Annotated in this window: 62 protein-coding genes (2 of these 62 running past the window's edge); 45 read left to right on the forward strand and 17 right to left on the reverse strand. The window is 68.2% G+C overall.

Features of this window, described 5'->3' with window-relative positions; translation table 11 throughout:
* The 5 genes from ACQ5DX_RS07065 to ACQ5DX_RS07085 all read right to left on the reverse strand — a co-directional run.
* A protein-coding gene (locus ACQ5DX_RS07065) for an ABC transporter permease (RefSeq protein ID WP_430331954.1) crosses the window boundary here: on the reverse strand, positions 1–1448 show its 5' portion. It extends 202 nt beyond the left edge of the window; only the first 1448 of its 1650 coding nucleotides appear in the window; the start codon lies at positions 1446–1448; the stop codon falls past the left edge of the window.
* Positions 1445–2365, reverse strand: a complete 921-nt coding sequence (locus tag ACQ5DX_RS07070) for an ATP-binding cassette domain-containing protein (RefSeq protein ID WP_430331955.1) — start codon at positions 2363–2365, stop codon at positions 1445–1447. The genes ACQ5DX_RS07065 and ACQ5DX_RS07070 overlap by 4 nt, the downstream gene beginning before the upstream one ends.
* Before the next feature lie 69 nt (positions 2366–2434).
* The gene (locus tag ACQ5DX_RS07075; protein WP_430331956.1) at positions 2435–4495 is read right to left on the reverse strand and encodes an ATP-dependent DNA helicase; all 2061 of its coding nucleotides are present in this window, start codon (positions 4493–4495) and stop codon (positions 2435–2437) included.
* Between the two features lie 25 nt (positions 4496–4520).
* Positions 4521–5096: an isochorismatase family protein gene (locus tag ACQ5DX_RS07080; RefSeq protein WP_430331957.1), complete on the reverse strand. Its 576-nt coding sequence runs from the start codon at positions 5094–5096 to the stop codon at positions 4521–4523.
* A 14-nt stretch (positions 5097–5110) separates the two neighbouring features.
* Entirely contained in the window at positions 5111–6463 is a 1353-nt protein-coding gene (locus ACQ5DX_RS07085; RefSeq protein WP_430331958.1) for a nicotinate phosphoribosyltransferase, read from the reverse strand.
* A 121-nt stretch (positions 6464–6584) separates the two neighbouring features.
* Between ACQ5DX_RS07085 and clpS the strand changes: the two genes are divergently transcribed.
* From clpS to rdgB, 7 genes are all read left to right on the forward strand, one after another.
* Positions 6585–6875, forward strand: coding sequence for an ATP-dependent Clp protease adapter ClpS (gene clpS / locus ACQ5DX_RS07090; RefSeq protein WP_430335569.1), 291 nt, complete (start codon positions 6585–6587; stop codon positions 6873–6875).
* Between the two features lie 42 nt (positions 6876–6917).
* Entirely contained in the window at positions 6918–7493 is a 576-nt protein-coding gene (locus tag ACQ5DX_RS07095; protein WP_430331959.1) for a DUF2017 domain-containing protein, read from the forward strand.
* Positions 7490–8578: a P1 family peptidase gene (locus ACQ5DX_RS07100; protein WP_430331960.1), complete on the forward strand. Its 1089-nt coding sequence runs from the start codon at positions 7490–7492 to the stop codon at positions 8576–8578. The genes ACQ5DX_RS07095 and ACQ5DX_RS07100 overlap by 4 nt, the downstream gene beginning before the upstream one ends.
* Before the next feature lie 57 nt (positions 8579–8635).
* Complete coding sequence (locus tag ACQ5DX_RS07105) at positions 8636–9289, forward strand: rhomboid family intramembrane serine protease (RefSeq protein WP_430331961.1); 654 nt, start codon at positions 8636–8638, stop codon at positions 9287–9289.
* Positions 9290–9412: 123 nt separating this feature from the next.
* Entirely contained in the window at positions 9413–10171 is a 759-nt protein-coding gene (locus tag ACQ5DX_RS07110) for a cyclic nucleotide-degrading phosphodiesterase (protein ID WP_430331962.1), read from the forward strand.
* Between the two features lie 67 nt (positions 10172–10238).
* Entirely contained in the window at positions 10239–11021 is a 783-nt protein-coding gene (rph, locus tag ACQ5DX_RS07115; RefSeq protein ID WP_430331963.1) for a ribonuclease PH, read from the forward strand.
* Entirely contained in the window at positions 11018–11629 is a 612-nt protein-coding gene (rdgB, locus tag ACQ5DX_RS07120; RefSeq protein ID WP_430331964.1) for an RdgB/HAM1 family non-canonical purine NTP pyrophosphatase, read from the forward strand. The genes rph and rdgB overlap by 4 nt, the downstream gene beginning before the upstream one ends.
* A 69-nt stretch (positions 11630–11698) precedes the next feature.
* On the opposite strand, the gene ACQ5DX_RS07125 is transcribed toward rdgB, so the two are convergent.
* Both ACQ5DX_RS07125 and ACQ5DX_RS07130 read right to left on the reverse strand, forming a co-directional pair.
* A complete protein-coding gene (locus ACQ5DX_RS07125; RefSeq protein WP_430331965.1) occupies positions 11699–12079 on the reverse strand; it encodes a DUF3817 domain-containing protein in 381 nt (126 codons plus the stop codon).
* Positions 12076–12483: a transcriptional regulator gene (locus ACQ5DX_RS07130; protein ID WP_430331966.1), complete on the reverse strand. Its 408-nt coding sequence runs from the start codon at positions 12481–12483 to the stop codon at positions 12076–12078. The genes ACQ5DX_RS07125 and ACQ5DX_RS07130 overlap by 4 nt, the downstream gene beginning before the upstream one ends.
* A 267-nt stretch (positions 12484–12750) precedes the next feature.
* Between ACQ5DX_RS07130 and rpsP the strand changes: the two genes are divergently transcribed.
* From rpsP to trmD, 4 genes are read left to right on the forward strand one after another with little or no spacing between them, the layout of a single operon-like run.
* The gene (rpsP, locus tag ACQ5DX_RS07135) at positions 12751–13200 is read left to right on the forward strand and encodes a 30S ribosomal protein S16 (protein ID WP_127916022.1); all 450 of its coding nucleotides are present in this window, start codon (positions 12751–12753) and stop codon (positions 13198–13200) included.
* Positions 13200–13442 carry an RNA-binding protein gene (locus ACQ5DX_RS07140; protein ID WP_003939023.1) on the forward strand — a complete coding sequence of 81 codons (243 nt, stop codon included), beginning with the start codon at positions 13200–13202 and terminating at the stop codon, positions 13440–13442. The genes rpsP and ACQ5DX_RS07140 overlap by 1 nt, the downstream gene beginning before the upstream one ends.
* Before the next feature lie 7 nt (positions 13443–13449).
* Complete coding sequence (rimM, locus tag ACQ5DX_RS07145; protein WP_430331967.1) at positions 13450–14016, forward strand: ribosome maturation factor RimM; 567 nt, start codon at positions 13450–13452, stop codon at positions 14014–14016.
* A 10-nt stretch (positions 14017–14026) separates the two neighbouring features.
* Positions 14027–14725, forward strand: a complete 699-nt coding sequence (gene trmD / locus ACQ5DX_RS07150) for a tRNA (guanosine(37)-N1)-methyltransferase TrmD (protein ID WP_430331968.1) — start codon at positions 14027–14029, stop codon at positions 14723–14725.
* An 11-nt stretch (positions 14726–14736) separates the two neighbouring features.
* On the opposite strand, the gene ACQ5DX_RS07155 is transcribed toward trmD, so the two are convergent.
* Positions 14737–15711 carry a serine hydrolase gene (locus ACQ5DX_RS07155; protein WP_430331969.1) on the reverse strand — a complete coding sequence of 325 codons (975 nt, stop codon included), beginning with the start codon at positions 15709–15711 and terminating at the stop codon, positions 14737–14739.
* A gap of 40 nt (positions 15712–15751) precedes the next feature.
* Between ACQ5DX_RS07155 and ACQ5DX_RS07160 the strand changes: the two genes are divergently transcribed.
* Positions 15752–18100 carry a Tex family protein gene (locus ACQ5DX_RS07160; RefSeq protein WP_430331970.1) on the forward strand — a complete coding sequence of 783 codons (2349 nt, stop codon included), beginning with the start codon at positions 15752–15754 and terminating at the stop codon, positions 18098–18100.
* 60 nt (positions 18101–18160) lie between these two features.
* Here ACQ5DX_RS07160 and ACQ5DX_RS07165 read toward each other — a convergent pair whose 3' ends face one another.
* On the reverse strand, positions 18161–18832 hold the full coding sequence (locus ACQ5DX_RS07165) for a GAP family protein (RefSeq protein WP_430331971.1): 672 nt from the start codon (positions 18830–18832) through the stop codon (positions 18161–18163).
* Between the two features lie 110 nt (positions 18833–18942).
* Between ACQ5DX_RS07165 and ACQ5DX_RS07170 the strand changes: the two genes are divergently transcribed.
* The 9 genes from ACQ5DX_RS07170 to dprA all read left to right on the forward strand — a co-directional run bounded on the left by ACQ5DX_RS07170 (position 18943) and on the right by dprA (position 26343).
* A complete protein-coding gene (locus ACQ5DX_RS07170; protein WP_430331972.1) occupies positions 18943–19917 on the forward strand; it encodes a formylglycine-generating enzyme family protein in 975 nt (324 codons plus the stop codon).
* Complete coding sequence (locus ACQ5DX_RS07175; RefSeq protein ID WP_430331973.1) at positions 19917–20801, forward strand: hypothetical protein; 885 nt, start codon at positions 19917–19919, stop codon at positions 20799–20801. The genes ACQ5DX_RS07170 and ACQ5DX_RS07175 overlap by 1 nt, the downstream gene beginning before the upstream one ends.
* Before the next feature lie 75 nt (positions 20802–20876).
* Positions 20877–21218 (forward strand): 50S ribosomal protein L19, encoded by a 342-nt coding sequence (rplS, locus tag ACQ5DX_RS07180; RefSeq protein WP_430331974.1) that lies wholly within the window; start codon positions 20877–20879, stop codon positions 21216–21218.
* 70 nt (positions 21219–21288) lie between these two features.
* A complete protein-coding gene (lepB, locus tag ACQ5DX_RS07185) occupies positions 21289–22107 on the forward strand; it encodes a signal peptidase I (protein WP_430331975.1) in 819 nt (272 codons plus the stop codon).
* Positions 22104–22784: a ribonuclease HII gene (locus tag ACQ5DX_RS07190; protein ID WP_430331976.1), complete on the forward strand. Its 681-nt coding sequence runs from the start codon at positions 22104–22106 to the stop codon at positions 22782–22784. Before lepB ends, ACQ5DX_RS07190 begins: the two co-directional genes overlap by 4 nt.
* A gap of 37 nt (positions 22785–22821) precedes the next feature.
* The gene (locus ACQ5DX_RS07195) at positions 22822–23139 is read left to right on the forward strand and encodes a DUF2469 domain-containing protein (RefSeq protein WP_430331977.1); all 318 of its coding nucleotides are present in this window, start codon (positions 22822–22824) and stop codon (positions 23137–23139) included.
* A 221-nt stretch (positions 23140–23360) separates the two neighbouring features.
* Complete coding sequence (locus ACQ5DX_RS07200; RefSeq protein WP_430331978.1) at positions 23361–23717, forward strand: YraN family protein; 357 nt, start codon at positions 23361–23363, stop codon at positions 23715–23717.
* Positions 23717–25225, forward strand: a complete 1509-nt coding sequence (locus tag ACQ5DX_RS07205; protein ID WP_430331979.1) for a YifB family Mg chelatase-like AAA ATPase — start codon at positions 23717–23719, stop codon at positions 25223–25225. Before ACQ5DX_RS07200 ends, ACQ5DX_RS07205 begins: the two co-directional genes overlap by 1 nt.
* On the forward strand, positions 25222–26343 hold the full coding sequence (gene dprA, locus ACQ5DX_RS07210) for a DNA-processing protein DprA (RefSeq protein WP_430331980.1): 1122 nt from the start codon (positions 25222–25224) through the stop codon (positions 26341–26343). Before ACQ5DX_RS07205 ends, dprA begins: the two co-directional genes overlap by 4 nt.
* 13 nt (positions 26344–26356) lie before the next feature.
* On the opposite strand, the gene hadA is transcribed toward dprA, so the two are convergent.
* On the reverse strand, positions 26357–26890 hold the full coding sequence (gene hadA, locus ACQ5DX_RS07215) for a (3R)-hydroxyacyl-ACP dehydratase subunit HadA (protein WP_430331981.1): 534 nt from the start codon (positions 26888–26890) through the stop codon (positions 26357–26359).
* Between the two features lie 150 nt (positions 26891–27040).
* Between hadA and ACQ5DX_RS07220 the strand changes: the two genes are divergently transcribed.
* Entirely contained in the window at positions 27041–28174 is a 1134-nt protein-coding gene (locus tag ACQ5DX_RS07220; RefSeq protein WP_430331982.1) for a GIY-YIG nuclease family protein, read from the forward strand.
* A 66-nt stretch (positions 28175–28240) separates the two neighbouring features.
* Positions 28241–29020 (forward strand): siderophore-interacting protein, encoded by a 780-nt coding sequence (locus tag ACQ5DX_RS07225; RefSeq protein WP_430331983.1) that lies wholly within the window; start codon positions 28241–28243, stop codon positions 29018–29020.
* Positions 29021–29118: 98 nt separating this feature from the next.
* Here ACQ5DX_RS07225 and ACQ5DX_RS07230 read toward each other — a convergent pair whose 3' ends face one another.
* On the reverse strand, positions 29119–30276 hold the full coding sequence (locus ACQ5DX_RS07230) for a multidrug effflux MFS transporter (protein WP_430335570.1): 1158 nt from the start codon (positions 30274–30276) through the stop codon (positions 29119–29121).
* Positions 30277–30361: 85 nt separating this feature from the next.
* On the opposite strand from ACQ5DX_RS07230, the gene ACQ5DX_RS07235 reads away from it, so the two are divergent.
* A complete protein-coding gene (locus ACQ5DX_RS07235; protein WP_430335571.1) occupies positions 30362–31300 on the forward strand; it encodes a tyrosine recombinase XerC in 939 nt (312 codons plus the stop codon).
* Here ACQ5DX_RS07235 and ACQ5DX_RS07240 read toward each other — a convergent pair.
* Positions 31285–31887 (reverse strand): M23 family metallopeptidase, encoded by a 603-nt coding sequence (locus ACQ5DX_RS07240; RefSeq protein WP_430331984.1) that lies wholly within the window; start codon positions 31885–31887, stop codon positions 31285–31287. The genes ACQ5DX_RS07235 and ACQ5DX_RS07240 overlap by 16 nt on opposite strands.
* A 330-nt stretch (positions 31888–32217) precedes the next feature.
* On the opposite strand from ACQ5DX_RS07240, the gene rpsB reads away from it, so the two are divergent.
* From rpsB to ACQ5DX_RS07275, 7 genes are all read left to right on the forward strand, one after another.
* Positions 32218–33048 (forward strand): 30S ribosomal protein S2, encoded by an 831-nt coding sequence (gene rpsB / locus ACQ5DX_RS07245; RefSeq protein WP_430331985.1) that lies wholly within the window; start codon positions 32218–32220, stop codon positions 33046–33048.
* 114 nt (positions 33049–33162) lie between these two features.
* Complete coding sequence (gene tsf, locus ACQ5DX_RS07250; RefSeq protein ID WP_430331986.1) at positions 33163–33987, forward strand: translation elongation factor Ts; 825 nt, start codon at positions 33163–33165, stop codon at positions 33985–33987.
* Positions 33988–34256: 269 nt separating this feature from the next.
* On the forward strand, positions 34257–34985 hold the full coding sequence (gene pyrH / locus ACQ5DX_RS07255; protein WP_430331987.1) for a UMP kinase: 729 nt from the start codon (positions 34257–34259) through the stop codon (positions 34983–34985).
* A gap of 76 nt (positions 34986–35061) precedes the next feature.
* Positions 35062–35619 carry a ribosome recycling factor gene (gene frr, locus ACQ5DX_RS07260; RefSeq protein WP_430331988.1) on the forward strand — a complete coding sequence of 186 codons (558 nt, stop codon included), beginning with the start codon at positions 35062–35064 and terminating at the stop codon, positions 35617–35619.
* Between the two features lie 2 nt (positions 35620–35621).
* The gene (locus ACQ5DX_RS07265; RefSeq protein ID WP_430331989.1) at positions 35622–36482 is read left to right on the forward strand and encodes a phosphatidate cytidylyltransferase; all 861 of its coding nucleotides are present in this window, start codon (positions 35622–35624) and stop codon (positions 36480–36482) included.
* Positions 36479–37210 (forward strand): class I SAM-dependent methyltransferase, encoded by a 732-nt coding sequence (locus tag ACQ5DX_RS07270; RefSeq protein WP_430331990.1) that lies wholly within the window; start codon positions 36479–36481, stop codon positions 37208–37210. Before ACQ5DX_RS07265 ends, ACQ5DX_RS07270 begins: the two co-directional genes overlap by 4 nt.
* Before the next feature lie 58 nt (positions 37211–37268).
* Positions 37269–38552: a lipase family protein gene (locus ACQ5DX_RS07275; RefSeq protein WP_430331991.1), complete on the forward strand. Its 1284-nt coding sequence runs from the start codon at positions 37269–37271 to the stop codon at positions 38550–38552.
* A gap of 3 nt (positions 38553–38555) precedes the next feature.
* Here ACQ5DX_RS07275 and ACQ5DX_RS07280 read toward each other — a convergent pair whose 3' ends face one another.
* Together ACQ5DX_RS07280 and ACQ5DX_RS07285 are read right to left on the reverse strand one after the other, a co-directional pair.
* The gene (locus ACQ5DX_RS07280; RefSeq protein ID WP_430335572.1) at positions 38556–39392 is read right to left on the reverse strand and encodes an HpcH/HpaI aldolase/citrate lyase family protein; all 837 of its coding nucleotides are present in this window, start codon (positions 39390–39392) and stop codon (positions 38556–38558) included.
* Between the two features lie 82 nt (positions 39393–39474).
* Entirely contained in the window at positions 39475–39858 is a 384-nt protein-coding gene (locus ACQ5DX_RS07285) for a lipopolysaccharide assembly protein LapA domain-containing protein (RefSeq protein WP_430331992.1), read from the reverse strand.
* 80 nt (positions 39859–39938) lie between these two features.
* Here ACQ5DX_RS07285 and rlmN point away from each other — a divergent pair, with 80 nt between their 5' ends.
* Positions 39939–41048: a 23S rRNA (adenine(2503)-C(2))-methyltransferase RlmN gene (rlmN, locus tag ACQ5DX_RS07290; RefSeq protein ID WP_430331993.1), complete on the forward strand. Its 1110-nt coding sequence runs from the start codon at positions 39939–39941 to the stop codon at positions 41046–41048.
* A 73-nt stretch (positions 41049–41121) separates the two neighbouring features.
* Here the strand turns inward: rlmN and ACQ5DX_RS07295 are convergent, their stop codons facing one another.
* Positions 41122–41391 (reverse strand): DUF2631 domain-containing protein, encoded by a 270-nt coding sequence (locus ACQ5DX_RS07295; RefSeq protein ID WP_430331994.1) that lies wholly within the window; start codon positions 41389–41391, stop codon positions 41122–41124.
* Between the two features lie 148 nt (positions 41392–41539).
* On the opposite strand from ACQ5DX_RS07295, the gene dxr reads away from it, so the two are divergent.
* The 4 genes from dxr (at position 41540) to ACQ5DX_RS07315 (ending at position 46106) form a co-directional block, all read left to right on the forward strand.
* A complete protein-coding gene (gene dxr, locus ACQ5DX_RS07300; RefSeq protein ID WP_430331995.1) occupies positions 41540–42697 on the forward strand; it encodes a 1-deoxy-D-xylulose-5-phosphate reductoisomerase in 1158 nt (385 codons plus the stop codon).
* A 6-nt stretch (positions 42698–42703) separates the two neighbouring features.
* Positions 42704–43918 carry a M50 family metallopeptidase gene (locus ACQ5DX_RS07305; protein ID WP_430331996.1) on the forward strand — a complete coding sequence of 405 codons (1215 nt, stop codon included), beginning with the start codon at positions 42704–42706 and terminating at the stop codon, positions 43916–43918.
* Positions 43919–43979: 61 nt separating this feature from the next.
* Positions 43980–45143, forward strand: a complete 1164-nt coding sequence (gene ispG, locus ACQ5DX_RS07310; RefSeq protein WP_430331997.1) for a flavodoxin-dependent (E)-4-hydroxy-3-methylbut-2-enyl-diphosphate synthase — start codon at positions 43980–43982, stop codon at positions 45141–45143.
* Positions 45144–45269: 126 nt separating this feature from the next.
* Positions 45270–46106, forward strand: coding sequence for a GNAT family N-acetyltransferase (locus tag ACQ5DX_RS07315; protein WP_430331998.1), 837 nt, complete (start codon positions 45270–45272; stop codon positions 46104–46106).
* 6 nt (positions 46107–46112) lie between these two features.
* Here ACQ5DX_RS07315 and ACQ5DX_RS07320 read toward each other — a convergent pair whose 3' ends face one another.
* On the reverse strand, positions 46113–46673 hold the full coding sequence (locus ACQ5DX_RS07320) for a prepilin peptidase (RefSeq protein ID WP_430331999.1): 561 nt from the start codon (positions 46671–46673) through the stop codon (positions 46113–46115).
* 562 nt (positions 46674–47235) lie between these two features.
* Between ACQ5DX_RS07320 and ACQ5DX_RS07325 the strand changes: the two genes are divergently transcribed.
* The 9 genes from ACQ5DX_RS07325 to ACQ5DX_RS07365 all read left to right on the forward strand — a co-directional run bounded on the left by ACQ5DX_RS07325 (position 47236) and on the right by ACQ5DX_RS07365 (position 55002).
* Positions 47236–47433, forward strand: a complete 198-nt coding sequence (locus ACQ5DX_RS07325) for a Flp family type IVb pilin (protein ID WP_430332000.1) — start codon at positions 47236–47238, stop codon at positions 47431–47433.
* Between the two features lie 81 nt (positions 47434–47514).
* Positions 47515–47916: a TadE/TadG family type IV pilus assembly protein gene (locus ACQ5DX_RS07330; protein WP_430332001.1), complete on the forward strand. Its 402-nt coding sequence runs from the start codon at positions 47515–47517 to the stop codon at positions 47914–47916.
* Between the two features lie 2 nt (positions 47917–47918).
* Positions 47919–48890 (forward strand): pilus assembly protein TadG-related protein, encoded by a 972-nt coding sequence (locus ACQ5DX_RS07335; protein WP_430332002.1) that lies wholly within the window; start codon positions 47919–47921, stop codon positions 48888–48890.
* An 11-nt stretch (positions 48891–48901) separates the two neighbouring features.
* Positions 48902–49630, forward strand: coding sequence for a Flp pilus assembly protein CpaB (cpaB, locus tag ACQ5DX_RS07340; protein WP_430332003.1), 729 nt, complete (start codon positions 48902–48904; stop codon positions 49628–49630).
* A gap of 278 nt (positions 49631–49908) precedes the next feature.
* The gene (locus ACQ5DX_RS07345; protein ID WP_430332004.1) at positions 49909–50358 is read left to right on the forward strand and encodes an AAA family ATPase; all 450 of its coding nucleotides are present in this window, start codon (positions 49909–49911) and stop codon (positions 50356–50358) included.
* A 17-nt stretch (positions 50359–50375) separates the two neighbouring features.
* Positions 50376–50825, forward strand: coding sequence for an AAA family ATPase (locus ACQ5DX_RS07350; RefSeq protein WP_430332005.1), 450 nt, complete (start codon positions 50376–50378; stop codon positions 50823–50825).
* Positions 50826–50896: 71 nt separating this feature from the next.
* Complete coding sequence (locus ACQ5DX_RS07355; RefSeq protein WP_430332006.1) at positions 50897–52216, forward strand: CpaF family protein; 1320 nt, start codon at positions 50897–50899, stop codon at positions 52214–52216.
* The gene (locus ACQ5DX_RS07360; RefSeq protein ID WP_430332007.1) at positions 52213–54084 is read left to right on the forward strand and encodes a type II secretion system F family protein; all 1872 of its coding nucleotides are present in this window, start codon (positions 52213–52215) and stop codon (positions 54082–54084) included. The genes ACQ5DX_RS07355 and ACQ5DX_RS07360 overlap by 4 nt, the downstream gene beginning before the upstream one ends.
* A gap of 27 nt (positions 54085–54111) precedes the next feature.
* Positions 54112–55002, forward strand: a complete 891-nt coding sequence (locus ACQ5DX_RS07365; protein WP_430332008.1) for a type II secretion system F family protein — start codon at positions 54112–54114, stop codon at positions 55000–55002.
* Between the two features lie 12 nt (positions 55003–55014).
* Here ACQ5DX_RS07365 and ACQ5DX_RS07370 read toward each other — a convergent pair whose 3' ends face one another.
* Positions 55015–55690, reverse strand: the 3' portion of a protein-coding gene (locus ACQ5DX_RS07370) for a nuclear transport factor 2 family protein (RefSeq protein ID WP_430332009.1). It continues 125 nt past the right edge of the window; the window shows 676 of its 801 coding nt (coding positions 126–801); its start codon lies beyond the right edge, outside the window; its stop codon occupies positions 55015–55017.

Consider the following 55690-nt stretch of genomic DNA (forward strand, 5'->3'; position numbering starts at 1 on the left):
ACCCACACCACGGCCAGCAGTCGCGGAAACCACGCGTAGACCGCGGCGGTCAGCGCGATCACCGTCAGCGTCGCCGGCAGGAAGTTCGCGGCCGAGCCGACGAGCCGGCCGAACATCGACCCGTCGTGCAGCGTCGCGGCCGCGGTGATGCCCATCGCGGCCCCGGCGGCCAGCACGATCAGCGACGTCGCGACGCTGATGACCGACAGCTGCGCGCCGAGCCACCGCCACCGCGACACCGGGCTGGCGAGCACGTCCTCGGCGCGCCCGGACGTCTCCTCGTTGCGGGCCGACTGGATCGCGGTCATCGCGTACATGCAGGCCATGATCGCCAGGAACACCAGATACAGCGCGAAGGCGCCCTGCGCGGCATTGGTCGCGCCGCCCGGCAGCAACCCGGCCAACCGGGGGTCCTGGTCGAGGAAGTCGGCGACCTGCTGACCCAGTGCCCCGATCGGGAAAGCCAGCGCGGCGACGCCGATGCCCCACGCCACGATCTGATTGCGCTGCATGCGCACCGTCAACGCCGCGATCCCGGTGAGTGCGCCACTCGCGCGGGGCCGCCCGCCGCGCGGAGCCACCAGCCCGGCGCCGACGTCGCGCCGGCCCACCACGAGGTACGCGAGCACGACGCCGACGACGACCGCCGCGAGACCGAGCAGCAGCGGCCACCACCGCTCGTCGACGTAGGCGCGTGTGGACTGCGCCCAGCCGATCGGCGAGAGCCACGACCACAGGCTCCCGTCCTCCTTGGCGCGGACGTCGCCGATCGCACGCAGCAGATACGCCACCGCGACCGCGACCAGACCCAGCCCGCTCGCCGTGCGGGCATGCTCGGTGACCTGCGAGAACAGCGCCGACGTCGCACCGAACGCGAGACCCACCATGAACACGCCCGCGGCGAGGTTCCACGACCCGAGCGCCGGCAGGCCGACGGCGGTCAGCCCGAGCCCCAGGATCAGCCCGATCAGCAGGTTCGCGAGGAGGACGATCGCGAGCCCCGAGGTGATCGGCGTGAACCGGCCGACGACGCCCGAGCGCAGCATCTCCGCGCGCCCGGTCTCCTCCTCGGTCCGCAGGTGCAGCGTCACCAACAGCACCGACATGATCGCGACCGCGATCATCGTCATGCCGGCGATCTCGTTGGCGACCATCGCGCCGAGCGTGTAGTTCGACAGCCCGTACCCCGGTCCGGCGAGCGCCGTCGCGGCGGGCGATTCGATCAGCGCGCCACGGGCCTGCCGAGACTCGGGGGTGGGGTAGAGGGTCTGGTAGCTCGACGCCAACAGCACCGTCGAGCCGCCGACCGCGATGACCCAAGCGGGCAGGCGGATCCGATCGACCCGCAATGCCAGCCGGGTGAGCGTCCACGTCCCGGCGAGCGGGTCCGTGGTCGACGTGTCCGCCGGCCTCGTGGCCTGCGTGGGTCCCGCGACCTGCGTTGTCATCGCCGCTCGATGCCCAGCGAATCGAACTCGTCGCTGTACTCGCGCAGGAACAGGTCCTCGAGGGTGGGCGGATGGGCGGTGATCGACACGATGCCTCGCCCGGCGAGCTCGGACATCACCGAGTCGATGCGGTCCGAGTCGACGTCGAAGGTGACGCTGTTGTCCTGGTCGTCGAGTGCCTTCAGGTTGTGCACCCCGGGCGCCGACGCGAGACCGTTCGGAGACTCGCGGGTGGTGGCGGTGACAGTGGTGCGCGTCAGGTGTCGGAGCTCGCGCAACGTCCCGCTCTGCACCGTGCGGCCGGCACGGATGATCGTAACCACGCCGCACAGCGACTCGACCTCGGCCAGGATGTGGCTCGAAAGCAGGATCGTGCGGCCGTCCCGCGCCGCCTCGCCGATGCAGTCCTGGAACACCACTTCCATCAACGGGTCCAGGCCGGACGTCGGTTCGTCGAGGATCAGCAATTGCGCGTCGGCGGCCAGCGCCGCGATGAGCGCCACCTTCTGCCGGTTGCCCTTCGAATACGTGCGGCCCTTGCGGGTGGGATCGAGTTCGAACCGATCCATCAGTTCCTGGCGGCGTTTGTCGTCGAGACCGCCACGCAGCCGGCCGAACAGGTCGATGGCCTCGCCGCCGGTGAGGTTGGGCCACAGGTTCACGTCGCCCGGCACGTACGCGAGGTGCCGGTGCAGACTCACCGCGTCGCGCCACGGGTCGGCGTCCAGCACCGTGACATCGCCGCCGTCGGCGCGCAGCAGACCGAGCAGCACCCGGATCGTGGTGGATTTGCCGGAACCGTTGGGGCCGAGGAAGCCGTGGACCTCGCCGGGGCCGACCTCGAGATCGAGACCGTCGAGGGCATGGACGTCACCGAAGCGTTTGGCGAGTCCGCGAACCGAGATCACCGGGTCCATCGCCCGAGCATAGGACGATCGCGACGCCGCCGACCGGGTTTACCGGGTTCCCGGACCTCGCGGACGGGTTCAGGAACCCGGCCGCGAAGCCGCGATGCGGGCGAGCGCCTGCCGCACCACCTTCGGGTCCGCGGTCTCCCAGAACGGCGGCAGCGACGCGCGCAGGTAGCCGCCGTAGCGGGCGGTGGCCAGTCGCGAGTCGAGCACTGCGACCACGCCCTTGTCGTCGACACTGCGCAGCAGGCGTCCGACGCCCTGCGCGAGCAGCAGCGCCGCGTGATTGGCGGCCACCGAGAGGAACCCGTTGCCGCCGCGCGACTCCACCGCCTGCTGGCGCGCCACCAGCAGCGGGTCGTCGGGCCGGGGGAACGGGATCCGGTCCAGGATCACCAGGCTCAGCGACGGACCGGGTACGTCGACGCCCTGCCACAGCGACAGCGTGCCGAACAGCGTCGTCGACTCGTCCTCAGCGAACTTCTTCACCAGCGTGCCGGTCGAGTCGTCGCCCTGGCACAGCACCGGCACGTCGAGGCGGTCACGCATGGCTTCGGCGGCGGCCTTCGCGGCGCGCATCGACGAGAACAATCCGAGCGTCCGGCCGCCGGCCGCGGTGACCAGCTCCTCGATCTCGTCGAGGAACACCGGCGACAGGCCGTCGCGTCCCGGTGGCGGCAGGTGCCGCGCAATGTACATGATCCCGGACTTGGCGTGGTCGAACGGCGACCCCACGTCGAGCGAATTCCAGTGCAGCGCACCGGCATCCGACGGCACCTCCTTGCCGATCGCGGTCGTGGTGTCGCTGCGCGACGGCGACTCCGGCGGCAGGCCCCAGTTCACCGCGAGGCCGTCGAAGGAACCGCCGACCGTCAACGTCGCCGACGTCAGCACCACCGTGGACTCAGCGAACAGGCTCGCCCGCAGCAGGCCGCCGACCGACAGTGGCGCCATCCGCACCACCCGGCGAACATTGCCGCGGTTCTCCTCGACCGACAGCCACACGACGTCCTTGCGCTTCGCCGGGTCCGGTTCGTCGAACGCGGTGAGCACGCGCACGGCGCTGTCGTGGACCTCGTCGATCGCCGACAGCGCGGCGTTGCGGGCGGCCGCGGCCTCAGGGTCGGCCGCCGCCATCCCCGGCTTGGACGGCCCGATCGCGGTGCGCACGTTCCACGCGGCGTCGCGCACGGCGGCCAACGCCAGCGGGGCGCCGTCGGGCAGCGCGTCCCAGCGCTCGCCCGGCAACTGCTCGAGCAGTTCGGACCAGCCTTCGGCGGCGGCCTCGAGCCGATCGACGTCCTGCTCCTCGACCAGTTTCACGCAGCGGCGGGCCGCGGCGCTGATCGCCGACGCCGCCAGTTCCGCCGTCGCGACGCCGGTGACCCGGTCCACGAGCTCGTGGGCCTCGTCGATCACGACGACGTCGTGCTCGGGCAGCACCGCGATCCCGGAGATCGCGTCGATGGCGAGCATCGCGTGATTGGTGACCACCACGTCCACCTTCGCGGCCTCGGCGCGGGCACGTTCGGCGAAGCAGTCCTCGCCGACGGGGCACCGGGACTTGCCGAGGCACTCGCGGGCGCTGACGCTCACCTGCCGCCACGCCTGGTCGCTCACACCCGGCACGAGATCGTCGCGGTCGCCGGTCTCGGTGTCCGACGACCACTTGGTGAGTCGCTGCACCTCGCGGCCCAGCCGGGAGACCGCGAACGCGTCGAACAGCTCGGCCTCCGGCGGATCGTCCTGCGCCATCCCGGTGTGGATCTTGTTCATGCACAGGTAGTTACCGCGGCCCTTGAGGATCGCGAACCGGGGAAGACGGCCCAGCGCGGGCTTCAACGCCTCCGCGAGGCGGGGCATGTCGCGATCCACCAACTGGCGTTGCAGTGCGATCGTCGCGGTCGAGACGACGACGGTCCGCCCGGACTCGACGGCGTGCCGGACGCTGGGCACGAGATACGCGAGCGACTTGCCGGTGCCGGTGCCGGCCTGCACCGCAAGGTGCTCGCCGGTGTCGATCGAGTGCGCGACCGCCGACGCCATCGTCAGCTGGTTCTTGCGTTCCTTGCCGCCGAGGGAGCGGACCGCGAGCTTGAGGAGTTCGGGGACGGTGGGCAGCTCACGGTCGGGCACCGCAACAGGGTACTGCGCGCCACTGTCAGGTGCGGTCGGCGACCTCGCCCACCAGTTCGATGCCGGCGTGATCGAGCTCGGTCAGCGCGGCCGCGACCGTGTCGGGGGCCACGCCCGCGGTGTAGGAGAGCAGCACCCGGGTGCGGAAGCCCTCCGTCGCCGCGTCCAGCGCCGTTGCGCGCACGCAGTGATCGGTGGCGATGCCGACGACGTCGACTGCGTCGACGTCGTGTCGGCGCAGCCAGTCGGCGAGGGATTCGCCCTTCGGCGACACGCCCTCGAATCCCGAGTAGGCGGCGCTGTACGCGCCCTTGGAGAACACCTCCTCGATGGGCTCCATCTCGAGCGACGGATGGAATTCGGCGCCCGGCGTGCCGGCCCGGCAGTGCGGCGGCCACGTGTCGACGAAGTCCGGGTGATCCGAGAAGTGGGGGCCCGGATCGATGTGGCGGTCGCGTGTCGCGACGATCGCGGCATACCCCGCACCGGTGAACAGGTCGTTGACGTCGGCGGCGACCGTCGCGCCGCCGGTCACCGCGAGCGCCCCGCCCTCGCAGAAGTCGTTCTGGACGTCAGTGACGATCAGTGCCCGTCCGGTCATGTTCGCCACTCCTCTCAGGTCGTGATCGTCGGCTCGGCCGACGTGACGAAGCGGGTCGGCACGGCCGGATCGCCGTGCGACAGCTTGAGTCCCTCCCACGGCAGGCTCACGAGATTTCGTGCCAGCAGCGCGCGGCTGTCCTCGAGAGTCGGCAGGCCGGCGACGGTCTCGCCGCCACGTACCAGCGGGATCAGCAACTCGCGAGACGCGAGCGCGCCGGGATCGGGTACCGGCTCGCCGGCGCGGTACAGGACCTCCTCGACGACCGTGCCCGACGCCCGACTGAGCCGGACCGCGCGCTTGGTGCCGCCCCGCGACTGCTTCTGGGCGCTGCGCTTCTCGACCGGCACGCCGTCGACCTCGACGAGCTTGTAGACCATGCCCGCCGTCGGCGCGCCCGATCCCGTCACCAGCGACGTCCCCACGCCGTACGCGTCGACCGGTTCGGCGCGCAGCGCGGCGATCGCGTACTCGTCGAGATCACCCGACACGACGATCCTGGTGCCGGTCGCGCCGAGACCGTCCAACTGGTCGCGGACCTGCCGCGCGAGCACACCCAGGTCGCCCGAGTCGATCCGCACGCCGCCGAGTCCGCTACCGGCCGCGGCGACGGCGTTCTTGACGCCCTGCGTGATGTCGTAAGTGTCGACCAGCAGCGTCGTGCCGACCCCGAGCGCCGCGACTTGTGCCCGGAAGGCGGCCTCCTCGTTCGCGCTCCCGTCGGTGGTGTGCAGCAACGTGAAAGCGTGTGCGCTGGTGCCTGCTCCGGGCACCCCGTGCCGTCGGACTGCCTCGAGATTCGACGTCGCGTCGAAGCCGGCGAGGTAGGCGGCACGGGCGCACGCCACCGCCGACTCCTCGTGTGCGCGACGCGACCCCATCTCGATCAGCCTGCGCCCGTCGGCGGCACTCACCATGCGGGCCGCCGCCGACGCGATCGCGCTGTCGTGGTTGAGGATCGACAACGCGAGGGTTTCGAGTAGGACACATTCGGCGAACGTCCCGCGCACCGACAGGATCGGGGAGCCGGGGAAGTAGAGCTCGCCCTCGCGGTAGCCGTCGATGTCACCGGAGAAGCGGAAGTCACGCAGCCACTCGACCGTCGCGGTGTTCAGGAATCGGGACACGATCTCGAGTTCGGGCTCCCCGAACCGGAAGCGCGCCAAGGCATCCGGAATCCGGCCCATGCCGCCGACCACACCGTAGCGGCGTCCGTCGGGCAGGCGCCGGGCGAAGACCTCGAAGCTGCACGGACGATGCGCCGAGCCGTCGGAGAGGGCGGCCTCGAGCATCGTCAACTCGTACTGGTCGGTGAACAGCGCCGTGCTCGGACGGTCGCCGGTGCGCTGCAGGGGAACGGTTGCCACGCGCCCAACTTTACGATTCGGCTACCGGGCGCGGGTGTCGAGTTCGATGCCCACGCCGTACCCTGGACCCATGGCGCAGTGCTCCACGATGACTCCCCCGACCGCGGTTCCGGTCGGCAAGATGCCCGCCGCAGCGCCCCAGGAGGCGGAAGTCGAGCAGATGACCGAGGCGCTGGATCGGCCTTGGGTCACCGTCGTCTGGGACGATCCCGTCAATCTGATGCACTACGTGACGTACATCTTCCAGAAGCTGTTCGGCTACAGCAAAGCCAAGGCTACGGACCTGATGATGCAGGTTCACAAGGAAGGCAAGGCGGTCGTCTCGAGTGGCTCGCGCGACAAGGTCGAGAACGACGTGCGCAAGCTGCACGCCGCCGGCCTGTGGGCCACGATGCAGCGCGACAGCAGCTAGACGCCCATCCACCCATCCCGACGTAAGGATCCCGGTACAGACGTGCGGACTTGGACGAGGAAGAACTCGCTCGGCGGATTGAAACTGCGCTCGGAGATGGACGCGCACGAGGCGGCGGTGCTGCGGTCCCTGGTGTCCTCGGTGACCGGGTTGCTCGAGGACCGGGCCGCCTCCGCACCGACCGACGAACTGGCCGCGCTCACGGGTATGCGGACCGGCAACTCGGAGACACCGGACGACGCCGTCCTCGCGCGACTGCTGCCGGATTTCCAGCGGGCCGATCCCGACGCCCAGCACGACGATCCGGAGCAGGGCAACGTCAACAGCGCACTGCGCAGCCTGCACGAACCGGACATCATCGACGAGAAGATCGCGGCCGGCGCGGTCATCCTCCGGACGGTGCCCGCCGACGGCGGCAAGGTCGCGCTCACCCCGGAGCAGGCGGACGCGTGGCTCGCCGGGCTCAACGACATCCGCCTGGCGCTGGGTACCAACCTCGGGATCGACGCCGACACACCGGACGAGTTGGAGGAAGGCGACCCCCGGGCCCCGCACCTCGACGTCTACCACTGGTTGACGTGGATGCAGGACTCGCTCGTCCAGGCGTTGTTGTCGTGACGGCGCCCCGGAGCGCGGTCGTGACGGGCCCGTCGGACTCCCTGTGCGATGTCGCCGGCGTCCTCGTCGGCCACGACCACCGCCTCGACCCCGACACCACCCTCGGCTCCGGTGGCGCGACCGGGTGCACCGTCGTGCTCGTCCCCTCCGGTGCGACGGCCGGCGTCGACGTGCGCGGCGGCGGCCCCGGCACACGCGAGACCGACCTGCTCGACCCGAGTCACTCGGTGCAGCACGTGAACGCGGTGCTGCTCTCCGGTGGCAGCGCGTACGGCCTGGCCGCCGCGGACGGTGTCATGCGTTGGCTCGAGGAACACGAGCACGGCATCCCGATGGGCGCACCCGGCCAGGTGGTCCCGATCGTGCCCGGCGCGGTGATCTTCGATCTGCCCGTCGGCGACTGGCGCGTCCGGCCCAACGCGGAGTTCGGCTACCGCGCGGCCGACCGGGCCGGCACCACCGTCGAAACCGGCTGTGTCGGCGGCGGCACTGGGGCGCGGGCCGGGATCCTCAAGGGCGGTGTCGGTACCGCCAGCACGGTGATCCAGGGCGGACCGGCCGACGGCGTGACCGTCGCCGCGCTCATGGTCGCCAATCCGGTCGGCTCGGTGTGGGACCCGGAGACGGGTCTGCCGTGGGGCCTGTCGGCGGCGGACGCCGAGCGGCGCGGCATGCGGCGACCGTCGTCCGACGAACTCGCCGCCGCGAACGTGCTGGGGGAGAAGGCGACCGTCCTCAACACCACGATCGGGGTGGTCGTGACCGACGCGAAGCTGTCGAAGGCGTCGTGCCGCCGGGTTGCGGTCGCGGGACACGACGGCATGGCCCGCGCGATCCGGCCCGCGCATTCGCCGCTCGACGGCGACACGATCTTCGCGCTCGCGACCGGGACCCACGCGACCCCGTCCCCGGACGGTGTCCCCGCGGCGTTCCCGGCCGAACTGCCGATCCTGGACGCGGTCTGCACGGCGGCCGCGCAGTGTGTGCAGCGGGCGATCGTCGACGCGATCCTGTCGGCGACCACGGTGGCCGGCATCCCCAGCTACCGGGACGTGTTCCCGTCGGCGTTCGGGACTTCCGGCTAAATCGCGCGGCCGTTCGCCACCGACCGCTTCGCGACAGTGGTCGGTACGCTCGACATCGTGACAGCCGGATCCGAACTGCGAACGAACACTCCGCGCGCCCCGCGCCCGATATGGCAACGGGCCGCGACGACCATCGGTGGTTTCGTCGCGGTGCTGTACGTGCTCGAGGCGATCGACACCGTGACGGGGAACCCGCTGGACGCGTGGGGCGTCGAGCCACGGACCCTCGACGGGCTGTGGGGCATCCTGTTCGCGCCGATGCTGCACTTCGGCTGGGGCCACCTGCTGGCCAACACGGTCCCGCTGTTGATTCTCGGCTTCCTGGTGCTGCTCTCCGGGATCGGTCGAGGGCTCGCCGCCACCGGGATCATCTGGGTGATCGGCGGGCTCGGAACCTGGCTGACCGGCGGCGCCGGCACACATCTCGGTGCGTCCGTCCTGGTGTTCGGCTGGCTCACCTACCTGCTGGTGCGCGGCATCTTCACCCGCAACATCGGGCAGATCCTGCTCGGAGTGGTGGTGCTGTTCGTCTACGGCGGCATGCTGTGGGGCGTGCTGCCCGGCCAGTACGGGATCTCGTGGCAGGGGCACCTGTTCGGGGCCATCGGCGGTGTCGTGGCGGCGTGGGCGCTGTCGTCGGACACCCGGCGGAAGGTGGTTCCAGCGCCCGGGATCGGCGGTTCGTCGACGATGTCGCCACCGTTGGGGTGACTCGGCCGTCACATAGCCGGACTGCGAAACGGCGCATCACAATCCGCGGTCCGATGTGAGTTGACGCCGCCGAAAGTTGCCGAAGCTTTTTGAAGGCCGGGTGATCGTGGCAGCATAGCTTGCATGCGCATTACGGTCCTGGGATGTTCGGGCAGTGTCTCCGGACCTGACTCGGCAGCGTCGGGCTACTTGTTGACGGCGCCGGGCACCCCTCCGGTCGTCATGGATTTCGGCCCCGGCGTCCTCGGTGCCCTGCAGAAGTACGCCGATCCCGGCGAGGCCACGATCCTGCTCTCGCACCTGCACGCCGACCACTGCCTCGACATGCCAGGTCTGCTCGTCTGGCGTCGCTACCACCCGAAGCCGCCCACTGGGCGTGCCCTCGTCTACGGGCCCACCGACAGCGCGTGCCGCATCGGTGTCGCCTCCGCGGAGTGCGGCGGCGAACTCGACGACATCTCCGACACCATCGACCTGCGGAGCTGGTCCGACGGCCACATCGCCGAGATCGGTGAGATCACGGTGCAGGCGTGGCAGGTGAACCACCCGCCGGAGTCGTACGGCTTCCGCGTCACCAGCAAGGAAGGGCGCGTCCTCGCCTACACCGGCGACACCGGAATGTGCGACGCCGTCGTCGACCTCGCGCGCGGTGCGGACGTGCTGCTGTCGGAGGCGTCGTGGACGCACAGCCCGGACCGGCCCGAGGGCATCCACCTGTCCGGCACCGAGGCCGGCCAGGTCGCCGCACGCGCCGGGGTCGGCGAACTGCTGCTCACCCACATTCCGCCGTGGACGTCCCGCGAGGACGTCATCGCCGAGGCCAAGGCGGAGTTCTCCGGCCCGGTTCACGCGGTGTCGGCCGGCGACGTCTACACCGTCTGACCTTCGCCCGCACGGTCACCTCCGCCGGGCGCCTCGTGGTCGGCGCCGCCGACTAGGCTCTCCCAATGTGACGACACGAGAAGACGGTAGGGCGGACGACGAACTCCGCGAGGTCCGGATCACGCGCGGCTTCACGAACCATCCCGCAGGTTCGGTGCTGGTCGAGTTCGGCAATACGCGGGTCATGTGCACCGCGAGCGTGGAGGCCGGCGTGCCGCGCTGGCGCAAGGGCTCCGGGCTGGGCTGGCTCACCGCCGAATACGCGATGCTGCCCGCCGCGACCCACACCCGCAGCGGCCGCGAATCGGTCAAGGGCAAGGTCGGCGGGCGCACCCAGGAGATCAGCCGACTGGTCGGCCGCTCGCTGCGCGCATGCATCGACCTCGCGGCGATCGGCGAGAACACGATCGCCATCGACTGCGACGTGCTCCAGGCCGACGGCGGCACCCGCACCGCGGCCATCACCGGCGCGTACGTCGCACTCGTCGACGCCGTGACCTACCTGCGTGCCGCCGACCGGCTGGCGGATCCGCAGCCGATCTCGTGCGCGATCGCCGCCGTCAGCGTCGGCGTCGTCGACGGCCGCGTCCGGCTGGACCTGCCCTACGAGGAGGATTCGCGCGCCGAGGTCGACATGAACGTCGTCGCGACCGATACCGGCACGCTCGTCGAGATCCAGGGCACCGGCGAGGGCGCTACGTTCCCGCGCTCGACGCTCGACAAGCTGCTCGATTCGGCGCTCGCCGGCTGCGAGAAGCTGTTCGAGGTCCAGAAGGCTGTGCTCGCCGAGCCCTACCCGGGCGTGCTGCCCGAGTCGGCCGAGCCCAAGAAGAAGGCGTTCGGCAGTTGAGCGGAAAGATCCTCGTCGCCAGCCGCAACGCCAAGAAGCTCGGTGAGCTGCGCCGCGTCCTCGCCGCCGCCGGGATCGAGGGGCTCGAGGTGATCGGCCTCGACGAGGTCCCCGAGTTCCCGGAGACGCCCGAGACCGGTGCGACGTTCGAGGAGAACGCGATCGTCAAGGCCGTCGACGGCGCCGCCGCCACCGGGCTGCCCTGCGTCGCCGACGACTCGGGACTCGAGGTCGACGCACTGAACGGCATGCCCGGCGTGTTGTCGGCCCGGTGGAGCGGCGGGCACGGCGACGACGACGCCAACACCGCACTGCTGCTCGGTCAGCTGTCGGACGTGCCGGCCGAGCGCCGCGGCGCCGCGTTCGTGTCGGCGTGTGCGCTCGCGATCCCGGGTGCGGAGACGGTGGTGGTGCGCGGCGAGTGGCGCGGACGGATCGTCCGCGAGTCGCGCGGCGAGAACGGGTTCGGCTACGACCCCGTCTTCGAGCCCGAGGGCGAGCAGCGGACGTCGGCCGAGCTGTCGCCGCAGGAGAAGGACGCTGCCTCGCACCGGGGCCGCGCACTGGCGCAACTGGTGCCGGCGCTGGCCGAGTTGGCGAAGGCCTGACGCCTCACGAATGCACCAAGGGCCCGTCTCGTCCGAGACGGGCCCTTCGGCGTACGTGGGTGCGATCGATCAGATCCCGAAGTCCTTCTTGACCTGGACCGTGCGCCAGTGCTCGACGAAGAACGACAGGAACGGGATGGTGCCGGCGAGCAGCGTCCCGATGGTGCGGCCCGCGGGCCAGCGCACCTTGACCGCGAGGTCGATCGTCATGATCAGGTAGACGAAGTACACCCAGCCGTGGACGATCGCGATCCAGGTCGGCAGATTGTCGACGCTGAAGATGTACTTGGCTACCATCTCGGCGGTGAGCACGAGGAGCCAGATGCCGGTCGCGTACGCGAGGACGCGGTAGCGCAGGAGCGCCGACGCGATCTTCTGGTTGTCCTGCTGTGCGGGCGCCGCCTGGGGCGCGGTCTGCTGTGGGGTGGTCTCGTGGGGGCCGCCGCTCACTTGTCGCTCCTATCGGGCTCGCGAGCGGAGAGCTCGGCGAGGTAATCGTTGTACTCGAGCATCTGCCGGGCCTCGGGGTCGTCCAGGTCCTCGGCTCTCGGCGTCGTCGCGTTCGCCTTGGGGCGTTTCGGAAGCAGGCCCTCGGGAACCTCGGTCGGACCGTCCGTCGAGACGTCGGCTTCGGCCGCCGGGTCTCCGTCCTCGAGCTGGACGAACCGCCGGTAGGCGTAGACGACGAACGCCGCGAACAGGGGCCATTGGAACGCGTAGCCGAGGTTCTGACCCGTGCCACCCGCGGACTCGAATCGCGTCCACTGCCACCAGCCGAGCGCCAGGCATCCGACGGCGGCGACGACGACCAGCAGAATCAGTGCTGGTCGGCTCTTTCGACTGGTTCGGGCCACACTTCGACGGTACCCGAGGTGGGGAGGGTCGCCGTAGGCGTCCGGGGTGGTTCTGGTCACCGGACCCGCAGGCAAGACGCCGTCCCGGTGCGCGTTTCCGTTCCGCGCGGGTCGTCTGGCAGAATGAGCCGCTGTTCGTCGCATCCGGTTACGTACCGCGCGGCGGTCACAGGAGAGAGGCAAAACCGGACTCGCCACCCTGGCGGGTCGCTGAATTGCACGTGACACGTGTGCACTCGTGTGCGCACTGAAGGAGATACGCAGCGCATGGCTGTCAAGATCAAGCTCACCCGCCTCGGCAAGATCCGCAACCCGCAGTACCGGATCATCGTCGCGGACTCTCGCACCCGCCGCAACGGCCGTGCGATCGAGACCATCGGCAAGTACCACCCCAAGGAAGAGCCCTCGCTGATCGAGATCGATTCGGAGCGCGCTCAGTACTGGCTGGGTGTCGGCGCGCAGCCGACCGAGCCGGTCGAGAACCTGCTGAAGATCACCGGTGACTGGCAGAAGTTCAAGGGCCTGCCGGGCGCCGAGGGCACCCTGAAGGTCAAGGAGCCGAAGCCGTCCAAGCTGGAGCTGTTCCAGGCTGCGCTGGCGCAGGCCGAGAACGAGCCGGTTTCCGAGGCCATCACGCCCAAGAAGAAGAAGGCTGCGAAGGAAGAGGCCGCCGAGGCTCCCGCCGCTGACGCCGAGTCCACCGAGGCTGCCGAGTAATGAGCGCCGTTGTCGCCGATGCCGTCGAGCATCTCGTCCGTGGGATCGTCGCCAACCCCGACGACGTTCGCGTCGAGCTGATCACCGGGCGTCGGGGGCGCACCGTCGAGGTGCATGTGCACCCCGACGATCTCGGTAAGGTGATCGGTCGCGGTGGTCGTACCGCGACCGCCCTGCGGACCCTCGTCTCCGGTATCGGGGGCCGTGGGATCCGCGTCGACGTCGTCGACACCGATCAGTAGAACCGCAGTGGAACTCGTCGTGGGCCGCGTCGCCAAGTCGCACGGCATCAGGGGAGAACTGGTCGTCGAGGTTCGTACCGACGAACCCGAGAAGCGCTTCTCCGTCGGTGCCGAACTGCGTGGTCGCAAGCCGCGCGAGACCAAGCTGCACACATACACGGTGGAAGCCGCCCGGGAGCATTCCGGGCGGCTTCTGCTGCGCCTCGACGGCGTAGCCGATCGCACCGCCGCGGACAACCTGCGCGGCACGCTGTTCGTGATCGATACCGCTGATCTCACCCCGTCCGACGATCCGGACGAGTTCTACGACCACGAGCTCGAGGGCCTGTCCGTGCGCATGGCCGCCGGGCGCCCCGACGCCGGTACGCCCGTCGGCACCGTGATCGAGGTATTGCATTCCGCGGCAGGCGAATTGCTGTCGATCCGCCCGGAAGGGCAGACGTCCGGCGAGCTTCTGGTCCCGTTCGTGACGGCGATCGTGCCGACCGTCTCGGTGGCCGATCGTGTCATCGAGATCGACCCGCCCGAGGGCCTGCTGGATCCCGACTTCGGCGACAGCCGCAACGAGGAGTGACCGAACCGCCGTGCGTCTCGACGTAGTCACGATCTTCCCCGAGTACCTCGAGCCGCTCCGGGCCGCGCTGCTCGGCAAGGCGATCGACAAGGGACTCATCTCCGTCGGGGTCCATGATCTGCGGCGCTGGACCCACGACGTCCACAAGTCGGTCGACGACTCCCCGTACGGCGGTGGACCGGGCATGGTCATGAAGCCGACCGTGTGGGGCGACGCTCTCGACGAGGTCCTCACAGACGAGCACGGTGAACCCGACTCCGACGCCCTCCTGGTGGTTCCCACCCCGGCCGGCGTCCCGTTCACCCAGGCCACGGCGCACCGTTGGGCCGAGGAGAAGCACCTGGTCTTCGCGTGCGGCCGGTACGAGGGCATCGACCAGCGCGTGTTCGACGACGCCGCCCGCCGGGTGCGGGTCGAAGAGGTGTCCATCGGCGACTACGTCCTGATCGGCGGCGAGGCCGCCGTGCTCGTCATGGTCGAGGCCGTCGTCCGACTGCTGCCGGGTGTGCTCGGGAATCAGCAATCCCATGAAGAGGATTCGTTCTCCGACGGACTCCTCGAGGGCCCCAGCTACACGCGCCCCGTCTCGTGGCGCGGGCTCGACGTGCCGCCGGTGCTGCTGTCCGGGGATCACGCCAAGGTCGCGGCCTGGCGTCGGGCACAGTCGCTTCAGCGCACAGCCGAGCGTCGGCCCGATCTCCTTTCCTGATTCGCGACCCGCTAGTCGATTCGCCTCTGCGGGAACAGGGTTCGCGCGACGTCGGTGATCGTCTCGCGGGCGTGCGCCGCGCTGACGTCGTCGACAGCCGCGGTGAGCGAGGTGTCGGGGTATTCGGCGTCGCCGTCCCCGTAGTCGAGGTCCTCGCGTGACACCAGCACCAGGACGTAGCGGTCGTCCGGCCCGATCACGCCGGTCGACACGTGCGTCCAACGGTCGTCGATGCAGCACATCCAGCCCTGCTTGACCGCGACATCCGACTCGTCGGGCAGGCCGGCCGGGATCCCGAAGCTCTGGTCGTAGCCGTCCGCGGCGGTCGGGTTCGACGTGCGCAGGTACGTCATCATCTCGTCGCGGTGTTCCGGGTCGAGGCCGCCGCGTCCGTCGAGCACGGCCGAGTAGTAGTCGACGAGGTCGTGTCCGGTCGTCACGGTGTTCCACCAGTGGTCGTCGTACGGCGGCTCCGTGTCGGCGAGCCCGTACCGCGACACCACGTCGACGACGATGTCCGACGTGCCGTAGTCGTCCCACAGCTGGTTGGCGGCGTCGTCGTCGGAGTACTCGAGCATCCGCGCGACGAGCTCGTGCTCGCCGTCGGTGAGGGCCAGTTCGGCGGTCGACTCGCGGTAGAAGAGGTCGTCGGCGATGAACAGTTTCGCGACCGACGCCGTCGGGAACGGGGTCGCGTCCGCGAACGACTCGTAGTGACCGTCCCGCCGGTCGAGCAGTGCGATCGTCACGTCGGCGCCGCGCCCGGCGGCGTCCACGACGGACTGGGTGATGCGCCCCTCGATCGTGAGCGGAGCGGGCCCGACCTCCGTAGTGTCGAGGCCGTCGGCGCGTCGACTGTCGGGTGTCGTCCCGCCGTCGGACGGCGAGGCGCAGGCCGCGATCGCGGCGGTTGCGAGGCACACGACGGCGAGACGTCGTGCTCGTTGCGCCACCGGATCCTCCACCAAATCTTTCGCCGGGCTCATGACCGGCACCTCGAACAGGCTAGCGGTAGGGTCGATCGCCGTGACGACTGCTCTCAAATCCGTGAACCAGCGCATCGCCGACGAGCTCGACGTACGGGAGGGTCAGGTCGCCGCGGCCGTCGACCTCCTCGACGGCGGCGCCACGGTCCCGTTCATCGCCCGGTACCGCAAGGAGGTCACCGGCGCCCTCGACGATGCCCAGCTGCGTCAGCTCGAGGAGCGCCTGCGCTACCTGCGCGAGCTCGACGAGCGGCGCGTCGCGATCCTGGAATCGATCCGCTCGCAGGACAAGCTCGACGACCAGCTCGAGCAGCAGATCATGCTGGCCGACACCAAGGCGCGGCTCGAGGACATCTACCTGCCGTACAAGCCGAAGCGGCGCACCAAGGCGCAGATCGCTCGTGAGGCCGGCCACGAACCGGTCGCCGACGCGCTGCTCGGCGACGCCACCCAGGACCCGGCGCAGTACACCGCCGAGCAGCTCGAGGGTGCGCGTGCGATCCTCGTCGAGCGGTTCGCCGAGGACGCCGACCTGGTCGGTGAGCTGCGTGAACTGATGTGGACTCGCGGGCAGGTCGAGTCGACGGTCCGCAAGGGCAAGGAGTCGGAGGGCGCCAAGTTCGCCGACTACTTCGAGTTCTCCGAGCCGTTCGAGAAGCTGCCGTCGCACCGCATCCTCGCGATGTTCCGCGGCGAGAAGGAAGAGGTCCTCTCGCTGACCCTCGCGTCCGACCGCGAGCCGCTCGAGCCGGGCCAGACCACCGTGTACGAGGGCCGGATCGCGAACCGCTTCGGGATCGCCGACCGTGGACGCGCGGCCGACCGCTGGCTGCTCGACACCGTCCGCTGGGCGTGGAAGACCAAGATGCTGATCACGCTCGGCATCGACACCCGGATGCGGCTGCGGCAGTCGGCGGAGACGGACGCCGTCGACGTGTTCGCGGCCAACCTCAAGGACCTGCTGCTGGCCGCGCCGGCGGGCACCCGCGCCACGATGGGACTGGACCCGGGTTTCCGCACCGGCACCAAGGTCGCGGTCGTCGACGCGACGGGCAAGGTCGTCGCGCACGACACGATCTACCCGCACCAGCCGCACAACAAGTGGGACCAGTCGCTCGCGACGCTCGCCGCTCTCGCCGCCAAGCACGGCGTCGACCTCGTCGCCATCGGCAACGGTACGGCGTCGCGTGAGACGGATGCGCTTGCCGCCGAACTGATCTCGAAATTCCCCGAGGCGGGACTGACCAAGGTGATGGTGTCCGAGGCCGGGGCGTCGGTGTACTCGGCGTCGGCGTACGGGTCGCAAGAGCTGCCCGACCTCGACGTCTCGATCCGCGGTGCGGTGTCGATCGCCCGCCGCCTGCAGGACCCGCTGGCCGAACTGGTGAAGATCGACCCCAAGTCGATCGGCGTCGGCCAGTACCAGCACGACGTGTCCGAGACCATGCTGGCGCGGTCGCTCGGCGCGGTCGTCGAGGACGCCGTCAACGCGGTCGGCGTGGACGTGAACACGGCGTCGGTGCCGCTGTTGTCGCGGGTGTCGGGCATCGCCGGTTCGCTCGCCGAGAGCATCGTCGCCCACCGCAACCAGAACGGCCCGTTCCGCAGCCGCAAGGCGCTCAAGGACGTGCCGCGTCTCGGCCCCAAGGCGTTCGAGCAGTGCGCCGGCTTCCTCCGGATCCCGAACGGCGACGATCCGCTCGACGCGTCGGCCGTGCACCCCGAGGCGTACCCGGTGGTGCGGCGGATCGTGCAGGCGTCCGGTTCGGGCGTGGGGGAGTTGATCGGCAACACTGCCGTCCTACAGAAGCTCCGGCCGACCGACTTCGTCGACGACAAGTTCGGCCTGCCGACGGTCACCGACATCATCGCCGAGCTCGACAAGCCGGGCCGCGACCCGCGCCCCGAGTTCAAGACCGCGACGTTCGCGGCCGGCATCGAGAAGGTCGCGCACCTGAAGCCCGGCATGGTGCTCGAGGGGGTCGTCACCAACGTCGCCGCGTTCGGTGCCTTCGTCGACGTGGGCGTGCACCAGGACGGGCTGGTCCACGTGTCGGCGATGTCACGCAATTTCGTCAGCGACCCGCGCGAGGTGGTCAAGTCCGGTGACGTCGTCAAGGTCAAGGTGCTCGAGGTCGACGTCGAACGCCAGCGCATCGGTTTGACGCTGCGGCTGGACGACGAGGTCGGCGCGGCCACCGGACCGAAGGGCGGCCAGGGCGGACGCGGACCCCGGCCGAATGGTCAGGGCGGCAATCAGCGTCAGGGCGGCCAGGGCGGCCAGGGCGGCCAGCGTCAGGGTGGTCGGGGTCGCGACCGGCGGTCCGAGCAGCGTCCGGCGAGCGGATCCATGGCCGACGCGCTCCGCAAGGCGGGTTTCGGCAACTGATCCGCGCGGTGGGTGCCCCGGTGGTTCCGGCCGGGGCACCCGCCGGCGTCGGCGGTGCTGTCAGTACCCGCCGATGCCCTTGCCGATCAGCGACACGCCGATCACGAGCAGCAGCACCGACATCACCGCGGCGTTGTTGGCGGTGAGCCAGGTCTTCAGCCCGCCCAGCCAGGAGGTGGCACGCTCGCGCATCGTGAGATAGCCGATGACCGGCACGGCGACGGTGCTGGCGGCGAGGACGGTGAACACGATGCCGGTGACGACGATCGACGTGCCGCTGACCCCGAGCTGTGTGACCGCGACCGCGGCGCCGACGATCATCAGCAGGTTCTTAGGGTTGACGGCGGCGAGACCGAACCCGAGCGCGATCGCCTTGCCGGGCGTGACCTTGTCCATCGCCGACAGCCACGCCGGCATCGTCGGCGTCTCGCCCGGGGCCGGTCGGCTGCGCCACTGCTTCACGGCCAGGCCGAGCAGTAGGAGGCCGAGGACGAGGCGGATGGTGGCGGTGACGGCGTTGCCGTCCGAATCGGACGACAGATCCATCGAGCTGCCGATGATCACGAAGATCGCGTAGCCCACGACGATCCCGAGTATCCAGCCGGCGAGGAACGCCGTCGCGGTGCTGCCGGCGCGCGGCGTCAGCAGCATGAGGATCGTCGCGATGATCGGGATGGGGCTGATGGCCACACCGATCGCGAGGGGGAGCACATCCCCGATTGCGGTACCCATGAGACGAATGGTGTCGGTGCCGCCCGTCGTGGTCCCCACCCATTTCGGGTGAAACGCCGGGCGCTGCTCCGGCTTTCGCGGCGGTGTCCCAGGTGGAACACTCAGCATCCATGCAGCCGATCTCGTCCGTGCGCCCTGATTCGTCCCGCGCGCCGAAGAACATGGTGTGGGTTCCCGGTGGAACGTCCTGGATGGGCTCGGAGGACTTCTATCCCGAGGAGCGCCCCGTCCACCAGGTCACGGTCGACGGATTCTGGATGGACACCCATCAGGTGACGGTCGCGGAGTTCCGTCGGTTCGTGAAGGACACCGGGCACGTCACCACCGCCGAGGTCGCGCCGGACCCCGTCGACTACCCCGACGCGGATCCGTCGTTGCTGGTTCCCGGATCGCTGGTGTTCACCCCGCCGGACCACGCGGTGTCCCTCGACGACTATCAGCAGTGGTGGTCGTGGGTGCCGGGCGCGGACTGGCGACACCCCGAGGGGCCCGGCAGCAACGTCGGCGGTCGCGAGCGGCATCCCGTCACGCACGTCTCCTACACCGACGCCCTCGCGTACGCGGCGTGGGCGGGCAAGGAACTGCCGAGCGAGGCCGAGTGGGAGTTCGCCGCCCGCGGTGGACTCGATCGCAAGACGTACGTCTGGGGCGACGACTTCACCCCCGGCGGCAAGCATCAGGCCAACACGTGGCAGGGCCAGTTCCCGTGGCAGAACCTGGCCGAGGACGGATTCGTCGGCACCGCGCCGATCGGCAGTTACCGGCCCAACGGCTACGGCCTGTCGGACATGGCCGGCAATGTGTGGGAGTGGACCTCGGACTTCCACACCGCCGATCACAGCGTGTCCGGGAAGAACGTGGCGCCGACGTCGTCGTGCTGCATTCCCCGTAACCCTAGGGTCGAGGTCGGGGAGGCCCGCGACGGCGAGACGTACGCCCGCCGCGTCATCAAGGGCGGATCGCACCTGTGCGCGCCCAACTACTGCCTGCGGTACCGTCCCGCGGCGCGGCAGGGGGAGACGGAAGAGACGTCCACCTGCCACATCGGCTTCCGCTGCATCGTCCGAGCTCCCGGTCCGTCCTGATGCGCGAGTGGCTCGACCGGGAGATCATCGCGAACGGGCGCCTGCCGCTGCTCTTCTTCCTGATCGGCTTCCTGCTCGCGTTCCTGTTCATCCGAGTCAGCGTCCGGATGATCCGCGCCGAGGTGCGCTGGTGGCCCGGCAACATCACGCCCGGTGGCCAGCACATCCACCACGTCGTGTTCGGGGTGATCACGATGTTCGCGTCCGGGGTCGCGTTGATCGCGGTACAAGAGACGGCGACGCAGACCACCGGTGCGGTGCTGGCCATGTTCTTCGGGATCGGCGCGGCGCTCGTGCTCGACGAGTTCGCGTTGATCTTCTATCTCAAGGACGTGTACTGGGAGGACCAGGGACGGGCGTCGGTCGACGCGGTCTTCGTCGCGCTCGCGGTGACCGGTCTGCTGCTGCTCGGGTTCCAACCGCTCGAATTGTTCGACATCACCGAGTTCCGCAAGGATCCGCACTTCGCGGTCCGGGCGGCGATCGTGGCCCTCGCGGTCGCGAATCTGGGGTTGGCGGCCATCGTGATCCTGAAGGGCAAGATCTGGACCGGACTGGTCGGGCTGTTCGTGTTCCCGATCCTCCTGGTCGGGGCGCTCCGACTGAGCCGGCCCGGGGCGCCGTGGGCGCGCTGGCGGTACGTGAAGAAGCCACGCAAGATGCGCCGTGCGCTCGAGCGGGAGAAACGGTTCCGCCGCCCGATGATCCGCGCGAAGATCTACGTGCAGGACCTGGTCGCGGGAAAACCCAGCGTCGAGCATGCGCTCACGGCCACGGAGGTGGAGCTCGAGCGGACCGTGCACGCCGCGCCGGCACCGATTTCCACGCATGGTGCGGCGTCTGGCACAATGGTCGGGTTGCCCGGTGAGGGTGACGGAACCTGATCTGAGCACGAACCAGTCGAGCACCAGCCGCTCGGTTCCTCTGCTCCTGCGATAAACGCAAGGATGGAACAACCGATGAACACCTTGGACTTCCTGGACGCCAAGTCCCTCCGTGACGATATTCCGGAGTTCCGTCCCGGTGACACCCTGAACGTGCACGTCAAGGTTATCGAGGGCTCGAAGGAGCGCGTGCAGGTCTTCAAGGGCGTCGTGATCCGCCGCCAGGGCGGCGGCGTGCGCGAGACCTTCACCGTTCGTAAGATCTCGTTCGGTGTCGGTGTCGAGCGCACCTTCCCGGTTCACAGCCCCAACCTGGCCCAGATCGAGGTCGTCACCCGCGGTGACGTCCGTCGCGCCAAGCTGTACTACCTGCGCGACCTGCGCGGCAAGGCTGCGAAGATCAAGGAAAAGCGCTGAGCTTCGACGCTCCGAGCTTGATCGATTGGCCCGGCACCGTTTTCACGCGGTGTCGGGCTAATCTGTCTCCGTGGCAGATGCACCGCAGGACCCGGCCGTGACGCCGGATGCGAACAACGGCGACGGCGCGGGGGAGAGCAACGGAGCGAAGGGCCGCCGCGGCCGCGCCCGAGGCAAAGAGAAGAAGCAGCGGTCCTTCTGGCGCGAGATACCGATCCTCATCGTCGTCGCGCTGGTTCTGAGCTTTCTGCTCCAGACGTTCATCGCGCGCGTCTACCTCATCCCGTCCGAGTCGATGGAACCGACGCTGCACGGATGTCCCGGCTGCACCGGCGACCGCATCCTGGTCGAGAAGATCAGCTACCGCTTCGGGGATCCCCAACCTGGCGACGTCGTCGTGTTCCGCGGTCCGGAGTCGTGGTCGGAGAACTACACCTCGAATCGGTCGTCGAACGTCGTGCTTCGTGGTGTCGAGGAACTCGGCTCCCTGGTGGGACTCGTCCCGCCGGACGAGAATGATCTCGTGAAGCGTGTGATCGCCACCGGTGGGCAGACCGTCGAGTGCTGCGACGACCAGGGCCGCATCCTGGTCGACGGCAAGCCACTCGACGAGCCGTACGTGAAGATGGACTTCCCGTTCATTCCGGGCGTCCAGACGTGCGACACCGCGGTGAAGTCGGGGCGCTGCTTCGGTCCGGTCACCGTCCCCGAGGGCAATGTGTGGGTGATGGGCGACAACCGCAGCAACTCGGCGGATTCGCGCTATCACGTATCCGACGAACTACAAGGCACCGTCCCGATCGACAACGTGATCGGCAAGGCGACGTTCATCGTCCTGCCGCCGTCGCGTTGGGGCAAGATCTCGTCCCCCGACATCCAGCAGCAGTGAGTACCTGGCCACCGAGAACCGTCATTCGCAGAGCATCCGGCTTGCGGACCATGGAGTCTGCGCTGGTGCGGTGCGGGCTCGGTCCGGTCGCCGGTGTCGACGAAGCGGGCCGTGGAGCCTGCGCGGGGCCGCTGGTCGTGGCCGCGTGCGTGCTCGGGCCCAAGCCGCACGCGGCGCTGTCGGGGCTCGACGACTCGAAGAAGCTCACCGAGAGGGCTCGCGACGAGCTGTTCCCGGTGATCACACGGCTCGCGGTCGCCTGGAGCGTCGTCGAGATCCCGGCCGCGGAGATCGACCGGATCGGGGTGCACGTGGCGAACATCGAGGGCATGCGCCGCGCGGTCGCGGGCCTGACGGTGGCACCGGGTTACGTGCTCACCGACGGATTCCGGGTCCCCGGGCTGCCGGCGCCGTCACTGCCGGTGATCGGCGGCGACGCCACCGCGGCCTGCATCGCTGCGGCGAGCATCCTCGCGAAGGTCACCAGGGATCGGACGATGATCGCACTGGACGACGAGCTCCCCGGGTACGGTTTCGCGGGGCACAAGGGGTACAGCACCGCGGTACACACGGCGGCGCTGAACGAACTGGGACCGTCTCGGGAACATCGAATGTCGTACGCGAACGTAGCCGCGGCAAACCGCGCATTCGGAACCGCAACGGTCGGTGCGCGATGATGAGTGTTCACAACAACGTAGGAGGACGTCGAGGCCGATGAGTGCCGAGGATCTCGAGAAGTACGAAACCGAGATGGAACTGTCGCTGTACCGCGAGTACCGGGACATCGTCGGGCAGTTCTCGTACGTCGTGGAGACCGAGCGCCGGTTCTATCTCGCGAACTCCGTGGAGTTGCTTCCGCACAGCGCGGACGGCGAGATCTACTTCGAGGTGCGGATGTCCGACGCCTGGGTGTGGGACATGTACCGTCCGGCTCGGTTCGTGAAGTACGTGCGCGTCATCACCTTCAAGGACGTCAACATCGAGGAGCTCGAGAAGTCGGACCTGCGGCTGCCGGACAGCGGCCTGGGCTGACGCGAGCCTTCCGAAACCGCGCACCACGAATCGTGGTGCGCGGTTTCGTGTTTCGGCTTCGGGGCGGACCAGCCCACCCTGGATTTCGTGGGTTGTCCACAGCTGTTCGTCCATCCACAGGCGAATTCGTCGGCGCAGGTCGGGAGATCTGCTCGTCGATCGGTGACGGCACAGTGGCCCCGAGCGGCGGGAAGTGTCCCGTCGGCTGAGGGGAGGCCTGGATGGGACGGAATCTCGCGCTGGGCGCGATGGGGGAGGAACTGGCGGCCGAGCTGCTGACGGCGTCCGGCATGCGGATCCTGGACCGCAACTGGCGGTGCCGGCACGGTGAGCTGGATCTGGTGGCGGTCGACGGTGACACAGTCGTGTTCGTGGAGGTCAAGACCCGGTCGGGGCTCGGGTTCGGCAGCCCGGCCGAGGCGGTCACCTACGCCAAGCAGCGCCGCATCCGGATGCTCGCGCAGCGTTGGCTGTCGGCGTCGGAGCGGCACTGGCCGCACGTGCGGTTCGACGTGGTGTCGGTGCTCGTCGATCGCCGACGCGAGCCCGAGCTCACACATCTGACGGGGGTGTTCTGATGGCGCTGGGCCGGGCGCACTCGGTCGCGGTGACCGGCGTCGAGGGGCAGATCGTCGAGATCGAGGCTGATATCGGCCGCGGGTTGCCGGGGGTGCACCTGGTGGGCCTGCCGGACACCGCGCTGCAGGAGTCCCGCGATCGGGTACGGGCGGCGGTCACCAATTCGGGTGCGAAGTGGCCGGAATCGCGGGTGACGCTCGCGCTCTCGCCGGCGACGCTCCCGAAAGTGGGCAGCGTCTACGATCTGGCGCTCGCGTGTGCGGTGCTCGATGCGGCCCGCCAGGTCCCACGATCTCGGCTCGAGAAGACCGTGCTGCTGGGCGAACTGGCGCTCGACGGACGGTTGCGCACGGTGCGGGGTGTGCTGCCCGCTTTGCTCGCGGCGAGGAATGCGGGCTGGTCGACGGCGGTGGTGCCGATGGCGGCCCTCGCGGAGGCGGGACTGGTCGACGGGATCGAGGTGTTCGGCGCGGACCGACTGACGGCGGTCACCGAATGGCTGCAGGGCAAGGGACAACTCGCCGAGCCGGAGCCGTTCGACGCCGAGACCAGCGTTCTACGAAGCGATCTGAGCGAGGTCGTGGGGCAAGCGGAGGCGCGGTGGGCGATCGAAGTCGCGGCCGCCGGCGCCCACCATCTAATGCTCACCGGCCCACCCGGGATCGGGAAGACGATGCTGGCGCAGCGGCTGCCGGGCGTCCTGCCCGCGCTCTCGGAATCGGAGGCGTTGGAGGTCACGGCAATCCACTCGGTCGCCGGTCTCCTCACCTCCGAGCGCCCGCTCATCACCGAACCGCCGTTCATCGCGCCGCACCACACGTCGTCGGTGAGCGCTCTGGTCGGCGGCGGCAGCGGAATCGCCAAGCCCGGCGCGGTGAGCCGGGCGCACCGCGGGATCCTCTTCCTCGACGAGTGCGCCGAGATGGGGACGAAGGCGCTGGAGGCGTTGCGCACGCCGCTCGAGGACGGTGAGGTACGGATCGCCCGACGGGACGGGGTGGCCCGGTACCCGGCACGGTTCCAGCTGGTCCTGGCCGCCAACCCGTGCCCGTGCGCGCCCGCACGCGAGGTGGACTGCGTGTGCACGCCGACGGTGCGCCGACGCTACCTGGGACGCCTGTCGGGGCCGCTGCTCGACCGTGTCGATCTGCGGATCCGGATGGGGAGCGCCCGGGCCGAGGCGTTGATGGACGAGGTTGGCGAGAGCACCGAGCAGGTGCGTGCGCGGGTGGCGACGGCGCGGGCCGCAGCCGCCGAGCGGTGGCGCCCCTACGGTTGGCACACCAATGCAGAGGTTCCGGGCCCGGCTCTGCGGCAACGGTTCCGGCTCTCCCGCGAGGCGCTCGGACCGATCGAGAAGGCGCTGCGTCGTGGTTCGGTCACCGCCCGCGGTGCCGACCGGGCGTTGCGGGTCGCGTGGACCCTCGCGGATCTTGCCGGGCTGGACGCTCCGGGCTCGCACCAGGTGGGCAGCGCGCTCGAGTTCCGCGATCGGGGGATGTCGTGAGCGGGCACGATCCGCGACTGTCGGCGTGGGCGTACCTGTCGAAGGTGGTGCAGGGCTCGTGTCCGCCGCTGGCGCAGTTGGTGGCGTCGGTGGGGCCGGAGGAGGCCGCGCGCGCCGTGCGGGAGCGGGACCTGTCCAGCTTCCTGGACCGGCGGACGTCGGCGCGGGCACATCTCGACACCTCGACACGCGATCTCGACCAGCTGCAGGCGATGGGTGGGCGCCTGGTGACCCCGGACGACGACGAGTGGCCGCGCTGGCGCATGCTCGCGTTCGACGGGCTCGGAAACGGCCGCGACGACGGTGGACCGCTCGCGCTGTGGGTGCTGGGGAGTCGGCCGGTGGACGAACTGGTTGCCCGATCGGTGGCGGTCGTCGGCACCCGCGCCGCGAGTTCCTACGGCGAGCACGTGACCGCCGAGATCGCGGGCGACCTCGCCGCCGACGGGTGGACGATCGTGTCGGGGGCGGCGTTCGGTATAGATGCGGCGGCGCATCGGGCCGCGCTCGGGGTGGGTGGTCTCACCGTCGCCGTCCTGGCGTGCGGTGTCGACCGCGCGTATCCGGCCGGGCACGGGCGGTTGCTCCGGCAGATCGCCGACGATGGCGCGGTGATCAGTGAGTATCCGCCGGGGACGACGCCGGCGCGGCACCGATTCCTGGCGCGAAACCGCTTGGTGGCGGGGCTGTCCGAGGGCGTGGTGGTCGTCGAGGCGGGGTGGCGCAGCGGCGCACGGAATACCGCGACGTGGGGGCGGCGGCTGGGCCGTCCGGTGCTCGCGGTGCCGGGGCCGGTGACGTCGGCGGCGTCCACGGGGTGCCATCGGATGATCCGGGAGGGCGAGGCGCGGCTGGTGGCGAGTGCAGCCGATGTCGTGGAGGAGGCCGGACCGATCGGGCTCGACGGCGAGGACGCCGGGCCGGTCCGCGCGCTCGACGTGCTCGAGGGGGATGCGGCCGCGGTCTACGAGGCGCTGCCGGCCAACGGAACTCGCAGCACCCGCGCGCTCTCGGAGGACTCGGGCGTGCCGATCGGCAAGGTGCGGGCGGTCCTGCCGGTGCTCGAGATCGACGGATTCGTCGGTTCGGACGAGACGGGGTGGTTCCGCGAGCGGTGAGCGGTTCGAGCTCTCAAGGCTCGCGCATCATCACGTCCTTGATGCGCCGCAGGCGTTCCGGATCGGCTTCGTCGCCCGTCCGCCCGACCAGCGTGGTCAGCGTGGTGATGACGGGGGTGCCGGTTTCGTCGCACACGACATTCTTCGTCACGAAGATGTCGCTGCCGGCGGTCTGCCGAAACGATGCGAGTGAGACGTCGACAGTGAGTCGGTCGCCGGCACATACAGGTCGGTGGAATATCAGCTTCTGATCGGTCTGGAGGATCTGGCTCAGATCGAATCCGGTCAGAATCTTCTCGAGCAGAAACTTCTGGGCGATGATGCCGATCACCGACACGAAGGTGAGCGGCGCGATGATTGTAGGGTGACCGAGTTCCTGCGCGGCGATTTCGTCGTGGTGCGCGGGGTGGTCGTTCTGCACGGCCGTCGCGTACTCGCGGATCTTCTCCCGGCCCACCTCGTAGTAGTCGGGCATGCGGTAGCTGTAGCCGACCAGTCGCTCCGCGCGGGAGGCCCGGTCGTCCGTCGATTCCGCTGATCGGGTCACCACTCGAGTGTGACGGAAGAACCGAGGCAGCGTCTGATATCGGGCAGAGACGGGCGCGACCACGCGCAATCGTTTCCGAACGGAAACGATTGCGTCCGGTGGTCAGCAAGGCGTACCGCATACGGTCCCCGGATCGCCTAAAGTCGCGTCATGGCTACCGTCTGGACCGTTCCCGAAGACATCACCCGAGTGCTGCTGGCCGCGCCCGGAATCCGCGACTTCCTCACCGATGACGAGGGTCGCGGCGTGGTGAGCGATCCCAAGGTGCGACTCGCCGAGTTCACCGCGGTGGTCAACTCGCTCAAGCTGAACGCCGGCCGGACGTTCACCTCGGTGCGCGACGCGGCAGGGGTTCTCTTCGACGGCCCCGCGATCGGCGGTGTCGTCGTCTCGGATGCGCTGCGCCTCGCGGTGATGCGGGTGATCACCGCCGAGCCGCGGGAGCGTAAGCCCGCGCCCAACCCCCTGGCGCCTCGCGTGGTCGAGAACCTCGGTCTGTACGTCTATGCGCTGCTGGATCCGCGGGACCGGTCGATCTTCTACGTCGGTGTAGGACGTGGGAACAAGGTGTACTCGCACGACTGGGATGCGCTCGGGGAGGCGGGCACCCTCGATGCCGAGGGCGTGGGTGACGCCGATCGGGACGAGACGCGCAGCGCCTGGACTCAGCGGATCCGGGACATCTACGCCGCAGGGCACTCGGTGGAGCACATCGTGCTGCGGCACCGGATCGACGCGGCCCACGACAACGTCTCGGCGGCGAAGGAGGCCGCGCACGTGGTGGTCGACGCGCTCCGCCTGCTCGAACTCCACCCCGATCACCCGGTGCTGACAAACCTCGCCGGCGAACCGGCCGACCTCGAGAAGCGGGCGATGTCGATCGAAGAGTTGGCGGTCCAGTACTCGGCGCTACCAGCCCCCGAGATGCCGGTTCCGGGCGCGCTCGTCCGAGTGCCCGCCGCGGCCGGTGCGGGTCTGACCGCCGATGAGTTGTATGCCCTGTCGCGGGGGCCGTGGCGTGCGGGGGCTGCCGCCCGCAATGTCACCGATCTACCGGTGATCGTGTTCGCGGACAACATCGTTCGAGCGGTATACCGCGTGACCACCTGGGACGGGGTCGGCCCGGCCAGTGAGCAGCAGTGGCGCTTCTCGGGTGCGGTCGACCCGGATCTCGAGGCCAAGTACGTGGGAACTCGTGTGACGCCGGACCGCGCGGGGCTCAAGGCGTGGCCGACACACGGCTGGGTACAGCGTCTGACCATGGCGCGTCCGCACGGGCGGTGACGCCCCCTCCACTCATGATCTATGGTTAGCTTTGCCTAACTATTTGCGTGAGTGGAGGAGTGTGCCGTGGCGCGGAGAACGTCGACGTTGACGGTGGTGCGGACCGAACGGATCGCGCCGCACATGGTCCGGGTGGTGCTGGGCGATCCCGGCTTCGACAGCTTCGAGTCGTCCGAGTTCACCGACTCGTACGTCAAGATCGAGTTCGGCGGCGCCGACGCTCCGGTCCTGCGGACGTACACCGTCCGCTCGGTCGACGCGGACGCGCGCGAGTTGGCGATCGATTTCGTCGTGCACGGTGACGACGGGGTCGCCGGCCCGTGGGCTGCGTCGGTGCAGCCGGGCGAGTCCGTGACGGTGCGCGGCCCCGGTGGTGCGTACGCGCCGCGTCCCGACGCCGACTGGCACCTCATCGCCGGTGACGAGTCGGCGCTGCCGGCGATCTCGACAGCGGTCGAGGCCCTCGGCGCCGACGCCGTGGCGAAGGTGTTCGTCGAGGTCGCCGACGAACGCGACCGGATCGACCTGTCGGCGGGGCCGAACGTCGAGATCACGTGGCTGTACCGCGGGACGACATCGGACGCGGCCGAGGCCGACGTCGTCGGCGGCAACGCCCCACTGGTCCGGGCGGTCCTGGACACCCCATGGCTGCCCGGCGATGTGCACGTCTTCATCCACGGCGAGGCGGACACCGTCATGCACCACCTGCGTCCGTACATCCGCAAGGAGCGGGCAGTGCCCGCCGCGTCGGCGTCGATCTCCGGCTACTGGCGCCGGGGCCGCACCGAAGAGGGATTCCGGGTGTGGAAGCAGGAACTGGTGACGGCCGAGGCGAACGCGAACTGAGCCGCGCCCGCTGTGTCGATCGTCGTTCCGATCTCTCGAATCCCATTGGACGGCGGTCGGATTCGGCCCCATGCGGACGCTTCGACCCGCCGCCCCGTCTAGGCGGTGCGGGCCAGGACCTTGAGCGATGTCATCGCGATCAGCCCCGAGGCCAGGATCGCGATCGCCATCGGCGCCGCGGTGTCCGAGCCGGCGATCCCGACCAGCGGCGACACGACGGCCGCCAGCCCGAACTGACATGCACCCATGAGTGCCGAACCAGTGCCGGCGGCCTCGCTGACCTGTCCCTGTGCGAGTGCGGTGGCATTGCCCATGATGAAACCGATGCTCGCGACGACACCGAACATCAGCGGCAGCACGAGCCAGATGTGACTGCCGCCGATCGTGGTCGCGAGTGTGAGCAGCAGTCCCGACGCGACGAGCAGGCTGACGCCGAAGGTCAGGAGTTGCCGGGCATGGAAGGTGCCGATCAGCTTCGTGTTGACGATGCTACCCGTCACGATGCCGAGCGAGTTGATCGCGAACACGATCGAGAACTGGCCGGGTGAGAGTCCGAGCACGTCCTGGACGACGAACGGCGACGCCGAGATGTACGAGAACAACGCACCGAACCCGAAGGCGAACGTGAAGGCGTAGCCGAGGTACGTCCGGTTCGTCACCACGTAGCGGAGATTGTGGACCAGCGCGGCCAGCCCGCCACCGTGCCGACGCTCGGCGGGCAGGGTCTCGGGGACCAGGGTGAGAACGCCGATCAGCATCACGACCGCCGCGCCCGCGAGGACCCAGAAGATGCCGCGCCAGCCGATCGGGCCGAGCAGCGCGCCACCCATCAGCGGTGCGACCACCGGGGCGACACCGCCGATGATCATCATCACGCTGAACAGTCGGGCCGCCGCGTCGCCCTTCGCGCGGTCCGCGATCACCGCACGCGCCAGCACGATCCCGGCACCACCGCTGAATCCCTGCAGCAGACGCGCCGCGATCAACACTCCGATGTTGGGGGCGATCGCGCACAGCACACCGCTGACTGCACAGAGGACAGTGCCGGCGATCAGCAGGTTCCGTCGCCCGAGACCGTCGGACAGGGGGCCGATGACCAGCTGTCCGATGCCCAGTCCGGCCATGAACGTCGTGAGTGTCAACTGCACGCTGGCGGGAGAGGTACCCAGGCTGTCCGCCATCGAGGGCAGGCCCGGCAGATACATGTCGGTGGCCAGGGGAGCGATCGCCGAGAGGAGCGCAAGAACGCAGAGCATGGGGATGGGAATCGCTCGTTTCACGCGAAAACCTTACCGGCGAGGGAACTTGCGGAATCGGGCGGTCACCGCGACGGTGGTCGTCATGGACGTCGACCCGACCCGACCGCTGCCGTCCGTGCTGCGGAACCACCTCGACGACTACGCCGAGCACCTCCGCCTCGAGCGGGGTCGTTCCGCGCACACAGTCCGCGCGTACCTCGGGGACGTCACGAGCCTGCTCGAATACCTCTGCGGCGATCGACCCGGCGCGACGCTCGCCGACCTGGACCTGCGCGTGCTGCGCGGCTGGCTCGGCGCCCAGGCCGCGGCCGGAGTGGCCCGTACGACGCTCGCCCGACGGACGTCGTCGGCCAAGGGTTTCACCGCGTGGGCGCAGCGCACGGGCCGGATGGAACTCGATCCCGGAGTGCGTCTGGTGGCGCCCAAGGCGCACCGCACGCTGCCGCCGGTGCTGCGCCAGGAGCAGGCCGCCGAGGCGATGGCCGCCGCCGAATCCGGTGCCGCCCAGGAGGACCCGGTTGCGCTGCGGGACCGGTTGATCGTCGAACTGCTGTACTCGACGGGAATTCGGGTCGGTGAACTGTGCGGGCTCGACGTCGACGACGTCGACAGTGACCGGCGCGTCCTACGCGTGCTCGGCAAGGGCGACAAGGAGCGCGTCGTCCCGTACGGACGCCCCGCGGAGCAGGCGCTCGGCGCGTGGCTGCGGGCCGGGCGACCCGAACTCGCGAACGCTCGCTCCGGCGACGCGCTGCTGCTCGGGCGCCGCGGCGGCCGCCTCGACCAGCGTCAGGCCCGCAGCGTCGTGCACGACGTCGTGCAGGCGGTGCCGGGTGCGCCGGACCTCGCGCCGCACGGTTTGCGGCACTCGGCAGCGACCCACCTTCTCGAGGGCGGCGCCGACCTGCGGGTGGTGCAGGAGGTGCTCGGACATTCGAGCCTCGCGACGACGCAGTTGTACACGCACGTTTCGGTGGCCCGGTTGCGTGCAGTGCACGACCAGGCTCACCCGAGGGCATGACCGGCCCCGCCGGTACGCCGCTGAGGGGTGCGATCGGTCGGCAGTAGCCGGATCGGAACGGCCCTGACGAGAGGTAGCGGGTCGAGGTACTCCCGGTCCCGCCGCAGACCCCAGTGCAGGCAGGCCGCCGCCCCGCAGTCGGGATGTCCGGCAACCACGACGCCGAGGACCGTCCCGCGGTCGACCAGTCGTCCCGCGGTCACCCTCGCCTCGACCGGTTCGTATGTGGTTCGCAGGCCTCCCGGGTGGTCGACGGAGACGACGGGTTTGCCCGCGACGGTCCCGGCGAACACCACGGTGCCGGCGCTCGCGGCGAGCGCGCTCTGACCCGGGACGGCCGCTAGGTCCACCCCACGGTGTCCGGGCAGCCAGTTCTGTGCGGGCTTCTCGAACGCCCGCACGACACGCGGGCGCGGACGCAGTGGCCAGTCGAACGACGGGCGGATGTCGTCGGGGACCGCAACGGCCGTCGGGGGAGGCGGGGAGGTGGCTGGGGGCGCGGCGGCGGCCGGTGCCGCGCCGATGCAGAGCACCGTCGTGATCATCGCTGCGCCGACCCGGACGGCCGAGCGAAAATCGAAACCCATGCTGTGACCCTGGCCCGTCAGGATGCTGGACGGGTGGGCGTCGCGCGAACTGTGGACAGCCGATGTCGATATCCACAGATCACCGATCTCCGTTGCGGGGTGCGCTCACCTGTGCCTTCCGGCGGAACCGACCGCGGGTTAGGAACGCGCGCGTCGAGGCCGTACACTTGTCGGGCGGTCTGTGCACGCACAGTCCGACTTCGCGCGTCCGCGTATTCATCCGGTCGTCGGCTGGTCCTGCATTCGTGTGGGTCCGACACCGGGCGGGCGCCAGGGCGGGGATCACCGATCCCTGCGACAACCGGCAAACGAAAGACGAGGTACACAGCCATGGCTGTTGTGACCATGCGGCAGCTGCTCGACAGCGGCGCACACTTCGGGCACCAGACCCGCCGTTGGAACCCGAAGATGAAGCGGTTCATCCTCACCGACCGCAACGGCATCTACATCATCGACCTGCAGCAGACGCTGACGTACATCGACAAGGCGTACGAGTTCGTCAAGCAGACCGTCGCGCACGGCGGCACCGTCCTGTTCGTCGGCACCAAGAAGCAGGCGCAGGAGTCCATCGCGTCCGAGGCCACTCGCGTCGGGATGCCCTACGTCAACCAGCGTTGGCTCGGCGGCATGCTCACCAACTTCTCGACGGTCCACAAGCGCCTGCAGCGCCTGAAGGAGCTCGAGTCGATGGAGCAGACCGGTGGCTTCGAGGGTCGCACCAAGAAGGAAATCCTCATGCTCACGCGTGAGATGACCAAGCTCGACCGCACCCTCGGCGGCATCCGCGACATGGCCAAGGTTCCGTCGGCCGTCTGGGTCGTCGACACCAACAAGGAGCACATCGCCGTCGGCGAGGCGCGCAAGCTGAACATCCCGGTCATCGCCGTCCTGGATACCAACTGCGACCCCGACGTTGTCGACTACCCGATCCCGGGCAACGACGATGCGATCCGTAGCGCCGCCCTGCTGACCAAGGTTGTCGCCTCCGCCGTCGCCGAGGGCCTGCAGGCTCGCGCCGGTGTCAGCGCCGACAAGGACGCCAAGCCTGAGGCCGGCACGGGCGAGCCGCTCGCCGAGTGGGAGCAGGAGCTCCTCTCGCAGGCCGCTCCGGCCGCGGAGGCCGAGGCCGAGGCTCCCGCCGCGGACGCTCAGCAGTCCTAGTCGAATCGGCCCCGACCTATCCGGTCGGGGCCGTTTCGCTCACCTGCTTCGCCAGGTTCCGGCGCGAACCGCGGAGCCTGGCTTCCGAAACTCATCCGAGGAGGATCGCCCCCCATGGCGAACTACACCGCCGCCGACGTCAAGCGGCTCCGTGAGCTCACCGGCTCCGGAATGATGGACTGCAAGAACGCCCTCACCGAGACCGACGGCGACTTCGACAAGGCCGTCGAACTGCTCCGCATCAAGGGTGCCAAGGACGTGGGCAAGCGCGCCGAGCGCACCACGGCCGAGGGCCTGGTTGCGGCCAAGGACGGCGTCATGATCGAGATCAACGCCGAGACCGACTTCGTCGCCAAGAACGCGGAGTTCCAGGAGCTGGCCGACAAGGTCGTTGCCGCTGCTGCCGCCGCGAAGCCTGCCGACCTCGAGGCCCTCAAGGCCGTCGACGTCGACGGCAAGTCCGTCGAGACCCTGGTCCAGGAGCTCTCCGCCAAGATCGGTGAGAAGCTCGAGCTGCGTCGCTACGTCGCCTTCGACGGCGCCGTCGCGACCTACCTGCACAAGCGTGCCTCCGACCTGCCCCCGGGCGTCGGCGTGCTCGTCGAGTACACCGGTGAGGGCGAGGCTGCTGCCGAGGCCGCTCGCGGTGCTGCCATGCAGGTTGCCGCTCTCAAGGCCAAGTACGTCACCCGCGACGAGGTCCCCGCGGACATCGTCGAGAACGAGCGTCGTATCGCCGAGCAGACGGCCAAGGAGGAGGGCAAGCCCGAGGCTGCGCTCCCCAAGATCGTCGAGGGCCGCGTCAACGGCTACTACAAGGACGTCGTCCTGACCGAGCAGTCTTCGGTCACCGACTCCAAGAAGACCGTCAAGGCTCTCCTGGACGAGGCCGGCGCCACGATCACCCGCTTCGCGCGGTTCGAGGTCGGCGCCAGCTAGTCGTTCTTCCACACATCGGCCCCGCCGGCCGGGTGGGTGCGGTCGCCGGTTCGAGTTCTTCGAACCGGCGGTCCACCCCATCCCGGTCCGTGCGGGGCCGATCTGTGCGGTGGGTGGGTCGACTGGGTCGACTGCCCACGGATGAGGCAGGATGATAGGGCCTGTTCCGGCGTCTTCGCTGGATGGCCCGGGCGATCGCGAAGCCGGGCTTCGCGCGCCCGACCGTAGTACTTCTAGAACCGAACGATCTGCAGAACCGAGGGAGAATTATGACCGCACCGGCCGACGAACGTCCAGGATTCCGACGTGTGCTTCTCAAGCTCGGCGGTGAAATGTTCGGCGGCGGCAAGGTCGGTCTCGATCCGGACGTCGTGACGACGGTCGCGGAGCAGATCGCGGAGGTGGTTCGCTCCGGTGTGCAGGTCGCCGTGGTGATCGGTGGCGGCAACTTCTTCCGCGGGGCCGAACTCCAGCAGCGAGGCCTCGACCGCGCGCGTTCCGACTACATGGGCATGCTCGGCACCGTGATGAACTCCCTTGCGCTGCAGGACTTCCTGGAGAAGCAGGGCGTCGACACCCGCGTGCAGACCGCGATCACGATGGGGCAGGTCGCCGAGCCGTATCTGCCGCTGCGGGCCCGTCGCCACCTGGAGAAGGGGCGCGTGGTGATCTTCGGTGCGGGCATGGGCATGCCGTACTTCTCGACCGACACCACGGCGGCGCAGCGTGCCCTCGAGATCGGTGCCGAGGTGGTCCTGATGGCCAAGGCCGTCGACGGCGTCTACTCCGCGGACCCGCGGGTCGATCCGGACGCCACCATGTACACCGAGGTGACACACCGTGAGGTCATCGAGAAGGGCCTCAAGGTCGCGGACGCGACCGCGTTCAGCCTCTGCATGGACAACCAGATGCCGATGATGGTCTTCAACCTGCTGACCGAGGGCAACATCGCGCGGGCGGTGTCCGGTGAGAAGATCGGGACATTGGTCAAGTCATGACGTCGTTCAGCACGATCATGATGGACGTTTTCGAGTGTGACAGTCGAGATGGACAACGAGACGGAGGAGTACAGCCGTGATTGATGAAGCTCTCTTCGAGGCCGAGGAGAAGATGGAGAAGGCCATCACGGTTGCGAAGGACGACCTGGGTTCCATCCGCACCGGCCGCGCGAACCCGGGCATGTTCAACCGGATCGTCGTCGAGTACTACGGGTCGATGACCCCCATCACGCAGCTCGCGAGCATCAACGTGCCCGAGGCGCGAATGGTCATCATCAAGCCCTACGAGGCTGCACAGCTCGGGCCGATCGAGAATGCGATCCGCAACTCCGATCTGGGCGTCAACCCCAGCAACGATGGCAGCATCATTCGCATCTCGGTCCCACAGCTCACCGAGGAGCGTCGCCGCGAGTTCGTCAAGCAGGCCAAGGGCAAGGGCGAGGACGCCAAGGTCGCGATCCGCAACGTGCGTCGTAAGACGATGGACGAGCTCTCCCGTATCCAGAAGGACGGGGAGGCCGGCGAGGACGAGGTCGGTCGCGCCGAGAAGGAACTCGACAAGACCACCTCGCGCTACGTCAACCAGATCGACGACCTGGTGAAGCACAAGGAAGCCGAATTGATGGAGGTTTAGCGGTGGGGAAAGCTGACGGCGCCTCCGCGGCGACCGCCACGCCGGCCTCCAAAGCTGGACGCAACCTGCCTGCCGCGATCGCCGTCGGTGGCGGCCTCGGCGCAGGGTTGATCTTGATTCTGATCTATGCCCCCCTGGTGTTGATCGGGGTCGTCGCGGTCGCGATGGCGATCGCGACGTGGGAGGTCACCAAGCGTCTGCGTGAGGCAGACATCGGCGTCCCGCTGATCCCGCTGCTCGTCGGGGGACAGGCCGTCATCTGGCTCAGCTGGCCGTACGGCCCGCCGGGCGCGTTGGGGGCGTTCGCGGGCACCGCCTTGGTGACGATGGTGTGGCGCCTGTTCGATCATGGGCTCAAGGCCACCCCGCGCAACTTCCTCCGCGACACCGCGATCGCGGTGTTCGTGGCGGCCTGGATCCCGCTCTTCGCGTCGTTCGCGACGTTGATGGTGCTGCAGGACGACGGCGCCGGGCGGGTGTTCTGCCTGCTGATCGTCGTCGTGTGCTCGGACGTCGGCGGCTATGTGGCCGGCGTCTTCTTCGGCAAGCATCCGATGGTTCCTGCGATCAGCCCCAAGAAGTCGTGGGAGGGCTTCGCCGGTTCGCTCGTGTTCTGTGTGATCGGTGGCGTCCTGGCCGTCACGTTCATCCTGGACGCGAACCCGCTCATCGGTGCACTGCTCGGTGTGGCGTTGGTGTTCACCGCGACCCTGGGCGATCTCATCGAGTCCCAGGTCAAGCGTGAACTGGGGATCAAGGACATGGGCACGCTGCTGCCCGGCCACGGCGGCATCATGGACCGCCTCGATTCGATCCTGCCCTCGGCGTTCGTGACCTGGCTCGTCCTGACCGTCCTGGTGTGAGCCGATTCCGCGGAGTTGGACGGGCTCGGGGACCGATCCCGAGCCCGAACATCTGGCACTGGCCGCACATCTACGAGGTGGAGAACCGCGCGCAGGACGTCGACGGCGCCATCTTCGATGCCCTCGCCGACGTGGCCGACTGGCGTGATCGCGACGTGCTGGACGTGGGATGCGGAGCGGGGTTCCATCTGCCCGTCTTCGCCCGCGCCGCGCGGTCGGTCGTCGGGGTCGAACCCCATCCGCCGCTCGTCGCCGCCGCCCGCGAGCGCGTCGCCGGGCAGGACTCGGTCACGGTTCTCGAGGGATCGGCCGAGTCGATTCCGCTCGCGGACGCCAGTGTCGACGTCGTGCACGCGCGCACCGCGTACTTCTTCGGCCCGGGGTGCGGGCCGGGCGTCCTCGAGGCGATGCGGGTGCTGCGGCCCGGGGGAGTGCTCGCGATCGTCGACCTCGACGCGACCGTCGCTCCGTACGGGCAGTGGATGCGTGCCGACCTACCGCACTACGACCCGGCCCGGGTGGAAGCGTTCTTCGGGGCGCAGGGCTTCGCGATGCGCCGAGTCCGCACTCGGTGGGAGTTCGAGGACCGCGAGGCGTTGCGCGCGGTGCTGGGCATCGAGTTCACCGCCCGGACCGCGGCCCGCGCGTTCGTCGAGACGCCGGGGCTGGGTCTGGAGGTGGGGTACCGGATCCACACCAGGTCGTCCCCGGCAGGTCTCATCATCTGACCGGTTTGTGTTACGCGGAGTATTGACACCGCGGCCCCTGTCGTGTGGTGTGAGCCACATGAACGTGGCTCGATGGACTCGTCTGGCAACCGTGGCGCTGGGCGCCTGCCTGGCTGTCGCAAACGTGGGTACCGCATCGGCCGCGCCGGCCGACTTCTATCAGGCTCCGTCGCCGTTGCCCTCGGGTGCGTCCGGTGACGTCGTGCGGGCCGAGACGTACGCGCCGACGCTGTCGGTCCTGCACCAGGCCGGTCCCTGGCCGTCGGGCGCGCAACGAATCATGTACCGCAGCACGGATGCTCACGGATCCCCGGTGGCCACGACGGCGACCTATTTCGATGCGAGCCTGCCGTGGTCCGGTGCCGGGCCCCGCCCGCTCGTGGTGCTCGCGCCGGGCACCCAGGGGCAGGGTGATCAGTGCGCGCCGTCGAAGCTGTTCGCCGACGGGGTCCACTACACCCCACCGCTCGACTTCGCGGTGGAGTACGAGGCGACGCAGGCGTACACACTGCTCTCCGGCGGCATGGACGTGGTCGTGATCGACTACGAGGGGCTCGGCACCGACGGGATGCACACCTACGTCGACCGCCGCGCCGAGGGCCACGCCGTGCTCGACGCCGCGCGTGCGGTGAAATCGCTGCCCGGCGGCCGGATCGGCGACGACAACCCGATCGGGCTGTGGGGCTACTCGCAGGGCGGGGGCGCGGTCGCGTCGGCGACGGAGATGCAGGCGTCGTACGCGCCCGAGCTGAACGTCCGCGGCACCTTCGCCGGTGGGTCGCCCGCGGACCTGCGCCCCGTCTCGGCCGCGCTCGACGGCGGACTCGCGGCCGGTCTGCTCGGGTACGCGGTCAACAGCATCTACGCCGCGTACCCCGAGACCCGCGCGGAGATCGACGGCGCGCTGAGCCCGGCCGGACGTCAGGTGCTCGACGACATCGCCACCCAGTGCGTGCCGGAGACGATCGCAAGGTACGGCCTGCACCGGACGTCCGAGTGGACGCGTGACGGCCGGTCGGTCGCCGAGTTGATCGACGCCCTGCCGACCGTGCGTGCGGTGGTCGACGAACAGCGCATCGGCCGGTCGGCGCCCCGCAGCCCGGTGTTGATCGTGCAGGGACGCAACGACGACCTGATTCCGCACGCGCAGGCCGAACAGCTGGCCGCGGACTGGTGCCGACTGGGCGCGACGGTCGACTTCAGCACCGAGGAGATCCCGCCGATCGCCCCGGGATTCATCGTCGGACACGGCCTGCCGATGGCAACGGGGATGCCGCGGGCACTCGACTGGATGACCGATCGACTCGCGGGCGTGCCGGCGCCGTCGACCTGCACCGCGTGACGTTCAGTCCAGGCCGAAGACCTGGGCCAGGTGGGTGACCTTCTTGGCCTTTGCCAGCCGCGGCAGATCGCTGCCGTCGCGGACGCGCTCGCCGTCGGCGCCGAGGTCGGCGATCACGTCGTGGGCCCACGCGATGTCGTGGGCGCTCGGACTCAGCGCCCGGTTGACGGTCGCGGCCTGGTCGGGGTGCAGGCACAGCTTGCCGGTCAGCCCGAGCGACACTGTCGCCTCGCAATCCCGTTGCAGGATGGTGTCGTTCGCGGAGATCGTCGGGCCGTCGATGGGGCCGCCCGGCAGTCGTGCGGCGCGGCTGGCGATCACGAGCCGCGACCGCGGGTACGCCATGGCCATCACGTCGTCGCTCATGCCGGTGTCGCGCCGGAAGTCGCCGCTGCCGAACGCCAGCCGGAACGTCGCTTCCGCCCGGGCGATCTCCGGTGCCGCCTCGAGGCCGACGGCGGATTCGATCAGTGCGAGGATCGGAGTGCCGTGGGGGAGTCGTTCGGCAGTGGCGTCGATCTGGCTGCCGCTCTCCGTCTTCGCGAGCATCACCCCGGACAGTCCCGGTAGTCCGGCGAACGCGTCGAGGTCGACGGCCCAGTAGGGCGTCGTGGCGTCGTTGATCCGGACCCAGGCGGTGTTCTCGCCGCCCCGACCGAGCCACTCGACGACGGTGTCCCGCGCCCCGGGCTTGTCGTTCGGAGCGACGGCGTCCTCGACATCGAGAATCATCGTGTCGACGTCCGTGGGGCGCGCGAAGGTCCCCGGTTTCGTGGCTGCCGTCAGGAGCCAGGACCGGGCCAGATCGGGGCGGATCGTGGTGCGCGTCGGCGGGGGCATGCGAGTCGTCACAGGGCAGCTCCTCGTTCGGAAGGCGTACTCGTGTCGTGACTCCCATCGTGCCCCCGAACGGGCGGGGCAGCTACTCGGACGACGGCTGATCGGGCACGGTGGAGGCCCGCTTCGCCACCCGGCGGATCTGGATGATCCGGATCCCTCCCACGAGCGCCATGATGAGCGCCCCGGCGATCGCCGCGAGCAGCAGGCTGATTCCGGCGGGCAGCGTGAACTCCCAGACGAACAGTTGGAACGTCACGGAGTCGAGGTTCTGCAGGATGAAGACGATCAGCACGACGGCGACCAGCAGCCCGACGACCAGTCCGGTCCACGCCGACGCGGCCCGGGTCCGCGCGATCCGGCCCAGCTCGTGTGTGGTGTGCGGTGCCGTGGCCGCGTGTCGACCCGAGGGCGGTGAAACCGTCGGTTCGTCGACCGCGTCTGAGTCCTCCTGCGGTGTCTCGGACATGTGTCGATCATCACCCACGATATGGCGTTGCGCACGCGCATCGGACATGCCGAGCAGGTAATGGGAGAATGGCGAACACTATGACTGTCTCCCTTCCCCTCGTCTTCACTGCGCCGCGTCGCGGAATGCCGCCGCGCCACCTCGCCGACCTCGACGCCGACGAGCGCAAGGCGGCGGTCAAGGAGCTGGGTCTGCCGGGATTCCGGGCCGACCAGCTCGCTCGGCAGTACTACAGCCGGCTCGAGGCCGACCCCGAGAAGATGACCGACCTTCCCGCCGGGATGCGCGACCAGGTCGGTGCCGCGCTGTTTCCGCAGTTGCTCTCGGTCGTCAAGCACGTCGCGTGCGACGCCGGTCAGACACGGAAGACGCTGTGGAAGGCGAACGACGGCACGCTGCTCGAGAGCGTCCTGATGCGCTACCCCGACCGCGCGACGCTGTGCATCTCCAGCCAGGCCGGCTGCGGCATGGCCTGCCCGTTCTGCGCGACCGGGCAGGGCGGACTCAACCGCAACCTGTCGACCGCGGAGATCGTCGACCAGGTCCGCGCCGCGGCGGCCGCGCTGCGCGACGGCGAGGTCGAGGGCGGCCCCGGGCGCCTGTCGAACATCGTGTTCATGGGCATGGGGGAGCCGCTCGCCAACTACAAGCGCGTCGTGGCCGCGGTCCGACGGATCACGTCGCCGGCACCGAACGGGCTGGGTATCTCGCAGCGCGCCGTGACGGTCTCGACGGTCGGCCTAGCGCCGGCCATCCGCAAACTCGCCGACGAGGAGATGTCGGTGCGGCTGGCGGTGTCGCTGCACACCCCGGACGACGAACTGCGCGACACCCTGGTCCCGGTCAACAACCGGTGGCCGGTCGCCGAGGTTCTGGACGCGGCGCGCTATTACGCCGACAAGTCGGGCCGCCGGGTGTCCATCGAGTACGCGCTGATCCGCGACGTCAACGACCAGCCGTGGCGCGCCGACATGCTCGGCAAGAAGCTGCACAAGGCGCTCGGGCCGCTGGTCCACGTGAACCTGATCCCGCTCAATCCGACACCGGGCAGCGAATGGGACGCCAGCCCCAAGCCGGTCGAGCGCGAGTTCGTCCGTCGCGTGCAGGCGCAGGGTGTCTCGTGCACCGTCCGCGACACCCGCGGCCAGGAGATCGCCGCCGCGTGTGGGCAGCTGGCCGCCGAGAACTGACGGCACCGATCAACAGCGAAGGCCCCGCACCTTTCGAGGTGCGGGGCCTTCGCCGTAGTTCGGGGTGGTATCGCTACCGGGGCTTGCGCCGCAAGATGATGTCGCGCACCAGGATGAGGACGATCGCGCCGGCGAAGCCGACGAGGAACAGGTCCTCGACCTTGCCGCCGTGGTTACCGATCGTCATCAGCAGCAGGAAGGCTGCGAAGAACCAGCCCGCGAAACGGAACAGTCGCGGAGCCTCGCCACTCCAGCCCCAGGCGGCCGAGGGGACCTCGGCGGTGTCGACGTGCGCTGCGACGACGGGGTCGTACGAAGTGGGGTCCAACTGGGTACCGGCCACGGCTCGATCCTCCTGATCTTACGAATGCGCTATCTCCGCATATCGTGGCATACGACCGTGCGTCGTACGAAGCGGGGTCCCGGCACTGTTCGCGATCGCGGGGCAATCCTGTGTGATTCTCTCAGCTTCGGTCAGCAACAATGGTTGCGTGGCTGACACCCAACCGACTCGCGTCCTGCTGCTGGGCAGCACCGGTTCCATCGGCACCCAGGCCCTCGAGGTCATCGCCGCCAATCCAGGCAAGTTCGAGGTGGTCGGGCTCGCCGCCGGCGGCGGCAACATCGACCTGCTCGCCCGTCAGATCCGGGAGACCGGCGTCACCCGGGTGGCGGTAGCCGATCCCGCGGCGGCGGCGCGGCTGGACCTGCCCGGTGTGCTGTCCGGTCCGGACGCGGTCACCGAGCTGGTTCGGGGAACCGAGGCCGATGTCGTGCTCAACGCGTTGGTCGGTTCGCTGGGGCTGGAGCCGACGCTCGCCGCCCTCGAGTCGGGTGCTCGCTTGGCGCTGGCGAACAAGGAGTCGCTCGTCGCGGGCGGACCGCTGGTCACCGCTGCTGCGTCGCCGGGACAGATCGTGCCGGTGGATTCGGAGCACTCGGCGCTGGCGCAGTGCCTGCGCGGCGGCCGCGCCGACGAGGTGGAGCGGTTGGTCCTCACCGCGTCCGGCGGCCCGTTCCGGGGATGGACCGCCGCGATGCTCGAGGACGTCACGCCCGAGCAGGCGGGCGCGCACCCGACGTGGTCGATGGGCCCGATGAACACTCTCAATTCGGCGTCGCTGGTCAACAAGGGTCTCGAGCTGATCGAGACGCACCTGCTGTTCGGGATCGACTACGACCGGATCGACGTCACGGTGCATCCCCAGTCGATCGTGCATTCGATGGTGACGTTCGTGGACGGTTCGACGCTCGCGCAGGCGAGCCCGCCGGACATGAAGCTGCCCATCGCGCTCGCCCTGGGCTGGCCCAACCGGGTTCCGGGCGCGGCGGCCGCGTGCGATTTCACGACCGCTTCGACGTGGACGTTCGAGCCCGTCGACACGACTGTCTTCCCTGCGGTGGACCTGGCGCGGCACGCCGGCAAGGCCGGCGGCTGCATGACCGCGGTCTACAACGCGGCCAACGAGGTTGCGGCCGAGGCCTTCCTCGACGGGGCACTGCGGTTCCCGCAGATCGTCCGTACGGTCGAACGGGTTCTCGCGGCGGGCGACGAATGGTCGGCTCCGCCCGCTACCGTGGACGACGTACTGACGGCCGACGGGTGGGCACGCGCACGCGCACGTGAACTCGTCAAGCAGGAGGGCTAGATCGGCATGGTCTTCGCGTTCGGTGTCCTCCTGTTCGCGCTCGGTATCGGCGCATCCATCGCGCTGCACGAGGCCGGTCACATGTGGACCGCCAAGGCGCTCGGCATGAAGGTGCGGCGCTACTACATCGGTTTCGGGCCGAAGGTCTTCTCCTTCCGCCGCGGCGAGACCGAGTACGGGCTCAAGGCGATCCCGGCCGGCGGGTTCTGCGATATCGCCGGCATGACCGCCGCCGACGAACTCGCGCCCGACGAGGTCGATCGCGCGATGTACAAGCAGAAGCCGTGGAAGCGCATCGTCGTGATGTCGGGTGGCATCGCGATGAACTTCCTGCTCGGGTTCGTGCTGATCATGGTGCTGGCCGTCGGATGGGGTCTGCCGAACAACGACACCCCGCCCGCGACCGCGTTGGGGCTGATGAGCTGCACGGCCGACCAGATCGACACGAATCAGCTCGCGGAGTGCACGGGGCCGGGTCCGGCCGAACAGGCGGGCCTCCAGCGGGGCGACGTGGTGACCGCGGTAGGCGGCGTTCCCGTCGACAACTGGCAGCAGTTCCAGTCGGAGACGCAGAAGGCGTCCGGACCCACCGATTTCACGATCGAACGAGACGGGCAACGACTCGACGTCACCGTCGTTCCGCAGCAGGTGACCCGCTACGTCACCGATACGGCAACCGGGCAGAAGTCCGAGCGGACGGTCGGCGCGATCGGTGTCGGTCAGGACTTCTATCTGCCGGTGCAGTACAACGTCCTGACCGCCGTTCCCGCCTCGTTGGTCTACACCGGCGACATCTTCGTGCAGACCGCGCACTCGCTCACCGAGATGCCCGGCAAGGTCGTCGACCTGTGGCACGCGGTGACCGGTGGCGAGCGAGATCTGGACACCCCGATCAGCGTCGTCGGTGCCTCGGTGATCGGAGGCCAGGTCGCCGAGCGCGGACTGTGGGAGGTGTTCGTCGGGCTGCTGGCCACGTTGAACTTCTTCCTCGGCATCTTCAACCTGCTGCCGCTGCTGCCGCTCGACGGCGGGCACATCGCGGTGACGATCTACGAGAAGATCCGCAACTCCATCCGGCGGGTGCGCGGTCTGGCGGCGGGCGGCCCGGTCGACTACATGAAGCTGATGCCCATCACGTACGTGGTCGTCGTCCTCGGTGGCGCCTACATGCTCCTGACCTTGACCGCCGACATCGTGAACCCGATCAAGCTGTTCCCGTGACCCGGTTCCGACAAATGCTCGAACGATAGACTTGCCCCGTACCAACGAAAGAAGGCGAAACGTGACCAGCCCCGTCGGTTTGGGCATGCCGGGTGCTCCCAGCGATATCCCCGTCCTCGCACCGCGACGCAAGACCCGTCAGTTGATGGTCGGCAACGTGGGTGTCGGCAGCGACTACCCGGTGTCTGTGCAGTCGATGTGCACCACCAAGACGCACGACGTCAATGCGACCCTGCAGCAGATCGCCGAGCTGACGGCGTCGGGCTGCGACATCGTTCGCGTCGCGTGCCCGCGTCAGGAGGACGCCGACGCGCTCGCGGCGATCGCGAAGAAGAGCCAGATCCCGGTGATCGCCGACATCCACTTCCAGCCGCGGTACATCTTCGCGGCGATCGACGCCGGCTGCGCCGCGGTCCGGGTCAACCCGGGCAACATCAAGGAGTTCGACGGCCGCGTCAAGGAGGTCGCCAAGGCGGCCGGCGACGCCGGAATCCCGATCCGCATCGGCGTCAACGCCGGGTCGCTCGACCCGCGGCTGATGCAGAAGTACGGCAAGGCCACCCCCGAGGCGCTGGTGGAGTCGGCGCTGTGGGAGGCGAGCCTGTTCGAGGAGCACGGTTTCGGCGACATCAAGATCTCGGTCAAGCACAACGACCCGGTGATCATGGTCGAGGCGTACCGGCAGCTGGCGGCGCAGTGCGACTACCCGCTGCACCTCGGCGTCACCGAGGCCGGCCCCGCGTTCCAGGGCACGATCAAGTCGGCGGTCGCATTCGGGGCGCTGCTCTCCGAGGGCATCGGCGACACGATCCGCGTCTCGCTGTCGGCGCCGCCGGCGGAGGAGATCAAGGTCGGCACGCAGATCCTGCAGTCGCTGAACCTGCGTCCCCGCAAGCTCGAGATCGTCTCGTGCCCGTCGTGCGGTCGCGCACAGGTCGACGTGTACACGCTCGCGAACGAGGTCACTGCGGGGCTCGAGGGCATGGAGGTGCCGTTGCGGGTCGCGGTGATGGGCTGCGTCGTCAACGGTCCCGGTGAGGCTCGCGAGGCCGATCTCGGTGTCGCGTCCGGCAACGGCAAGGGCCAGATCTTCGTCAAGGGCAAGGTCATCAAGACCGTTCCGGAGGCGCAGATCGTCGAGACACTCATCGAAGAGGCGATGCGTATCGCCGAGGAGATGGAAGGTGGGGAGACGAGCGGCGCGCCGGTGGTCACCGTGAGCTGAAATATGCCCACCCAGGCGCACCTTCATGGCAATGTTGTTCTCGGATCCGGCACTGACAGCCCGACGCTGACAGACATCACGCCGAACGGTCTCAACGACGAGGCACGGGACGAAGGGGGTGTGTCGGTGCTCAAGCTCCTCGGCGCACGTCAGCTGAGTGGACGGGACACCACTCAGGTGTTGCGCGTGCTCCAGTCCGATCCGGTCGCGACATGCATGGTCGCCGCGCGCGTCCAGCAGTCGGGACTCGACCCCCGCACGTTGCAGGGCGAGATGTGGAGCCGCGGTGGGCCGACTGAGTCGCTGTGCTTCGCCGGGGCGAATCTGATTCCGTTGCTGGGTGACTCGGACGACCTGCGTTCGTTCGCCGATCGGGCCAGTCGGTTTCCGCGGATGTGCTCGTCGCTCGTCGGACGGGCGGAGTTGACGTTGCCGCTGTGGGAGATGCTCGAGTCGGATTGGGGCCCGGCGCGCGAGATCCGTTCGGAGCAGCCGCTGCTCGCGCTCGACACCGATCCGGGAGTACGTCCCGATCCACTCGTGCGCCAGGTGCGGATGGACGAGATCGAGGCCTACCTGCCGGCCGCGGTGGCAATGTTCATCGAGGAGGTGGGGATCGACCCGCGGGCCAACGACGGCGGCCGCAGCTATCGGCGACGGGTCGCGAACCTCATCGCGTCCGGCCGGGCGTGGGCCCGGTTCGAGGACGGCGAGGTCGTCTACAAGGCCGAGGTCGGATCGATGTCGACGGCCGTCGGCCAGATCCAGGGTGTGTGGGTGAATCCGGCCCGTCGCGGGGAGGGCCTCGGGGCCACCGGGACGGCCGCGGTCGCATCGGCGGTCATGGCGCGCGGACGCATCGCGAGCCTGTACGTCAACAGCTTCAACGAGCGCGCCCGCCGCGCCTACGCGCGGGTGGGGTTCGCTCAGGTCGCGACGTTCGCGACCGTCCTGCTCGACTGAGGCGGCTCAGGTTCCTGCGGTCCAGTTCAGGTAGGCACGCGCGAGCGGCTCGGTCGCAACCACGGCGATGAGTGCCGCGGCAATCATGTACGGCCCGAACGGGATTGTTGTCCCGACGCGCCCGCGTCGGCTGATCAGCAGCGCTGCCCCGGCCACTGCCGCGAGCACGAAGGCGAGCATCGCGCCGATCAGGAGGTGTCCGTAGGACAGGTATGCGAGGAGGGCGCCGATTACACCCGCGAGCTTGACGTCACCGAATCCCATGCCGGCCGGGTAGCTCAGCGCAAGGACAAAATAGAACCCGAATAGTGCGATTGCTCCGACTGCGGCCCGGAGTAGCGCGGGCCAGTCTCCCTGTACGGCTGCTGCCAACGTCAGCAGTGCGAAGACGGCGGGATATGACGGCAGCACAAGGGAATTCGGTAGCCGCTTGCAGGCGATGTCGATCACGGTGAGTGCGACGCCAACCGCCACGAAGTACAGGTAAGCCGGTAGTGCGGGGAGTAGATCGATGTACGCCAGGCGCAGCGCCAGCGCGACGAAGAGCGCCGTGGTGGACAGTTCCACCACCAGTGAGCGGATGCCCTGGCGTTGCCCACATCGAGCGCACCTTCGACGTCGCACGACGGTGTCGACGATGGCTGTGGGCGTGCGTGCGATCGCGGCAGGCGAGAGGAGTGGTTCCCGCCGGCACCTGCATCGAACTTCGGAGTCCGGCTGCGGTGACTCGCGTTCGACTCGGTCGATCGCCCGATTGGCTAGGTCGCCAGCGACGACACCGGAAGCAGCGACCGCGAGAAGTGCGGCCACGGCGGTCACCATCGGTCACCTGTTGTAGTCAGTTTGGATGCCCTTTCCGTGGGGCCGAGTGTTGAGGATGCCGGATCGGGCTTAGTTGTGGTGCGCAACTTCGTTGCAATGCAGGGGATCTCGGGTTTGATTCGATGAATCGTAGCGCGGCGACTGTCCGTTACACCAAACAAACGATTGTGATGGAAAAGTTACGTGGGAGACCGTCCAGTTCGGTCTTCGCTGCCCTACTGTTGCCGATCAGATTACCCATCCAAAGGTGATCGACGTCACAACCTGCAAGTCGCAGAGATCCTCCCCCATCAAATCAGGAGCTCGCATGAACCTCTTCTTCGCAAACCTGTACCTCATGGGTCTGGACGCCAAGGACCGCCTCACCCGTGAGGATCGCGGCGCTACTGCCGTCGAGTACGGCCTGATGGTCGCCGGTATCGCGGTCGTCATCCTTGCTGCTGTGTTTGCCTTCGGCGGCAAGATCAACGACCTGTTCGATGGCTTCAACTTCGGCAAGCCGTAATAGGTCGCGCATCGGACAGTCTGAATGAGCGCGGCGGCCCCTTGGGGGTCGTCGCGCTCGTTGAACCTGCAAGGGACGGTTATGAAGCGCTTTCGTTCCGATTCGGGGGCTGCCGCAGTCGAGTTTGCTCTGGTCGTACCTATCCTGATCACGCTCGTCCTCGGCATCATCGAGTTCGGGCGGGGATACAACGTCCAGAACGCCGTCAGTGCTGCCGCCCGTGAGGGTGTTCGGGTAATGGCAATCAAGAAGGATGCGTCCGCGGCGCGGACTGCGGCGCAGGGGGCTGGTGTGTTCAGCCCTGCCATCACTGATGCCGAGATCTGCATCCGTATCTCTGGTGCACAAGGATGTTCGGCCACGACGTGTCCCAGTGGAAGCACAGTTACGCTCACGATCAGTTATCCGCTCGAGTACATGACGGGGCTCTTCCCTGGTAAGCCGACTCTGACCGGTACAGGGGTCATGCGATGCGGAGGCTAACTGTGGGGGCGGGTCGCGACGAGCGGGGCGTTGTTGCGGTCCTCGTCGCGATCATGATGGTGGTTCTTCTGGGATGTGCCGCGATATCCATCGATATCGGTGCGAACTACGTTGTGAAGCGTCAGTTGCAGAACGGTGCAGACGCCGCGGCATTGGCGGTCGCCCAGGAATCCTCTTGCAACACAACTACTGCGACATCCACCGCCGCAACGTTAGTTGAGGCCAATGTCAACACCGGTTCAGGGAGTGGTTCTGCGGTCGTCGATCCAGTGAAGCGCACGGTGACAGCTGCCGCGTCGGCAGTGGACACGGATGGGCTTCCCGGCCGGCGGAATATCTTCGCGCCTGTGCTCGGGATACCTCGGACCCAGATCTCCGCATCGGCGACGGCCGGCTGTGGATCACCCCTGGCCGGCTGGGTCGGGTTGCCCATCGCTTTCGACAAGTGCCGTTTCACCGACGCGGGAATTGGCAAGATGATTCTCGTCAGCAGCACCACGGTGCCGGCGAGGTGCGATGGCGGGCACGTAAAGGCCGCGCCCGGTGCCTTCGGCTGGTTGCGCCCCGCGACTGGCGGCTGCCCGGCTCTGATCAGCAGGGCGATCTACGGCACCCCAGGCGACAACGGAAACAACATCCCGACGGTGTGCAAGGCTTCCCTCGAGGCGATGCAGAACAAGGTTGTGCTTGTTCCCATCTACGACGATGTCGGTGATACCGGTAGTGGTACCTGGTTCCACGTCGTGGGCTTCGCGGCGTTCACGATTCAGGGCTACCGCTTCAGTGGCAATCCGGATTACAACTGGCAGAACGACACCCATGGGTCGCTGTCGTGTACTGGGAATTGCCGCGGAATCATCGGCACGTTCTCCAAGGTGGTCACTCTCGAGTCCGATGCCACTTCAGGCGGAGTGTGGGACATCACCACGGGTGGAGCCGATTTTGGAGTCACCGTCGTCAGTCTGCTCAACTAGGAGCCCTTTTCGTGAGAACCCGACTCATCGCTGCGATTGCCGCAGTTGTCCTCGCTGTGGTCGGAACCACGGCATTGATTGCATATGTGCGCGGTGCTGATGCTCGGGCGTTGGAGGGCACCCGCACTGTCGACGTGCTGGTGGCCACGCAGCCGATCCCCAAGAACACGCCGGCCGCCAGTCTCGTGGGCACGGTAGCGGCAAAGGAACTGCCCGAGATGGCGGTGCTTCCAGACAGGGTGACCTCCTTGGACCAGCTCGCGGGCCAGGTCGCGATCACCGACCTGCTACCTGGTGAGCAACTGGTTCGGGCTCGATTCGCAGATCCGGCGACCGCGCGAAGCAAAGATCAGGGCGGATTGCCAGAGGGCATGCAGGAAGTTACTGTGCTGCTCGAGCCGCAGCGAGCACTGGGCGGACACATCGCTGCAGGTGACACTGTCGGAGTGGCGCTGTCGTTCCAGCCGCCGGTTCGCGAGTACAACACGCATCTCAGGATGCAGAAGGTCCTGGTCACCAGGGTGCAAGCGGCGCCGATGCCGGCGAAGGATGAGAAGGCTGCCGACGACGGACCTGCGCCGATGCCTACCGGTGAACTACTTGTGACGCTGGCGGTCACCGCCCCGGACGCAGAGCGCGTCATCTTCGCCGCTGAGAACGGCAAGCTCTGGCTCACCAATGAGCCATTGACTGCGAACGAATCCGGCACCTCGATCGTTGCTCCGGGGAGTGTGTACTGATGAGCCGAACTGTGTTGTTGACCGCCCGTGACGATTTCGCTCGCCGCGTGTACCACGCTTCGGATGGCAACCTCCTGGTCCTGCCGCCCGATCCGGTGCCGAAGGGGCCGGCCCAGTTGGTCGGGTTGGGTGTCACCGAGCAACCAGAGGTTCTGATACTCGGTCCGGATGTTCCTCTGACCGAGGGGCTGGCGCTAGCGAGTCGAATCGATCAGTCGGCGCCAGGTACATCAGTGGTACTGGTGAGTGATGCCGGAGCGGACGTGTGGCTCACGGCGATGCGCGCCGGGGTGCGGGACGTGATGTCTCCTGAGGCCGATATCCCCGACATCCGCGTCGTCCTTGATCGTGCCGCGTCGGCGGCACTCGCCCGTCGCAAGAATGCGGACGGCCAGTCGGATCAGCAAGCGGCCCAGGGAAAGATCATCGTCGTCGCCTCACCCAAGGGTGGAACGGGAAAGACGACTATTGCCACCAACATTGCGGTCGGATTGGCCTCGGCCGCACCACACTCGGCAGTCCTAGTCGATCTCGACGTGCAGTTCGGGGACGTCGCGAGTGCGCTCCAGTTGGTGCCCGAACATGACCTGACCGATGCGGTGACCGGACCGGCCAGCCAGGACTCGATTGTTCTCAAGACCGTGCTTTCCCCCACTCGTCGGGCCTGTACGCGCTGTGCGGATCGGATTCGCCTGCTGCGGGCGACGAGATCACCGGCGACCAGATAACCAACCTGCTCATCCAGTTGGCTGCCGAGTTCCGGTACGTCATCGTCGACACCGCACCCGGCCTGCTCGAGCACACGCTCGCGGCACTGGATCTCGCCACTGATGTTGTCCTCGTGTCGGGTGTGGACGTGCCCAGCGTGCGGGGAATGCACAAGGAACTTCGATTGCTCACCGAACTTAATCTCGTCCAGGCGAGCCGCTATATCGTCCTGAATTTCGCCGATCGTCGAGAAGGGCTGACGGTGCAGGACATCCAGAGCATGATCGGACTGCCGGCGGACATCGTAATCACGCGGTCGAAGGCGGTCGCACTCTCGACCAATCGGGGTGTTCCCCTGTTGCAAGGTGAAAGTCGTGACCGTGCCGCGAAGGAACTGTCCCGCCTGGTCACGCGACTAGGGCCCGCAGCGACCTCGGCGAAGGGGCGAGGGCGGCATCGCGCTGCCGAATCGGTGGCAGCGAGATGAGACTCTCTCAGCGACTGCAGGCCGCGCAGGGGACATCCGAGTCGGTAACTGCACCGGCCGCCACGGGAAAGGTGGCGAAGGTCAAGCCAGCTCCACCGCCAGCAGATGCTCTGGCCGAGCTCAAGGATCGGGCGAGCTCGGCGCTGTATACCCGTATCGGCACCAGGTTCAATGACACCTCGCTGAGCGAGGAGCAACTGCACACGCTCGTCCGTGAAGAACTCGCCGACATCGTCGAGCACGAAGCCACGCCGCTCACGTACGACGAGCGGCAGCGTCTGTTGCGCGAGGTCGGGGATGAGGTCCTCGGCCATGGTCCACTGCAGCGCCTGCTCGACGATCCATCCGTCACCGAGATAATGGTCAACAGCCACGATATGGTGTACGTCGAGCGAGACGGCATGCTCACCCGTAGCTCTGCCAGGTTTGCGGATGAGGCGCACCTGCGCCGAGTGATCGAACGGATTGTATCCGCGGTCGGCCGACGTATCGACGAATCGTCGCCGCTGGTGGACGCTCGTCTGGCGGATGGATCGCGTGTCAATGCGGTGATCCCACCGCTGGCCTTCAACGGATCGTCGCTAACGATCCGGAAGTTCTCCAAGGACCCGTTCCAGGTGAACGACCTCATCGCGTTCGGCACGCTGTCGCCCGAGATGGCGGAGTTGCTCGACGCGTGCGTGCAGGCTCGGCTCAATGTGATCGTTTCTGGCGGCACCGGTACGGGAAAGACAACGTTGCTGAACGTGCTGTCATCGTTCATCCCGGAGGGTGAGCGCATCGTCACGATCGAGGACGCCGTAGAGCTGCAACTGCAGCAGGAGCATGTGGTGCGGCTCGAGAGCCGGCCGCCGAACATTGAAGGTAAGGGCGCGGTGACCATCCGCGACCTGGTGCGCAATTCGCTGCGCATGCGTCCCGACCGCATTGTGGTCGGCGAGTGTCGTGGTGGCGAAAGTCTGGACATGCTCCAGGCGATGAACACCGGCCACGATGGCTCACTCTCCACCGTGCATGCCAACTCGCCGCGTGACGCGATCGCCCGGCTCGAGACACTGGTGCTCATGGCCGGAATGGACTTGCCGTTGCGGGCTATCCGGGAGCAGATTGCCTCGGCTGTTGATGTGATCGTCCAGCTCACTCGCTTGCGAGACGGCACCCGGCGGGTCACTCATGTGACCGAGGTTCAGGGCATGGAGGGGGAGATCGTTACATTGCAGGACGCGTTCCTGTTTGATTACAGCGCTGGCGTCGACACTCGCGGACGGTTCCTCGGCAAGCCGCTGCCGACAGGGGTTCGTCCGCGGTTCACGGACAAGTTTCGAGATATGGGAATCACCCTTTCCCCCAGTGTGTTTGGTTCGCCTGACCAGCTTCGGGGGCGGCGGTGAAGCGGCATTTCCTGGTTCTGGCGGTCGCTCTGGTGTCGGGATTCATCGGCGGCCCTGCCCGTGCCGATGTCTCCGAACCTGCCACGGTGCAGATCGCGGGTGTCGACACCACTGCTTTGCCGGACGTCGACGTGTCGATCTTTGCTCCGCCCAGCCTCGACGGGCGCCCGATTGATCCCGATACCTTTGCGCTGACCGAGGGCGGGGTGCCCCGCGCGATCGAGGTGCGACAGCAACCGGGATCGGAACAGGACATTGTGCTCGCGATCGACGTTTCGGGCGGGATGTCCGGGAGGGCGCTCGACGACGTGAAGCAGGCTGCATCCGACTTCGTCAGGCAGGCGCCATCCGGTTCGCACATCGGAATCGTGGCTATTTCGACACGGCCCCAGGTGATTTCGGAGCTCACCACCGACACCGGTGAGCTACTACGTCGGATCCGTGAATTGACGTCGGGGGGTAACAGTGCGATCGCCGATTCGATCGTGACGGCCGCGGGAATACTCGATCGCGGCGCCGCGCCGAACAATATCCTGCTACTGCTCACTGACGGCGCAGATAACTCTAGTGCACACTCCATGGCGGAGGCGGACGAGGCGCTCGACCGAGCGCACGCCTCGCTCTACACGGTGGAGATGTCCACGCCGGAAACCGATTCTGCGTTGCTGCAGCAGATTACGAGGCAAGCCCACGGGCAGTATGCCACTGCCGGCGACACCGCCGCGCTGAGCGCGATCTATCAATCGGTGGCCCGTGCGCTGGGAAACCTCTATGTGGTCCACTACAAGTCGAAATCGGGCGGGTTCACCCAGGTTGTTGTCAGTGTGCGGAGCGGTGCGGTGAACCAGGTGAGCGCGCCGTTTCCGGTGACACTGCCTGATGCGTCGGCGCCACCGAACGTGGATACTTCGGCGGCGGACGGATTGTTTGCGTCCACGACAGCAATGGTGCTCGGGTTGCTGGCGTGTTATCTCGCGCTTGTGGGCGGTGTGCTGGCCGTTGCCGGAAAGGCACCCGCCAGGATCTCGCCGGAGCGGCGGGGTCGTGCCGAGAACCAGGAGTCGGCCCTCTCGCGGTTCGCGGAGAGACTGGTGCAATGGATCGACCACAACCTGCGACGACGAGGCCGTATTGCCGCCCGGACCCAGGCGTTGCAGGAAGCCGGTCTGAAGCTCCGGCCTGGTGACTTCATCACTCTCGTTGCCGCCGCTTCGCTGACGGCTGCGGCGGTGGGTCTGCTGCTCTCCGGAGTCCTGTTGGCGATCGCGTTTGCCGCGGTGGCGGTGGCATTGTCCAGGGTCTATCTCAAAGTGCTCGCCAGCCGCCGCCGGGCTGCATTCTCCGATCAGCTCGACGATTCGCTTCAATTGCTCGCGAGCAATCTCCGGGCCGGACACAGCATGCTGCGTTCTCTCGATGCAGTGTCCCGCGAGGCAGAGGCGCCCACCGCGGAAGAGTTTGCTCGCGTCGTTAATGAGACGCGTGTGGGGCGTGACCTCGGCGACTCGCTCGACAATGTTGCACAGCGCATGCAGAGTGAGGACTTCAACTGGATCGCTCAGGCCATCGCGATCAATCGTGAGGTGGGTGGCGACCTGGCTGAGGTTCTCGACCAGGTGGGTAACACTATTCGCGAACGGAACCAGATTCGTCGCCAAGTGAAAGCTCTTGCTGCAGAAGGTAAGTTGTCTGCGTACGTCCTGATGGCGTTACCGTTCGGTATTACCGGGTTCCTCGCGGTCTCAAATCCGGAATATCTGTCGAAGCTCACTGGAAGCCCGATTGGATATGTGTTTATCGGGGTGGGACTCGTCATGCTCACGGTAGGCGGTCTGTGGATGCGTAAGGTTGTCTCGGTCAAGTTCTAGTGGCGTGCAAGACTTTCGGGAGGTGTTGTGATTCCACCGCTGGTGTTCCTGGCTGCGCTGTCGGTCGGCGCGGCGTTGGGCATGCTGGTGTGGCTGATGCTTGGTTCACGCGACCCAGCGCGCGGGCCGGCCCTGCGGAACCTGCAGTCACAGCTGGCGCTGCCGAGTCCGGAATCGGGGATCGCGCCCTCCGTCTCGCGGGCGCGCATAGTCAACGCGCTGTCACCTCCTGGGACGATGGCGAGACTGGAACGCTTGCATGTACTTGCAGGGCGTCCCGCGGCGTGGGCTCCCGAGCGGTCAGCAATGGCGAAGATCGTCCTCGCGTTCGGTGCCGCGTTGCTGGCCCTCGTTGGCGTCAGTTTGACGCCGAGTATCGGACAGGTTCCCTTGGCCGTCGCGGCGGTTGTACTGGCGTACTTCGTTCCCGAACTACTCCTGTACAGCCGTGGACAGGAACGACAGGAAGCAATCGAACTCGCGTTGGCGGATACTCTCGACCAGATGACCATCGCGGTCGAGGCCGGACTCGGTTTCGAGGCTGCCATGGTTCGCGCTGCCCGCAATGGCACTGGACCGCTCACCGAGGAACTTATCCGGACGCTCCAGGATATTCAGATGGGACAGACGCGGCGAAGTGCCTATCTGGAGCTTGCGGCCCGCACAAGGGCGCCGAACCTACGTCGGTTCCTACGAGCGGTCATCCAGGCTGACGAGTACGGCGTGGCGATCGCCGACGTCCTGCGGACCCAGGCGGGGGAGATGCGGCTCAAGCGCCGTCAGCGCGCTGAAGAGAAGGCGATGCAGGTTCCGGTGAAGGTTCTCTTCCCGCTGCTGACCTGCATCTTGCCGACCGTATTCGTCGTCATCCTCGGCCCCGCGGTGATCAGCATGATTCAGGTCTTCAGCAATATGTAGCGAAGCCCACGGCTATCGGTACACGACCGTTTTCGTGACCTGCATTGTCCTCCGGTTCAAATAGCAGAACAACACCGCATGCGCGCCGTCGACGGTGCACGTCGCGGTGACAGTGTCGCCGGCGGCGATCACCTTCGTGACATTCTCTACTGAGTGGCCACCGAGCAGATCGAGCGACCTCTGATCACCACGCCGGGCGTCCGCGACCAGCCGGCGCACGGAGCGCTTGCCCCGTTCGCCGACGCTGCGCACCGCCAGCCCGAAGGCGAGCGAGCCGCCGAGGCCCTGCAGTCGCAGCATCCGTGTGCCCATCGCCGCGGCGACACCGAGTTTCGCGCGGTCGACACCTGCGACCTGCGCGAACATCGGCGCCACTTCCCAGTGCGCGGCGATCCGGCGGATCCGCGGCGCGCCGTCGTCGAGCGTCGTCTCGTACAGCAGGTGCATCGGAGCCTTCGCGACGACGCCGCCACCGAGGCGCGTCTCGATCGTGACGTCCCGGATGACGTCGAGTCCGCTGACGATGTCGTCGTTCTCGATGTGGAAGCGGATGTCGTTGGGGGCGATGAACGTGTCCCAGAACCGGTCCAGCGGGGCGCCGCCGCGCACCCGGCTGCGCCGGTCGTACAGGCCGCCGAGGACGGGCCGTCCACCGACGGGGTCTTCGACGACGTGGCGTTCGGAGAAC

This window comes from Rhodococcus sp. ACT016 (assembly GCF_050477185.1).
In the GTDB taxonomy this organism is placed as follows: Bacteria; Actinomycetota; Actinomycetes; order Mycobacteriales; family Mycobacteriaceae; genus Prescottella.

Excerpts from the sequence above, each read along its gene's own strand:
- rlmN (WP_430331993.1), top strand. The coding sequence starts at position 39,939 with ATGACTGTCTCCCTTCCCCTCGTCTTCACTGCGCCGCGTCGCGGAATG.
- ACQ5DX_RS07070 (WP_430331955.1), bottom strand. The coding sequence starts at position 2,365 with ATGGACCCGGTGATCTCGGTTCGCGGACTCGCCAAACGCTTCGGTGAC.
- ACQ5DX_RS07200 (WP_430331978.1), top strand. The coding sequence starts at position 23,361 with ATGGGACGGAATCTCGCGCTGGGCGCGATGGGGGAGGAACTGGCGGCC.
- ACQ5DX_RS07155 (WP_430331969.1), bottom strand. The coding sequence starts at position 15,711 with ATGAGCCCGGCGAAAGATTTGGTGGAGGATCCGGTGGCGCAACGAGCA.
- ACQ5DX_RS07205 (WP_430331979.1), top strand. The coding sequence starts at position 23,717 with ATGGCGCTGGGCCGGGCGCACTCGGTCGCGGTGACCGGCGTCGAGGGG.
- ACQ5DX_RS07240 (WP_430331984.1), bottom strand. The coding sequence starts at position 31,887 with ATGGGTTTCGATTTTCGCTCGGCCGTCCGGGTCGGCGCAGCGATGATC.
- ACQ5DX_RS07220 (WP_430331982.1), top strand. The coding sequence starts at position 27,041 with ATGGCTACCGTCTGGACCGTTCCCGAAGACATCACCCGAGTGCTGCTG.
- rpsB (WP_430331985.1), top strand. The coding sequence starts at position 32,218 with ATGGCTGTTGTGACCATGCGGCAGCTGCTCGACAGCGGCGCACACTTC.
- ACQ5DX_RS07285 (WP_430331992.1), bottom strand. The coding sequence starts at position 39,858 with ATGTCCGAGACACCGCAGGAGGACTCAGACGCGGTCGACGAACCGACG.
- rplS (WP_430331974.1), top strand. The coding sequence starts at position 20,877 with ATGAACACCTTGGACTTCCTGGACGCCAAGTCCCTCCGTGACGATATT.
- ACQ5DX_RS07165 (WP_430331971.1), bottom strand. The coding sequence starts at position 18,832 with ATGGGTACCGCAATCGGGGATGTGCTCCCCCTCGCGATCGGTGTGGCC.
- ACQ5DX_RS07280 (WP_430335572.1), bottom strand. The coding sequence starts at position 39,392 with ATGCCCCCGCCGACGCGCACCACGATCCGCCCCGATCTGGCCCGGTCC.
- ACQ5DX_RS07230 (WP_430335570.1), bottom strand. The coding sequence starts at position 30,276 with ATGCTCTGCGTTCTTGCGCTCCTCTCGGCGATCGCTCCCCTGGCCACC.
- clpS (WP_430335569.1), top strand. The coding sequence starts at position 6,585 with ATGCCCGCCGCAGCGCCCCAGGAGGCGGAAGTCGAGCAGATGACCGAG.
- ACQ5DX_RS07140 (WP_003939023.1), top strand. The coding sequence starts at position 13,200 with ATGAGCGCCGTTGTCGCCGATGCCGTCGAGCATCTCGTCCGTGGGATC.
- pyrH (WP_430331987.1), top strand. The coding sequence starts at position 34,257 with ATGACCGCACCGGCCGACGAACGTCCAGGATTCCGACGTGTGCTTCTC.
- ACQ5DX_RS07175 (WP_430331973.1), top strand. The coding sequence starts at position 19,917 with ATGCGCGAGTGGCTCGACCGGGAGATCATCGCGAACGGGCGCCTGCCG.
- ACQ5DX_RS07080 (WP_430331957.1), bottom strand. The coding sequence starts at position 5,096 with ATGACCGGACGGGCACTGATCGTCACTGACGTCCAGAACGACTTCTGC.
- ACQ5DX_RS07305 (WP_430331996.1), top strand. The coding sequence starts at position 42,704 with ATGGTCTTCGCGTTCGGTGTCCTCCTGTTCGCGCTCGGTATCGGCGCA.
- ACQ5DX_RS07345 (WP_430332004.1), top strand. The coding sequence starts at position 49,909 with ATGCGCGCCGGGGTGCGGGACGTGATGTCTCCTGAGGCCGATATCCCC.
- rpsP (WP_127916022.1), top strand. The coding sequence starts at position 12,751 with ATGGCTGTCAAGATCAAGCTCACCCGCCTCGGCAAGATCCGCAACCCG.
- ACQ5DX_RS07235 (WP_430335571.1), top strand. The coding sequence starts at position 30,362 with ATGGACGTCGACCCGACCCGACCGCTGCCGTCCGTGCTGCGGAACCAC.
- ACQ5DX_RS07195 (WP_430331977.1), top strand. The coding sequence starts at position 22,822 with ATGAGTGCCGAGGATCTCGAGAAGTACGAAACCGAGATGGAACTGTCG.
- ACQ5DX_RS07170 (WP_430331972.1), top strand. The coding sequence starts at position 18,943 with ATGCAGCCGATCTCGTCCGTGCGCCCTGATTCGTCCCGCGCGCCGAAG.
- tsf (WP_430331986.1), top strand. The coding sequence starts at position 33,163 with ATGGCGAACTACACCGCCGCCGACGTCAAGCGGCTCCGTGAGCTCACC.
- ACQ5DX_RS07275 (WP_430331991.1), top strand. The coding sequence starts at position 37,269 with ATGAACGTGGCTCGATGGACTCGTCTGGCAACCGTGGCGCTGGGCGCC.
- ACQ5DX_RS07330 (WP_430332001.1), top strand. The coding sequence starts at position 47,515 with ATGAAGCGCTTTCGTTCCGATTCGGGGGCTGCCGCAGTCGAGTTTGCT.
- ACQ5DX_RS07110 (WP_430331962.1), top strand. The coding sequence starts at position 9,413 with ATGCGCATTACGGTCCTGGGATGTTCGGGCAGTGTCTCCGGACCTGAC.
- ACQ5DX_RS07325 (WP_430332000.1), top strand. The coding sequence starts at position 47,236 with ATGAACCTCTTCTTCGCAAACCTGTACCTCATGGGTCTGGACGCCAAG.